The sequence below is a fragment of the Oceanobacillus sp. E9 genome (assembly GCF_001741975.1).
GTDB classification, from domain to species: Bacteria; Bacillota; Bacilli; order Bacillales; family Amphibacillaceae; genus Oceanobacillus; species Oceanobacillus kimchii.
In genome coordinates, this window is record NZ_LSNA01000009.1 from 173,014 (window position 1) to 230,684 (window position 57,671).

Consider the following 57,671-nt stretch of genomic DNA (forward strand, 5'->3'; position numbering starts at 1 on the left):
CGATTTGGAAAGAAACGTTTTTGCGTATTTTATATCATTTCCTAAAACATTAATCATAGCCGTCGGTCCGTGTAATTCCACTTCGATTAATGGAAGTCCACAAATTGCCCGTATATGCTGCTCGAATTGTGAAACATTGCATCCTTCGATTGTATAATGCCCTGAATTGTGAGGACGAGGAGCCATTTCATTGACATAGACTTCTTTTCCTTTTACAAACATTTCAATAGCAAAGGTACCGACAATATCCATATGTTCCGCAATTTTTTCAGCTATCTGACAGGCAGATTCATGGATATGTTGGTCTACATTAGCTGGAACAGTTGTTTTGTATAGAATATGGTCTCGATGCACGTTCTCTGCTAGTGGAAAGAATTGAATATTTCCATTTATAGATCTCGTAAACACTACCGATACTTCTTTATCAAACGTAATCCATTGTTCAATAATGCAATACCCATGCTGTTTAAAAAATTGGATGGCCAGTTCTTTTTCAGATTCGCTGTGAATTTTTAATTGTCCTTTTCCGTCATAACCACCTCGACACGTTTTAATCACCGCCGGGAAAGAAATTGAGTCAATTGCATGTTCACATTCTTCTGTACTTGTAACAATATAATAGTCAGGAACTGGCAATACTAAATCAGAAATTACTTTCTTTTCCTTTTCACGATTTTGAGTAACTTCTAAAGCACGTGTTCCTTGTGGTAACTTTCCGGACTTATGAATAATAGCGGCAGCTTGTAAATCCACATTTTCAAATTCATATGTAATCACGTCGCAACAATCCATTAACTCATCAATCGCCGTCAAATTATCATAAGCAGCAACGATTTGTTGATCTGCCACATGCGCAGTTGGACAATCTGGAGTTGGGTCTAAAACAACAATCTTATATCCCATATACCGTGCAGCGATTGCCATCATTCTTCCTAACTGTCCACCACCGATAATTCCAATTGTTTGTGAAGGTAAGATCGTATTAGTAGTTTGCAAGATTTTCCCTCATTTCTTTTACAGATTCTCGCATTTCTTCACGATACTTCTCTAGAGACTTCTCTGCAACTTCATCAAATGTACTGATGATTTGTGCGGCAAGAATACCAGCGTTTTTAGCTCCTGCTTTCCCAATTGCTACCGTAGCAGTTGGCACGCCACCAGGCATTTGAACAATAGATAACAGCGAATCTAAGCCTTGTAATGCTTTACTTTCAACTGGTACACCTATTACGGGTAATGTTGTTTGTGAAGCTACCATTCCTGGTAAATGAGCCGCTCCCCCTGCTCCAGCAATAATTACCTTTATCCCTCTGCTACGAGCCTGTTTCGAGTAAGCAAACATATCATCCGGAGTGCGATGTGCAGATATCACTTCTTTCTCATAAGAAATCTGTAATTCATCAAGTACATTACAAGTATACTGCATCGTTTCCCAGTCGGAAATACTCCCCATAATAACCCCTACTTGAACCATCCAATCCCTCTTTCTATGTCTTTTTACAAACGAAAAAGTCTATTATCTTCCATCTATATTATATAGAGAGAAGATGAATAGACTTATAATTTACGAACTTAATCATTCCATTAACGTTCATGTTCCATAGACCAAGGTCGACTTAACTAAGTCCTTTAAAACATAAACTTATAACAAAAATGATCCATCTTCCCTCATAGTCCAGCCATTTACGGTGCTGGGTAGAAACTTCTGAGCCATATTCTCAAATTTATATGAGGTTCATTTTCAATTGTCGGCTTAAGCATAACAAATCAAATACGAAAAATCAATATAAACTCGGATGATTTTTGTAAAGTTTTCTTTCAACGTTCGGATTTTGCTATTTTCGTTCGTTTTCAGGTCCCTCTGTGTTCATATTTTTCTTTTTCTTCGGATTCATTAACTTTCCTTTACGAACTTGTTTCACCCAGAATCCTCCATGTATTCGCTTTGGTTCATACGAAATAATAAACGCTTTCGGATCAATTTCTTGAATGGTTTCATATAAACGTAATTCGTATTTACGAGGAGTTAGAATTTGAACCGATAAGCGATCACCTTCTCTCCCATATGAAGACCAGCTCGTTACACCATAACCTTTGTCACGAAGTCGCTGTGTAAATTTTAAATCTGGATTTGCAGACACAACGTTCACGGTTATATAACCCAAAGCTAGCTTTTCTTCGATTTTAGCACCAATAACTAAACCTGTTCCAAAACCAATAGCATAAGCAATTAGATTTTGAATCTGATCAAGATTGTCTAATACAAGTCCTAATCCCACAACATAGATTACAATCTCGAACATACTTACAAATGCTGCAATATACGTTCTTCCTTTTAATGTTAGAATCATTCTAACGGTCATTAAAGACACATAAATAACATTAACCAAGAAAATAATAGCCAGCATAACTAAAGCATTCTCTAACACGGAAAATCCTCCTTTATCCTATCCATGTACGCTTTCTGATCTAGATACACAGACGAAAACATGCCATCACAATTGTACTTTCACTGCCCGTTACATACGTATAGCAGGTGACATGTATATATCGTTCTTTAACCAATGAATCCTTGTATCGCTGTAACTAGACTGTAAATCCCCAACCCAGTACAAATAATAACTACTATAATTCCAATTATATTAATGATAGTGGAATTTGCATAGTTTCCTAGCAATTTCTTATTGTTCATTATAACCATTAATAAAATCGCAATACCAGGTAGTAATATACCATTTAACGCTTGAGCAAATAATAAAACATCTAATGGCTCAAATCGGAATACAAAGGATAGGATACCAATTATAATTACAGAAGAAAATACAGCTTTAAATTTCCAATTTTTCATTCCATTATCCCATTTCAACATACTGCTTACAGTAATAGCGGCACCTAATGCCGATGCAGTAGCTGAAGAAAATCCTGCAGAAAAAATTCCTATAGCTAGAAATGATTCCGCAAATCCACCAAGTAAAGGTTCTAATTGTATTGCTAAATCTATTACACTGCTAACTTCCACTCCACGCATCAGTGTTCCTGATGTAATTACGATTGCCATCGTAATCAAACCACCAACACCGATGGAAAAATAAATGTCTCTTCGCGAATCTTTCAACTGTTCAGGACGTGACCATCTTTCTTGTACTGATGAAGAGTGGATAAATAAATTATATGGTACAACAGTAGTTCCTATTAACGCTATAATTGTAATTATTGAGCCAACTGGTATCGATGGTACAAACATTCCCGACAACACTCCACCTATATCTGGTTGAGCTATAAACATTGTTGTGATGAAGATAATGCTCATTAAAACAACAAAGATTACCATTAATTTTTCAATCAATTTATAGCTTCCACTTAACCCGAGCAAGAGTATTAAAATTCCGACAATTGGTCCAATAATATTTATAGAAACCCCTGTTAATGCCTCTAACCCTAATGAGGTACCTCTTAAGTCACCACTCATATAGGCTGCACAACCTACGTATATTGCCATAATGATAAATCCAATAATCGGATACTTTACTGCCCGGTGATTAAATTGATCTCGAGCAGCTTCAGCTAATCCTTTTTTTGAAATAATACCGAGACGGGCAGTCATTTCTTGTAAAACAATGGTTGCCAAAATGGAGAATAAGACCGCCCAAATTAAAGCATAGCCGAAACTTGCTCCAGCCTGTGTAGAAGTCGTTACCGTTCCAGGTCCGATAAAAGAAGCAGCAATAATTGCACCTGGCCCAACAGACTTTACTTTTTCAATAAAAGATTTCTTCTCCCCTGTATTTGCTCCTTCTAGATTCGGATCTTCCATAGATACACCTTCCCTCTCCTAAATACGCAATACCTTTCTTCTTCAAACGTATGAAAGATGAAATATTTCTATACCTGTTCCCCTCTCGTTATCATTCAAACATAGGCAAGATACCTTGATAATCGAATACTTTTATGAAGAATATATGTCTGTAAATTAAAGAAAAAAGCCATAGACCACCGTCTATGACTCTAGTTTTAATAATGATTCTTTCATTTCGATGCCGCCTCGATAACCGACTAACTCTCCGTTCTTTCCGATAACGCGATGACAGGGAATGGCTATTAACAGTTGATTCGCACCAATTGCTCCTGCTACTGCTCGAACCGCATCGGGTCTTCCTATTTGCTTAGCAATGTCAGTATAAGTAACCGTTTCACCAAAAGAGACTTCTTGCAAAGCACGCCAAACTTTCTGTTGAAAAGGTGTCCCATAGGAATAATCAACTTCAAATGAAAATTCTTTTACCTTTCCATCTAAATAACTCTCAATTTCTTCTACGGCGTTTTCTAATATTTGATCATCACTGATAAGTTCATAAGTAGGATATTTTTTCTTGGCCCATAATGATAAATCATTGAAACCGGAATTATGTCCTCCTATATAATAGATATCTTTATCCGTCCCTAAAACCCATATACTTCCGTTATCACGAGTAATTTTTGAATAATATAGTACGTTTTTCATTTACACGTTCCCTCCTATTCAATAACCTCTTAATCGCTTCCTCAATGCTTTTCGCCACGTAAGTCCTAAAGCTTCACACTGGAACAATTCATCTGCAGCCCATAAATCATCTCGATTGATATACATAATTTCTGAGCAAGCTGCAATGGAAAATTGTGAGTACGGACGTTCCTGTAGTATAAGATCCGATTCAGGCTGGATCGTTCCTTCATTAATTACACGAAAGTACCACCCTGTACGATACCCATTCTCTACCTCTTCTCGCGTCACGATTCCGGGTTGGGAGACTTGTATTGTAGCTTCGCCTACTTGATAGATATCACCGATAAATACAGAAAACTCGTCCATTTCTAGTATGGAGAAATTCTCCTTTTTCTCTCCAACCCTCTCGCTAAACAGAGTTTCATTGTATGGATTGGAATAGTGCTTAATAGGAAAGGCAGATATTGCTTTGTCTAAATCTGATTTTTTTAAGGGTTCACTTTTCTCGATAAATCCTTTTTTAGATAGATACATCTTACTTTCAATAATTTTACCTTGTTTAATAATCTTATGAACAAACGGTTCTTCCATACTGTCACCCAATCTTTGATTGTGTTATATTAAGTTTATTCTACTAAAATAGTAACGGTTTGAAAATCTTTTAGGAGGTATAATATGACTTTACAAAAAGCAACATTTGCAGGTGGATGCTTCTGGTGCATGGTCAAGCCTTTTGATCAATGGGATGGCGTTCATCAAGTTATTTCAGGATATACTGGCGGAAAAGTTATGAACCCTACTTATGAGCAAGTAAAAAATGGGGATACTGGACATTATGAAGCAGTAGAAATCACATACGATGATTCGATCATCGATTATAATACAATACTCGATCTATATTGGAAGCAAATTGACCCAACCGATGATGGTGGCCAATTCCAAGATCGAGGAGAACAATATAGAACTGCAATTTTTTATCATACGAAAGAACAGTGGGGATTAGCTGAAGCTTCTAAAGAAGAGCTTGCAACTAGCGGACGATTTTCGAAACCAATTGTAACAGAGATAAAACCAGCTACTCCTTTTTATCCAGCTGAAGAATATCATCAAGATTTTTATAAAAAGAATAAAGAAGAGTATGAGGAAGATCGTGCTAAATCAGGTAGGGATGAATTTATTGAAGATAACTGGGATTAATTTATAAAAGCAACTTCAATTTAATATCTAAGGAGGATATGAAATGGAGAATACGCTAGTTGTTCAAGAAAGTATACGAATAAACACAACTGCAACCAATGTGTGGGAAATATTAACAAATCCAAGATATGTAGCTATATGGGATGAATTACCAGAAGACTATCCACAAGAACATATGACTACTGGTTCCAAAGTAATATGGGATACTCCAAATGGAAACCAATCCATCACTACCATTATTAAAGCTTTAAAAGAGGAAGAATTGGTCATTGATTTATATGTAACCAGTTGGAAGAAGAAACCACAACAAGGAGAAGTTGCCTATCGTTTCTATATTGAAGAAAATAATGACCATACGTTATTATCTATAGAAATTGGTGATTTCTCGCTAATTGAAAACGGCCAAATGTATTATGATGCTTCCGTAGAGTTCGCAGAAGATGCAAAACAAACGATAAAAGATTTAGCAGAGGGTCTTTAATCGTAATTCTCTTCAAAAAAGGCTAAAGAAGAAATATGCGATATTTTGCATATTTCTTCTTTTTTTATACCATGACTTTAATTCACGAAAATTTATTCTGTTGAGACACTATAAATACTGTAATCTATCGTCAAAAATTTCTTTCCAAGAATCCACATTTCATGGTTAGCCTTCAAATAATCTTCCTCTTCCCAAACTGTTAAATGCTCACTAATTGGGAGCTTGATAGAAAACCATTTCGAGAACTTCCAAACTGTTTCCAAATCATTCCGAATGAACGTTTCCACGTAAATTGGTTTCTTTTTTTTCATATGTATGCCCCACTTACGAAAATCTCGATTATTTTAGTTCGTCTTTCTATTCTAACATTTCAACAATTAACTATGAAGAACAGCTAAGTAATAAGAGAGTGGTTCTATTCACTATAACTGTTTCTGATTCCCATAATAAATGTTAATAGAACCACACTATTAACCAAGGCTACTTCTATTTTTCATAATAGACTTGGAAAAATACTAAAACTTCACTGAAAATATCAGAACAAATTGCGCAAACACCCTTTTAGAAACGTAGCGAGGACGCCCTGTTTTTCGGTTCCACTTACCGATGATGAATTTAATTTATTTCGTGAAGTCGCCTAGTTGCTGGGAACTGAAGGTAGATGTGGCTAGTTTGATTCCTTACAAAATAAAAGAAAGGATTTCGTCTTGATAGAAATCCTTTCTTTTATTCTGAGTTATGATAAGAATTCCTGTAAGACTTCTACGTACTTTTCTAAACTAGTTTCGTGAATATGATGTCCAGCATCAATGGTTACAAACTGACAATCTACTATCTTATCATGTACCTCTTTTAATTGATCTTGTGGAATATTACTAGATTCTCCTCCTCCAATGATTAATGTTGGCACACTTATGTTATTTAAATCGCTCCACCACTTAGGATTTGGTTCGTTTAACTGTTTCATTAGCTCTTGAACTACATTCCAATCAAAAGGTACAGGAGCGTTTGGAGACTCTGGGATTGAAACGGCTTCTCTTTCAACTGGAGGAGGAGTATCTTCAATAATTAACTTTTCCAATCGTGAAGAATCATTCTCCGCGAAAATGTAGGCAACAGTTCCACCCATGGAATGTCCAACTAGAGTGAACTTATCTATCCCCAGTTTATCTACAAATAATTTTACGTCTTCATACATTAGTTCAAAAGAATATTCATTTGTATACTCACTTTTACCGTGTCCTCTCATATCTAATGTGTAGATATGATATTTTTCGCTTAATTCCTCTGCAACACTCTTCCAAGAAAGTCCATCCTTTCCTAATGCATGTAACATTACCATTGGCGGAAGATGTTTTCCACCATATTCTTGATAATGAATGGTAATTCCTTTTAACTCAACCGACTGTACATTCATTACATCACCTCTCTAACTATTCTTTTTTATATATAGTTCTCTCATAATGCAATTCTATAAACTGGTTAAATTTCTGCGTACCTATTAACGATAGGTTTATGACACTGCTCGCTTCTTTAAATAAAGGTATTCCCTCGCCAAGAATGATAGGGGCTACCGTGATAATATATTCATCAATTAAATCTTTTTCTATGAAAGAAGATAGTAACTCCCCGCCACCGACTATCCATATATCTCTTCCTTCTTTATTTTGTAACATCTGAATAAAACGCTCCACGTCATCATTTACAAAAATCACATTCTCGTTACTTCCTGATTCTTTACGTGAAAATACATAACAATCTTTGCTTTGGTAAGGGAATTCGCTTAAGTTTTGTGATTCGAGCCATTGATACGTTTTATTTCCCATAATCACCGTATCTATTTCCTCATAAAATCTTAAATAACCATTGTCCCCTTCACCTTCAATATCATCAAGCCATTGAATCGATTCATTCTTCGTTGCAATATAACCATCCAGACTAGTAGCAATAAATAGTTTTACCTTACGCTTCTCCCCCATAATTACACCCCCTTTTTGAATATTTAAGCGGACAGTTGTGAAAATAATAATTTATTTGCTATCTTACCATCTATATTAATAGGAGCATTCAACTAATCATTCATTCTAATTCTATTATTCTACTGATCAATACATGCTTTGATAAATCCTTGATAAATCGAAAGCGATGGATCCTCTTTGTAATCGATAAGCCCCTCAGGATGCCATTGTAGACCAAGCACAAAACGATGATTTGTACTCTCAAAAGCTTCTATAATTCCATCACTTGCTGTTGCACAAATTTGATAATCTTTGGGAACTCGATTGTTTGTCTGATGATGATAACTATTAACTTTGAATTTATCCATCCCAGTTAATTGAAATAATAACGAACCTTCTTTGACGTTCACAAAATGTGATCGATGACCGAATGGGGCTTTCTGTTGATGTTGTAATAAAGTAGAAGTGTCTAGTTGTGTATAAATATCTTGATACATTGAACCACCTATTGCGATATTTAATATTTGACTTCCACGGCATACTCCTAGGATTGGTTTATCTGTTTCAATCATTCTTTCTATATATGCAATTTCTGAACGATCTCGTTCAGGAATAATGGTGCCAAGCCCAGGTAAAGGTTCTTCACCAAATAAAGTGGGATCAATATCATATCCCCCAGTTAAATATAATCCATCTAGCTTGTTCATCATGTGATTTATATCTTCTTTCTCCTTCAAATATGGTAGCATGACGGGAATACCACCTGCATTCTCGATTGCCCTTATATTGCGATTATTAATGGTGTATTGGGAACAATCTGTCTCCATGGATGAAGTAATACCAATCACTGGCTTCATTAAATCTCCTCCTATTCAAAAATTAAATAATATTCTTTACTTCTCTTTTATAAAAAGTGATATAGTAATGTAAGTTGTGTTTATTCGTTTTATCCAGCATTTAACGGACAGTGATACCCTTGTGAATGAAGTTTCACTTTATAGCCTAAAAGGAGATCTGATTGTATGAGTAAAACAAAATCATTAATCCCTTTAAAAACATTATTTGTCAGTTACCATGCATCCAATACGATTCTGATTAGTTTCTTACCACTATACCTACAGTCTCGCGGATTGTCTGGAACACAAATTGGTTGGGTGCTTGCAGTAGAGTCTTTAGCTGCTATACTGGCACAACCATTTTGGGGATTTCTAAGTGATAAGTTCAAAACAATAAAACGAATACTATTCATTTGCCTCATCGGCCTATTGATTTTTGGTTTCACCTTTTTCCAAATGTCCTCCTTACATACTATTCTTATTTTCGGAGCAGTGTTTTACTTTTTTGCAGCTCCTATCGGTGGTTTAAATGATAGTTTTGCGCAAAGACGTGCCACACAATTGGGTATTTCTTTTGGCTCTATACGAATGTGGGGATCTGTTGGGTTTGCCCTATCTTCCTTACTAGTCGGAGAAGTATTGGCACGATTCGGGATTGGATATATGGTATGGGTGTATTTAGCTTTTGGAACGATTGCGTTACTTACTCTCATCCCTTTAAAAGATGTAAAAGCCGATACCAAACCAGTTAAATTTAATGACATCGGTAAAATTATAAAAAGTAAACCTTTCCTCCTCTTTCTTGGAGTTATCTTATTTATTACGATTACTCACCGAATGAATGATTACTATATGGCTCTTTATATTAGTGAACTTGGTGGAAGTGAGAATCTTGTTGGATTGGCTTGGTTTGCAGGAGTTATCTCAGAAGCAGCCGTATTTGCATTAGCAGCTTTTTGGTTTAAAAAATTCCATTCATTAATATTTATAATTATCGCTGCGATTATATATACAGTAAGATGGTTCCTATACGCCTCAGCGATGGATCCCATGATGATTATCGGATTACAATTTTTACATGGACTAACATTTGGTGTATTTTATACCGCTGCGTTTGATTATGTTACACGGTTAATTCCAAGTTTCTTACAATCCACTGGTCATCTGGTATTCTTCTCAGTGTATTTTGGACTTTCTGGTATTATTGGTTCATTAGCTGGAGGTTCTCTAGTTGATGTATTTGGAGGAAGTTCAATGTATACATTAATGGGTATTCTTTCCGCAATAGGCACAGTTTTGTTAATCACCTATCATATAGCATATTATCGTAGAGATTTAACTGCACCTGGTTCAGAATAAGCTACTGTAGAACATTTTATCATAGAGCATGCAAAAAGGGTTAACCAATTTTGGTTAACCCTTTTTATTAACTAATACTAATTTAAGAATATGAAATATAGAATAAATATGACGAATAAGCCATACATAATCGGATGAATTTCTTTTCCTCGCCCTTTAACTAACATCGTAATTGGGTAAAAGATAAATCCTATCGCAATACCCGTAGCAATACTATACGTTAATGGCATCATCAACACGGTAAAGAATGCAGGAACAGCAATTTCAAATTTATCCCAAGGAATATCTTTTAAAGCACTAACCATTAGTACACCAACAATAATTAAAGCAGGTGCAGTAACCTCACTTGTAACAACTCCCAATAAAGGAGAGAAGAATAATGCTAATAAGAAAAAGCCCGCAGTAAACACAGAAGTTAATCCAGAACGTCCTCCAACACTTACACCAGTTGTAGATTCTACATATGCAGTAGTTGTTGAAGTACCAACAACTGCTCCAACCACTGTAGCTGAAGCATCAGAGAATAATGCTTTACCAGCTCGAGGTAACTTATTATCTTTCATAATTCCTGCTTTTGACGCAACTGCTACAAGTGTGCCAGCTGTATCAAAAAAGTCTACAAATAAGAAAGTTAGAATAACAACCAACATTTCTAAAGTAAAAATCTCACCAAAATGTAGAACAGCTTGTCCAAATGTAGGAGCTAAACTGGGAACACTACTAACAACGCCGCTTAATCCACTAGGTGGTTGAATTAATCCAAAAATCATCCCTGCTACTGCAGTAATAATCATTCCATAAAATATTCCTGCCTTCACACCATAGGCTAATAGAATAACAGATACTACAAGTCCGAAAATCGCAAGCATAACAGTAGGTGAAGTAATATCACCTAATGCAAGTAGTGTAGAAGGGTCAGCCTGTACAATATTGGCATTTTGCAAACCGATAAAAGCAATAAACAACCCGATACCAGCACCAACTGCTAACTTTAAGCTTGACGGAATGGCGTTAATGACTTTTTCACGAATACCGGATAACGTTAAAATGATAAATATAAGACCTGAAGCTAACACACCTGCAAGTGCAGTCTCCCATGGTATACCAAATCCAATTACGACCGTATACGTAAAGAATGCATTTAGTCCCATACCTGGAGCTAATGCTACTGGATATTTCGCAACTAATCCCATTACCAATGTACCTATTGCTGCTGCAATTGCTGTTGCAGCAAAAACTGCATCAGCATCCATCCCAGTTTCACTGAGCATATTAGGATTTACAAATAAAATATATGCCATTGCTAAGAATGTTGTTAAGCCGGCTACAAATTCTCTACGGATATTCGTGCCTAACTCGTCTAATTGAAAATACTTTTTCATTTCTCTAATTCCCCCCAAAATAAATAAAAGCCCTTGGGAGCTCCAAGCGCTTCTACAATCACAACAGTAAATCTAGCTTCATATCTTAAATGATCGAGATACGAATATAATTACTGCGTAGTCAGACCATTTACGGCAGTCTGGTAGAAACTTTGGGCCATATCCCCTTAATTATACGCATTTCTATTCAATTACATCATTATATTACTATCATCGACGACTACTGTCAATAAAACACGAACAAAAAACTCATTATAAAAAATAATATTCGTGTTTTACTTTTAAAGTTCAAGTATCTTATTCACTACGTTAGCCTTTATTTTATCGATGATAAATTATTTTGTAAACAGAAAAGCGCTCTATCATAACATTTTTTTAACTAAGTTATGATAAAACGCTTTGGGTGACGATTACTATCTTTTTCTCACTGGAATCCATACTTCACTGTAAGCATAATCAGCTTTATGCTCATCCATCTTGGTAAAGGAAAAAGATGGAGCTTCGATTACTTCATAATTAGAAGTAGGAAACCATTCCGAATACGTTCTCGCCATTGTATCTTGTAACGTAGAAGGAAATGGCCCTTCATTGGGAAAGATTGCCCAAGTACAAGCAGCGACAGAGAGCTTTTCTAATTGATCGCTCAATTGATTTGAGGTTGTTAAGACACCTACTAAATGTGTTAAATCGCCTTCCTCTTTCAAAAAATTCGCATCTGCATCGTAAGAAACATTTACCACTTCATAAGGTTCGATATTTTGCAGGGAATGCATCTCTTCCATTTGAGCATCTGTAATACTTTCGACAAGCTTTACGATCTCATTATTCACACCTTCAAATTGCATCGGTACCCGTTTCGTTACTCCTACAAAATTAAACGCCGGCTTTTCTTCAATTCTAACATCCATAGATAACCCTCCTTTTACATTTATTACAAATGAAAGTTTGGGGAAATATTTACTTACACCAGTTTTGATCACGTCAGAAGGCAAAAACCCGCTCCATTTTTTAAACGCTTTTGTAAATCCATCTAAGGAATCATAGCCGTATTTAAATGCAACATCTGTCACTTTTTCACCATTTAATAATTCTTTATTCGCTTCAGATAATCGTCTGTTTCTAATATATTCACTAAGCTTTATCCCTGCAATATAAAAAAATATTTTTCTAAAATGATAATCTGAAACCCCTGCGTATGCAGAAATGCTTTCTAATGGTAGATCATTCGTTAAATGGTCTTCAATATAATCAATGACATGATTCAATTCGTGTAACATGGCCTCCCCACCTTTCTTTTATATCGTATCTGACCAGCGTTTATCATACTCGACATTTCTTATATAAATTATATCGGATACTATAAAAAAAGGGGGAATCAGCTTATTTATTTAGAGAGGCTACAAATGTTTAAGCTCGCCCTGTTTCATCATTATCTATTAATGAACTGATAAAATGTTTCTCATAGTCCATGGTTTATGCTCCTTCAATCATGTCTCTTCTCTTATAGCCAAAATATCCGATCACTAACATCACGATACTGATCGCAGTAATGGTAATGAAAACAAATGCATCAAAGTCCTCCATCGGCATATGCGGTATCCAGCTTTGAATAGCTGTTTTTAATAAGCCTTCAGGTAAGTTCAAGATACCGTCAAAATAGTTTAGTACAAAAGAATAGCCAAGGTAAATATAAACCAGTTTACCTAACTTTGGTGCCCAACCAAGCATTAAAGCTGCAATACTCGTAATAAATAGTACAGACGGAAGAAAATTATATCCAGATACAAGAAAATCACTTATGCCCATTGTGGTACTATTTTCCATTACAGCTACTGCTATAGCTCCAAGACTACCTGCTGCTAGTAATATCCCTACTAGACTAGCAATAATTGCCAAACCGATAGTAGTCCAGTAGATTTGACTACGTGTTACTTTTGTAGCAAATACTTGACTAAGATGTAAACGACTCTCTTCATTAAAAGTTTTATTGACAATGGCAATTGGTAAAATAGAAACTAAAACAATCATCACCATCATTATCGTGCCAGTAAATGATTCTTCGATAGAAACACCTGAATGAGAAAACATTTGCTTCATTATCTCGTTACTCTCAAGAAACGTCTGCATGTCTCCATATATTGAACCGTAAGCTCCTCCCATAATAACAAAACCAATTAACCAACTAATCATAACTCCTTTGTTAAGTTTAAAAAATATTCCTCGAACAGATAACAAGGATTTTTTTGCGTTTTTTCGTCCTTCTCTTTCAGGCAGATAGCCTGCTCCCATATCGCGACCACCTTCAAGAGCAAAAGCAATAATTATCATGATAATACTAAAGGCCAAAGCAAAAACCAGTGGCAACCAGTTGTTTTCCGTAAAAGGATACGTTAAATACGTCCATCCCATCGGATTAAACATAGATAAGTCAACATTGGAAGCATCAGTTCCTGCACGAATAATATATAACAATCCTACAATTCCAAGTGCAGAACCTGTTGCACTTGATGAAGTTGGCATAATCTGTACCATCACTAATGCTATTCCTACACCTATTATTCCGGCCATTCCAATGGAAGCTCCGAATAACAAAGATCCTTCAACAGAAATTGAATCAGCACCAAAGCTTGCAAGTACTCCACTAATAAATAATGCCAATATGATATTTATGAATACCGTTTCTGTCACTGCAGCTAGAGAATTAGCTTGACGCCCTATTTGAAAAGAACGTACTAGTTCTGTTAATCCAAGGTCTTCCTCTTTACGAGTATGACTTACCACATGCAAAACAGCCATGATCATTGCAAACAAACCACAAAATAATAACATTTCATGTGCATACATTGCTCCCAAAGTATAATCATTTGCAGATTCAACTGGGGTAGGGCCTACCATTGAAATCATCGCTGGATTTTGCATAGTTTCAAACATGCCCACTAATCCTTCACCTTTGGCAATTTCCTTAAATGCTGGAACAAACGCTGAAGAAAATAAACCAATTCCTAACACCCAAAAAAATATCTTTTTCCAATCACGCTTTAAATATTGAACAAATAATGTATCCCACCGTGCAAATTTTTCCTTCATTGTTTATCACCTCCATCTGAACTCTTAACCTTCGTAGTGACGCATAAACAGATCTTCCAGCGTTGGTGGAACAGCTTCAAACTTTTTAACTCCTAATTTTGTTGCTTGGGTTAATATATCATTTAAATATTGATGATCAGCAGAGAAAGTAGCTTGGTTGTCTTTCTGCATGAAATCATGTACACCAGTTATAGAAGCCATTACTCCAACATCCCCTTCTGTTACTAAAGTAACCGTCGATCGAGTTAAGTGACGTAATTCATCTAATGTACCTGTCTCCACAATTTCACCTTGACGAATAATAACTACCCTATCTGCTAACCGTTCTACTTCACTCAAGATATGTGATGAAAGTAAAATCGATTTACCCGCACCTTTGATTTTTTCCACTTCTTCTTGAAAAACTGCTTCCATCAATGGGTCCAAGCCTGAAGTCGGCTCATCAAATATATATAAATCTGATTCAACTGATAGTGCTGCAATCAAACCTACTTTTTGGCGGTTTCCTTTCGAATACCCTTTCGCTTTTTTCTTTGGGTCCAATTCAAAACGCTCAATTAAATTATCCCTTTTTTGTTTATCCCCTCCACCATGTAATTTAATAAATAGATCAATGATTTCTCCACCTGTCAAACTCCCCCAAAGTGCAACATCTCCAGGAACATAGGAAATACGTTTATGAATTTCTAGGCTATCTTTCCAAACATCTTTCCCAAAAATTTCTGCCTTCCCTGCATCCCGTTTGATAATACCTAATAAAGCACGTATTGTTGTTGATTTACCTGCACCATTAGGTCCAATAAAACCCACAACCTCCCCAGCATTCACTGCAAATGTTACATCCTTTAACGCTTGAAACTTACCAAATTTCTTTTGTACTCCTTGTAATTTCACAATCTCGGTCATAACACTGACACTCCTTCATAAAAATTAATATCAAGTTATAACGTGCTTTCCGGTTTAAGAAGAAGTTATAATTATAAACTATTATTAATGAAATAGTTCATTTTATTATAAATTTAAACCTCTTTTTAAACTAAAGTTCATTTATAGGTTCAATATTATTACTTTTAAGTCCTTTAGTCAATAAAATAATTACTATTATCAGTTTGATAGTTCGTATATTTTTCTATATAATATAAGGAAAAGTATAAACTGCCGGAAAAATATTAATGATACATAGAAAGTAGGCTTAGACAGTGAATGGCTTTGAAAAAAGAACCGAAGAGAAGAAAAAAAAGATATTAGAAGCTGCTTTTACATTGATGAATAGTGATACAGAAAAACCAAATGTAACGATGGAGGAAATTGCAAAATCCTCTAATGTTGGAAAAACAACTGTTTTCAAATATTTTGGCAGTAAAGAAAATCTTATCCATGAAGTTTTCAAGCACTTTTTAAAACAAATGGCGACATCCGCAAAGCAAATCATGGATCAGAATAAAACTTTTGAAGAGACACTAATTTCAATGAGCCAAAATAAAATTAATTTTTTTAATAAGATCAATCAGGGTTTTTATTTATCTATGATGGAATATCTTACAAGAAAAGATGATGATGGATTGTCAATAATGATGCAACAATATACCCAAGAAAGTTTTGGTATGTTATTAGATCTATTCCACCGTGGACGTAAGGAAGGAAAAATTGACTTAAAATATTCCGATGAATTTCTATTGATTTATTTCCAGGCACTTGTAGAAGGAATTTCCAGTCCTCAAGTATATGAAAAAATCATGCCCTATACAGAAGAATGGACAGAAATGTTGATTAAAGGGATTGCACCAAACAAGAAAGAATAGGAAAAGTAAGACAAAATTTTTAAATCAATTTCATAATTAAAATATTTGGTATAAAATCTGAATGTTTGTTTGCTATTCATTGCTGACGGGGCCTTTAGCAGGCACGGATTCAACTAACTAGGAAAACAAAACCTTTTTCCTAGTGTAACCAATTAATGAGCTTGTGATTTGATTGATAGACGTGCTCTTTTCACTATATTTTTTGTTATTTGCTTGTACTTTGGTTAATAGACAAACTTTATGCACTAATCATTCTTCGATTTTCTTCGAATTTCCATATTTTAAGCTCTGTTGAGCGGGAGTCACCGTTTTCAATTAAAATTAGGCTTACCTATTATCCAAATATAATATTTATGCCCCATAACTATTTGTAGATGTTGTATTAACTATTTGTAGTTGTGGTATTAGATAGAATGTTATATAGCATGGCTGAAGCAACTGTGAGCTCTTACAACAGCTCACAGTTGCTTCTTTAATTAATAGTAAACTATATCAAAACTCTCAGATATGGTATAATAGATAGTCTATGTATATCCTCCAAACCTGTAGCAATAAGCTATCACTTTCTACAAACTCTCTCACCAAATCCTAAAACAGTCGTTTAAAAAATAAATGAAGGAGGAATTTTATCGAAATGGAGAATTTTACAATTTGGTCGTTAATGATAGATATAAGTATTATTTCTGGATTACTATTAGTTGGAACCATTTTACGCGCAAAAGTGAGGTGGATTCAATCCTTATTCTTACCAGCTAGTATGATTGCAGGATTTCTAGGGCTTGCTTTCGGTCCTAGTGGATTAGGAATTCTACCTTTTTCCGAACAATTCAGCGTTTATCCGAGCTTGTTAATTGCTGTTATTTTTGCAGCAATACCTATCGGGGCTGCAAAGATACGTTTATCTGAAGTTTTTCATCGTGTACGCAATATGTTTTCATACTCGATGATTCTTACATTATCTATGTGGGGCATTGGTGTTTTATTTGCTATGCTTATTCTTAACCCCATCTTTAATGATTTGCCAAATGGATTTGGATTAATTTTAGGAGCAGGTTTCTTAGGTGGACATGGTACAGCCGCCGCCCTTGGAGAAGGCTTAATCCATGCTGGATGGGAAGAAGCGATGGATCTTGGAATGACATCAGCAACAGTCGGATTACTAGTTGCTGTTTTAGGTGGATTATTTCTTATTAAGCATAGTACAGAGAGTGGAAAGACACAGTTTATTACTAGCTTTAAAGACCTTCCATCTGAATTAAAATCGGGTTTAATGCCAAAATCAAAGAGATTCAATATGGGACAAGAAACGGTGTCCTCGAGTTCCATTGACCCACTGGTATTACATCTGGCTATTATTGCTTTTATCATTGGTATATCTTATTGGCTGACAAATACACTTTCTGATTTAATTCCAGCAATATCCATTCCATTATTTAGTGTTGCATTTATACTCGGTTTATTATTTCAAGCAATCAGTCGACGAATAAAATCAGATAAATATGTTGACGGTCGTGTGATGGAGCGTATAGGAGGTACTGCAACCGACTTTCTTGTTGCTTTTGGTATTGCTTCTATAAATATAACAGTGGTTATGGATTACGCTCTACCACTAATTCTCCTTTTTGCTTTTGGAACATTGTGGGCTTATCTGTTATTCCGCTTTGTCGGTCCAAACATATTCAAAGAATTCTGGTTAGAGAAATCAATTTTTGGTTGGGGTTGGAGTACAGGAACCGTCGCTATGGGACTTGCACTATTACGAATAGTTGACCCCGAACTTAAAAGTCGCACACCTGAAGACTATGCCCTTGCTTATGTAGGTGTGGCCCCGATTGATATTATTATTGTTACCTTTGCTCCAATTCTATTCGCGCTTGGATTCACATGGGCTATACCAGTAGTTCTTCTACTTGGTGCAGCAGCTATTATCGTCATCTACAAAGTCACAGGATTATGGGGACAAGGTAAACATGAGAACACATCAAACTAACGTATTCGACTTGTTTCTTAAGAGTACTATTTTATAAAAGAAAGATAAACCCGAATGAATAGGTTTTGAAACCCGCGTAAGAAATATACTCCGCTTTCCATGGGCGGCTGGTGAGCCTTCGGATGCTCCGCATTCCGGGGTCTCGCCTAGGCCCCTTCCCCATAGGAAGGAGTCTCCGTATATTTCTTACGCTTATTAAGCGTTATCATCCGACTTTTGGCAAAACTTATTGTTATGTCCCGTTAGCTTTGAGTTTGATAACTTTGGTTCGTAATTTTATGATTATCTACGATTAAATACGAATCGTTTATAGGATTATTATTCATGAAGCTGGTTAAAATTTCTTGCACCAACTTTTGGCAAATCCCATTCCCCTTCTACAGCTTGGCGATGACCTTCTTCATAGTTTCTCAAGAGTAATAACGCTTCCATTACATTTTGCTCTGCCGGTATCCCTGCAACTGGAAAAGAAGCCAGATTTTCTCTTATGATACTTTTACGTATTTCTGAAGGCAAAATTATTGAGCAAAGATCTTTTGTAGATGTTCATGACATCATTAGTCAAATAAAGGCTTAAGTTAAAAATTAATTTATTGTAAGGCAAGAGATTCTACGTGGGTCTCTTTTTTTATTCTTAATAAACTATCTTGTTGGTACACCACATAATTAGGCTATTCTTAAGTATACCTTTTCACAATCTCCATTTATTTTATCATTACTATCTCTTAAGGAAGATCTGCCACAATATGACCCTTATATGCGATATTGGCGCGATTTTTATTAGATAATCGCGCCCGATTGTGGCATATTATTAATATTCTATTACATAGTATATTTGTACTGTGCAGCAAAAGACTAGCTGCAAAGAATAGCTCTTGTTCAACTAAAGCACCCCAATAGTTTAAGTAATGTTTCACAAGCTGAGTCACCCTAATAATTTCTCATAACAATATAGTTGGCAATTTCACGTAAAAGAATTGAGTCTTAATCCAATTGAGTCAAGGCTTCTAATGCTAATTTATACTGTTCATGCAACCTATCTTTAGCAACCTCTGATGTCAATAAAGATGGGTACGTATTTTTTAAACTTACAATATCCTTACCAGCTGTTTTACCAAGTTTACTGTACTGCCTTTAATATCTAAAATATCATCTTTGATTTGAAATGCGAGTCCAATGTGTTTTGCAAAATTACGTAATAGCCTTACTTGTTGAGATGTAGCATCTGCTAAAATGGCTCCCGATTCAATACTGAAACGCAATAATTCTCCTGTTTTATTATTGTGGACTTAGCAATGAAATAATTCTAATTCTTTGTTGAGGGCTTATATGTTCTAAATTAGCTAATATACCAACAGCGCTGATCCGTGTTACAGGATAGCGCCCTTTTACAGAAGACTCAAATGCAGGATAAACTTTCTGAAAGTGCCGCAATTCTAATTCGACTTAATTCCAGCTCCACATAGAGGGATTACAATTACTTCATCTTTAAATTGCTTATATTTCAGGTAGCCTGCATAGTTAATAGCAGAGGTAACTTCTACATAGAATCCTTTAGATGCAAGTTTTTTACGACCTTCTGTTATTGCTTCTTCGCCGATTTTGATAATCGTACCTTCAGTTTCTCGAATTGCTTCTAATATTTCCTTCGATCTTGCTGGCGCAGCTATGGCAATCCCCTCTGCTAAAGTCCCTTCATTCCTAACCGGCTTTGCTATCATCTCTTGATTTTCAAATGCCTGGGCTAGAGGTGCGCACTTTTCAGCTTGAATTGCTACAATTTTTGGCATACGGTCAATTTTTTTCGCCTCTAAGAGCTCCTTGAAACCATAATATACACCTAATACTAATGTTCCGTTACCTACTGGAACCATCATTGTATCGGGTGCTTTCTTTAACTGCTCAAAAATTTCAAAAGCATATGTTTTTGTTCCTTCATAAAAATATGGATTATAGACATGACTCGCATAGAAAACTTGTTCTTCTTCAACAGCTAATTGGGCAGCGGTTGCCACATCTTCCCTTGTCCCTTTAATTGCTTTAATCCTTGCTCCATGCGCTGCAATTTGTGCTAGTTTTTTGGGTGAAGTATCTGCCCTTACATAGACATCACAGTCAATTCCAGCTCTTGCACTATAAGCAGCAATTGCCGTCCCTGCATTCCCACTACTATCAGCAATTATTTTCTTCACGCCTAGTTGTTTCGCCTGAGTTACTAATACTGCAGCGCCACGATCTTTAAATGAAAGAGTAGGCATCATAAATTCTGATTTAACAAATGTGTTTGGCTCTGTTTCATCTAATACAAGCAAAGGTGTTTGCCCTTCACCTAGGGTAACGGAAGGCCAGCCTTTTAAGTCTTCTCCAGCGTCCATTGAAGAGGCATATCGCCAAATCGATGGATGATCTGTCCATTTGTTTGCTGAGTCTGCTTTTGTTTTAACTAAATTCAGTAGCCCGCCACATTTACATTTCCAACGAGTTTCTTGAATCGGATACGTTTCATTACATATTGAACAACTATAATTGGTCATTTTCATCGTCTCCATATTCAATATAAGCAATTGCTTCCATTTCAATTTTAAAACCAAAATGTAAATCTTTCGTTGGTACAACCGTTCTTGCCGGCTTATGTGGGCCAAAGAATTGTTCATATACTTCATTTACTTGATTCCAAAGTGCAACATCTGAAATGTATAATGTCATACGAAGTATTTGTTCTTTTTTGGTTCCAGCTGCATTTAATATAGATTCGACATTTCTCAATGCTTGCAATGTTTCTTCTTCAATCGTTCCAAATTTCTTTTCACCTGTTTCGGGATCAATAGCGAACTGTCCTGAAACATACACATTTCCTTGATGAATTGTTGCTAAAGCATAATGACCATTTGATTTTAAATTGCCAACTTCAAATAAGCTTTTCATGTTAATCAATCTCCTTTTCATAACAATTAAATTTAAATTCCTTCTCACCTAAATGAATTTGTCCAACTTTCAAATACTGAAGTTTATTAAATAATCGGTTCATTCCAACATTCAATTCAGACGTATCTGATATAAGAAACTTGATTCCTCGTTCTTTTGCAACTTGTTCAGCGAAATGCATTAGCATCCTCGCAACACCTTCTTTACGATTTGCTTGATTTACAGCTAACCGATGAATAACAAGAAAGTCTTTAGATCTCCAATTCAGCTCATTATATTCTGGAGGGAAATCTTCATTGATTGAAATGAATCCTTTCAATTGGGCATTTTCCTCTAATACATATAATGATTCTGTAATTATGTCTTGAAGAAAATCATCTGGCAGAGGATACATTTCATCCCATTGACGATTATTGGATGACGACATTTCCACAACAATTTGCTTTACGATAACCATAATTTTAGGTAAATCCGATTCCGTTGCTACTCTGAACATTTTATATCCCTCCCCGATAGTTAGTTACTACTATAATAGTAACTAATGAATTGCAAAATGTAAACATATTCGTTAAGCTTAGATTAATGAATCTTTGGAGGAATTTATATGGAGTTAATTTATCAATTAAAAAAACTAGGTTTTAATGAATATGAATCAAAAAGCTATACAACGCTCGTACAAAATGGAACATCAACTGCTTATCAAGTTAGTAAAATTTCGGGTATTCCACGCGCACGTATTTATGACACATTAGAAAGTCTTGTTGAAAAGGGAATTGTATTAAAAGAGGAATTTGAAAAATCGATGGTTTATTCACCATTACCAGTTGAAATATTTCTGCAAAAAACACAAGAGGAATGGGAGGAAACTTATCGTACTATAGATATAGGACTTAGAGAGCTAGAGCTTAAACAACAAAATAGTACAGATAATAAAGTTTATACGATTAAAAGTCAATCCACAATTCTAAATTATTGCAAGGAACTTATTAATAAAGCAGAAAAAAAAATTGTCATTTCAATTTGGTCAGATGTGTACGAACTGTTAGAAAACGAGTTGAAACAAATTGATAATAATGTGAAAATACAAGGTATTACGTTCCATGTGGATTGTCCGTTATTGACTTTAGAAAAACACCGTATAACATCTTATACAGAATCAGCCGACAGTGATCATTGGTTTATACTCTCCATTGACTCAAAAGAAATGATTTATGGACCGTCCTTAAAAGACCGAGAAATTGCCTTTTATACAGATGATCCGATGCATATTCGCTTATTAGAGGATTATATTTGGCATGATGTATTGGTAAACAGACTTGTGAAGCAATCAGATGAAAATTTAGAACATTGGATTTCTTCCGGGAGGAGACAATTCTTTGTAGAAGATTGAAACTGAAAGAGCATCATCACCATTGAAATTCCTGCGTCTCCTTTTATGTATAGAAAATGTTAAAAAGATGGTATAAAAATACAATAATTTCCCACCATCTTTTTAAATAAGTTCATATTCACGACCTGCCCGATTGTTGAACACCTACAATAAATAAAACCGATTTAATAATTTTTTATTTCATAATAAATTCCTTGCTGCGCAGTATAAGTCTACTACGTAATATGGCCCGATAATCGAACATCAAAGTTAAACAATCGCGCCCGATTGCTGAATAACTTATTTCAATTAAAGAGTTCCTGTAGTTAAAGTATAAGAACGATAAGAAAATACGAGTATATACTTCGTCACAAATGAAAAGGTATAAGTTCGGCTATTGAACTTATACCTTTAATATAGGCAATCTTTTGTGTAACTTTGTAATTGATTAAATAGCTAAAAGTATTTTGAAAGTAATGCCACTACGACTTTTGTTGTAATTCTCTCAATAACTCTTCTATTAATGAATCAATAAGACTTTACCAAACACCCTGTATATCATGATAATTCAAGTAAAATGTAGAACGATGCAATTTAGCATGCTGTGTAAGCGAACTTACAGTTAATTGTTTAATTGAGCGGTCTTTCAACAAGTCTATCATCTTGTAGTATTTGTTCATAACGAGCAAAAAGTGTTTCACCAAATTTTTGTAGTTCAAACGAAATCATATTATCTACTTGTTCAGTGAAGTGCATACGACCACTGTTATCGACAACGTGAATAACATATACTTTAGCCATATTGTTTCGTTTAGAAATGGCAATGGCTTTTTTAATGCTAATTCAGCTTCTTTAGACCCATCTACTGCAATAAAAATTCAGTTATATTCCATGAATAACTCCCCCTAATTAATGATGTCCCGCTTTCCCAAGACCTTTTCTATTTTTAATAAATAGTCCAACTACTAAGCCAATAACTGCCACAAAAATTGTCACAATAAAGGCGTCATTGTTCCCTAAAATCATCGCTTCATTTGTAATCGAAGCTTTTAGCGAATCCGTTAATGTCTGTCCATTTTTTAATGCTACTGCAGCTAATTCTTCTCCGTGTGTTGAAGAACGTGTTGAAATCATAGTAATAATTAAACTTGTACTAATCGCACCTACAAGTTGTTGTAATGTATTGACCATTGCACTACCATGCGTAATTTCTTTTTCAGTTAAAGAGTTCATCGCATTTGTTTGCATTGGTACTTGTACAATACCTACACCTACTAAACGAATAATATAGGCAATGCAGACAAACGCATAGGATGTTGTGATTGTTAAGTTACTAAACATAATTGATGCAATAATCATTAGTGGTGATCCAATTAATAATAACGGTTTCACACCAAATCGGTCGTATAATTTACCGTTAATCGGCATTAAAAGACCCATTAAAATAGAACCTGGCATCATTAATAGTCCACTTGTTAAAGGAGACAAACCACGCACTGTTTGTAAATAAATTGGTACTGTAATCATGACTGAATACATGGCAAATACTACGGTACAAAATACAAAAATTGAAATAGTAAATTGTTTATTTAAAAAGATACCGAAGTTCAACATTGGATGTTCTAGTTTTGTTTGTCGAACGATGAACAAAACTAAACCAACAACACCAATTGCTAAGCATGTTAGGACAACTACATCATCCCATCCTCGGCTCCCAGCATTACTGAATCCATAAATTAATGTACCAAATCCAATTGCTGAAAGAATTACTGATAGTAAATCAAATGGTCCACCAGTTGGTTTTGGGTCTTTCTCAATTTTCATATAAGAAACGATGAGTACAATTAATGAAATTGGCCAAATGATATGGAAAATCACGTTCCACTCTGCTACTTCTAAAATTAAACCTGCGAAAGTTGGTCCAATTGCTGGTGCAAAGATTAATACTAAACCGAATAGCCCCATTGCTTTCCCACGTTTTTCTTCTGGGAATGCTTTAAATAAAATGTTCATCAGTAATGGCATGATGATTGACGCACCAATCGCTTGAATAGCACGTGCGATTAATAAAATTGAAAATGTTGGCGCAAATCCAGCAAGAATGGTACCAACAGTGAAAATAGCCATACAACTTAAATACAATGTTCGAATCGAAAACCTCGACATTAAAAAGGCTGATGTCGGAACTAAAATTGCAGCAATTAACATATACATTGTCGTTAACCATTGTGCGGCAGAAGTTGAGACATCAAATTCTTTCATAATAACAGGAATGACGTTACTCATGACGGTCGTGCTTAGTACCGTAAAAAAGGCACCGATCATTAGAATGACGATCCAGCTATTTCCTTTTTTCTGTGTTTGTGCAGTATCGCTCATAAAACCTCTCCTATACTTGTGGTTTAAAAAATATACACTAAGTATATTAACGTGTTTTTTTTATTAATGCAATAAAAAGAGACTGAAGATTTCGTTCAAAAAATCTCCAGTCTCTTTTATTTCATTTGTAAGTATTGAATATATTGTTGAATATTATGGTCGGAATGCTTGAATGCTTCTTGGAAGGCGACAATAATTTGTTTTTTTAACGCAGTAAAATGCTGTAATTGTTGATGATTCAATAAAATAAAATCTAAATAATTCACTAACAGCTCAAATTGTTCATTTTCTTTAGCATGTATATGCAGCCATTTTTTTAATTGCAATGTTTCATTCACAAATTCTTCGTCGTTTGAAATAAGTTGGTAATTAAAAATAATTTCTATTTTAAAAAGAGGTTGTTGGTTCATATGATTAATACAAAGATTTAATTGTTCAAAGCAATGATCAATAACCTTTTTAAGAGAAATTTCTTCAACACCTGTAAAACTGTATTTTGTTAAATTCGTTAGTAATGCTTGTAAGAATAATGTAGCGTCAGTAATAGCATGAGGAAATTGTTGCCCAAAAGCATGTTCCATGCATTGATATAACCAAACTAAAGACTTTTGGCGTCTTTGCTGAATAAAATCCATAAGTGCGGGATCTTTATCGATAACGGATTCGGTCATAATTCGACGCAATGCATTCTCTTTTTCAAACTTTTTTATTTGATAAATTAACTGCTTCGTATGTTCGATATCAGTTTCGCCTACTTGATTAAAAAAATCATAGCTAAATTGTGTAGAAAGCTGTACATCTAAATTTTTTAAAAGTACTAAAGTTAAATCGCTCTTTGATAAAAAGTATTTGTAAAAAGTCCCCTTTGAAACGTCAGCAGCTTCTAAAATATTTTGAATAGATGTATCAAGATACCCCTTTTCTTTAAATAATTGGTGTGCGCACTTGACAATATATTGCTTTTTATCTTCCATTTAATCAATTCCTTTGATTCATTTTCTCCATTCAAAAATAACATGGAACAATGGGGATGGAAAGAATAATGTTAAATTTAACTCCACAATATTGGCCCGATAATCGAACATCAAAGTGAAACAATCGCGCCCGTTAATTGAAAAGTTCACTGTTTATAAACAATGAACTTTTGATACTTGTTTTATTCATTGAGGTAGCTGTAAAGCTTACTAATTAAATCTTTGTCTACATCAACCATATAAAGAGAACTCAGCATTTCATTGAGTACTTCAACTATATTCAACGCATTCTTATAAGCAGTTTTCATCTCATTTTCTTTTAATTTTGAGGTTACTGATACATAGTCTTTATACGACTCTGTACTTATATCTTCTTCCAAATTTTTTGTACTGTTTAACCATCGTTCAACCGTATTTTCCTTTACCCTTATCAATTGTAATATATACTTTTGCACATGGGTTAAAGCCTCCAGAGAACGTGCTAACTCTCCTCTTCTCATCACGTTTACACCCATCATCCAAGCATTCACGAAGTTATTAAAAGCGAAGTTAACATTCTCATCAGTCATTCGATCTGGCCCAGCTCCACCTAAATCATCAAGTAAAGGCTTTAATTGCTCTGTAGAATCGTAAATATACATAGACTCAGTATCTGGAAACACTCCAGTAGGCTTAAAACTTTTTATGACTTCTATTTTTGATACAGGAAGAAAATGGAACTCTCCACGAATCATATTTGAAAAAATCACTACCTCTGTTCCATACTCATTGTAAAAGATCAAGTCAACTGGATAAACTTCAGAGAGCCAATGTCTTGAGCTAAAATTCTCTATCTCATCATCTTCAATGAATATATAAAACTCAACATCAGAATACTGATCTCCTTCACCTTTTGTGAAAGATCCATACATCATACACGCTGAAACCAATTCATCTTCAATACATTTCTCTCTAACAGTTTGAATAATTATATTTTGAATTAACATATCTCAATCTCCTTATCTAAATCTAATAATTTCCTTTTCAGATAAGGGATTTATCAACTACTTGACAGCAAGAGCAACACATGTATAATGCTCCTTCCATTTCTTAATCAGTATGAGTATAACATAATATACTATTGAGTTGTGATTTTCAATTCAACCTTTTTCCTTCCATCCAACAAAATACATACAAACCTGGTTTTATTTAATATAACCATTGATTATTTATACCATTAAATGGCCCGTTTGTTGTATTATCTCAAAATCCAGCTTGTTAATGCTATTGTACCAAACCTTATTTTAAAATCCACAATAAATACTAAAAAAATCCCCTATCAAAATTTGATACAAAACAAAAAATTCCCTGCCAAATTATTTTTTGGCAGGGATTTTGGCAGGGAACCATATCATTTTTAACTTAATTTCTCCATATTAGATTAGGACAAATGCCTTTATATAGGCATTCTCTTTTCAAATTAGGCTAGCTACTTACTCCCACTCAATCGTAGCAGGCGGCTTACTTGTAACGTCATACACAACGCGGTTTATATTATCTACATCATTCACAAGACGTGTAGAAATTCTTTCTAATACATCCCATGGAATACGTGCCCAATCGGAAGTCATTCCATCAATAGAAGTTACCGCACGGATACCGATTGTATGAGCATACGTACGTGCATCACCCATTACTCCAACACTTTTGATGTTTGGTAGGACTGTGAAGTATTGCCAAATATCACGATCTAGACCTGCTTTTGCAATTTCTTCACGTAGGATTGCATCTGATTCACGAACGATTTCTAAGTGTTCTTCGGTTACTTCACCAAGGATTCTAATAGCTAATCCAGGTCCTGGGAATGGCTGGCGCCAAACAATACGATCTGGTACACCTAATTGAGATCCTAATTCACGTACCTCATCTTTAAATAACGTATTTAAAGGCTCAATTAGCGTAAACTGCATATCTTCTGGTAATCCACCTACATTGTGGTGAGATTTAATTGTTTGTGCAGTGTCGGTACCACTTTCAATAACATCCGTATATAGTGTGCCTTGTGCTAGGAAGTCGATATCTTTAAGTTTCGACGCTTCATCATCAAATACATAAATAAATTCATTACCAATAATTTTACGTTTTAATTCTGGGTCGGATACACCCGCTAATTTAGATAGGAAACGATCTTTAGCATCGACTTTGATAATATTCATCTGAAAATCTTCTGCAAATACTTTCATGACATCATCTGCTTCATTTTTACGAAGAAGACCATGATCCACGAAAATACAAGTTAGCTGATCGCCGATCGCTTTATGAATCAAAGCGGCAACTACAGAAGAGTCTACTCCACCGCTTAGTGCGCATAGTACTTTACGATCGCCAACTGTTTCTTGGATTTTCTCTACTTCCATATCAATAAAGTTCTCAATTGACCAATCTCCAGCACATCCACATACATCGAATACAAAGCGATTTAATAAATCATTTCCATATTCAGTGTGACGAACTTCCGGATGGAATTGAACACCGTACAAGTTCTTTTCTACATTACTAATTGCTGCAATCGGTGTGGAAGGGCTTGTTGCATCAATGTTGAAAGATGGTGGTGCTGCAGTGACTTTGTCTCCATGACTCATCCAAACAGTCTGTCCTTTTGGAGTATCTTTAAATAATACAGGCTCTCCATCAAGTTCAATCAATGCTTTCCCATATTCACGGTTTTTAGAGCGCTCAACCTTACCGTCATAATGAAGTGACATTAACTGCATCCCGTAGCAAATTCCTAATACAGGAATTCCTAATTCAAAAATACGTTCGTCGCAGCGGAAACTATTTTCATCATAAACACTATGAGGACCACCAGAAAGAATAATTCCTTTTGGATTCATTTCTTTGATTTCTTCAGCGGTTAATTTATGAGAATGAAGTTCACTATAAACGCCAAATTCTCTAATTCGACGTGTGATTAATTGATTGTATTGACTTCCAAAATCAAGTACAAGTACTAACTCATTATTTTCCATAATCGCTCTCCTATCTATACTTACTATAGGCTTCTCTCTTATATTATTAGTTTGTTTTTCGTTTACATACCGTATACCTTAAGGCTATCATACGTCCATATCTATTCGAAATAAAAATATAATATAAAAAACATTCACCTATGAAAAAAACCTGGAAAACTGCCCTCCAATTAGCTACATAGACATAGCTATCTAAAAAGACAGAAATCCAGGTATCTTAACCGTACCTGCTTCTGCCTTCATAGTCAGGTCATTTACGGTGACCCGGTAGATACTTTCGAACCATATTATCGAGGATATACGAAAGGCATTGGATAAAATTCGATATAATAATATAGAAACCGACTTTTATCACTTATATTTTCACATGTCCTTATTCTACTAAGCAGGCTCGCACTGGTCAACCCATTATACGGTTAATTAAATTTTTCCATAATTGAGTTAGTTCTTGTATTCGCAACGAATTGTTGCCTCTATAGATTGTTCGTTCATAATGTCTCGTAAGTTCTCCCATATCTTGGGAAGATAAATTAAAGTCTACTTCCTTTGCAAATTCTCTGAGCGTTTGATCTGGATGTCTTTGGTACCCTTGCTTTTTGAGTAACGTAATTAAATACAAATATGCATCTTGGAAAGAAGCCGTGTCTTGTTGTTTTTCTAGTTTAGCTTGAATTATTCTCACTTTTACATGATGACGTCTTTTAAACAGAACAATAGCAATGATGAGAACGAGTACTGCTATACCAATCCAAATATACCAAGAATTAATGGTTAAACCATCATCATTTGTAGAACTACCAGTAGCTAGCGTATCCTCTTCCTCTTCAGGTTCTTCAGATTCTGACTCTGGTGGCTCCTGCGTATTATTTTCTGGAGCTTCTAAATAATCTTGTTCATTTTCATTGTTCTCTTCTAACTCTACATGAAAATCAGATAAGTTTGTAAAACCTTGTGTAGGTTCGAATGGAATCCAACCTGTTTCTGGAAAATATACTTCCACCCATGAATGGGCATTGGAATTTTTTACTTCATAGATTCTCTTATCATCATCTAACGTGTCCATAATCTCACCACTAGTGAACCCTTTTACCCATCGAGCTGGTATATCAAGTGATCGCAATAGGACTACCATAGAAGTAGAAAAATTATCACAATAGCCAACCTTCGTATCAAACAAAAATTGATCAACATAATCTTCCCCATCTCCAGGAACCGGGATATCGGTTGTTTGATATTGATAATCGTTAGAACTAAAGTATCTTTCGATTGCTTTTGCCTTATCATAACGTGTTTCTTGACTTCCCGTAATTTCTTCAGCTAATTCTCCGACTCGTTCAGGAAGTTCATCTGGAAGTTGAGTGAATCTCTCTTGAATCGCTTCACCATCATCACCGTCATCTTCTTTCAATACATCTATGTCATAAGAAGGATGATTATATTGAATTTGATATTGATCAGGTTCTATATCTTCGCCATTTTCTTTCATGAATACAGCTTCCATACTAACATCGTGAAAAATTTCATAATCATTCTCTGCAGTTACTTGATTTGCACCGTAAGGATAAACAAGTTTCGGGAGCGACTCCCCACCAACAAATTCGATTTCTGCTTCCAAATCTTCAAGTTCGACATTATTTGAAAAAGTAGCAAATGGGATCATACCATTAGGTGATTCCATCTCCGTACTATCTAGTGAAGTTTCCCAACCTTTCCCAGTATAGAGATCCTTCGTCTCTATACGCCAATAATGATCTTCTTCTGAAGTCGCTTCAAATACTGGTGTATCATCTTGAATAAAGGATCCACCTAGTTGTGAATCATTTTCCCCATAACCAACCTTTTGAACTGGACCACTACCATACCCTGCATTTTCTGCAGCACTTTGAATGAACGGTACAGGATCTGGCCATTGAGGATCTAATTTAGGTGCTGCATATCCTATCATCGAAGAAAACAAAACAAGCCCCATTAATGGCATAAGCCAATAAACTACACTATTCTTTATTGTAATTCGAACAGATCCTTTATCAATTTCCTTACCTAAATTGGCAATTCCTAAAGCAACAAAAGAAATAATAAATGTACGAACCACGGAGAATGCACCATCATAAACGGTAAATGTATCAATAATCGTTACGTAGAAAAATGTTAATAATATAAATAAGAAAATATGCTTCATTTGTACAAACCAGTAATGCAAAAGGTAACTCATTAACCATATTAAGATCAAAAATAGCAAACTACGGAACATTGGCGTCAAGAAATACCATTCCTGAGAGAAGAGAATATTTATATTATAAAATAATTCCTCTACCGCATTTGTTATCCATTGCAATTCAACCAGGCTAACGTCAAAATATAATCCATTTAAAATGAACATTAATGCGAAGCCTTTTAATAAGAGAGTTAACCACCACTTCATCTCAAACAGAGACAGGAAAAAACAATAAGTCGCAAACATTACAAACACACCAACTGTTGTATCTGTAATATCACCAAGCGGATATAGCCATTCTAAAAACAAGAAGAATCCACTGATATACAGCAATATCGTCGTTATTTGGTTGGATTTTTCTCCTTTAAGCTTCATCTAAAATTCACCTCGATAGGACTCTCAAGCAAGTGCTGGTCAGATAACATTTGTACATGAATATTCGCAAGTCTCATCTTCTGAATAATACGATGTTCTTCTTCAGTAATGAGTGATTTTGCCTGAATAAAAAATACTGCCAGGTATTTTCTCCCGACTTTAGCTTCTAGCATTATTTGCATTAAAAAATCATCTAAATGGGTAACAATTATAAAAATACTTTCCGATTTTCTATTTCTTTTTAATTCTTCACGTAGACGAACAGAAAATGGTTGTGTGCCACTAGGTTTAGCATGTATGAAATAGCGATTCATCGGAGAATGATTACTTCTTCCGTATTTGGATGAAAAAAAGTGTGACTCTTGTCCGATAGAAAGAAAATTGGCCTGATGATCCTTTTTTTGAAATTCCATTAATAATGAGGAGCTAATTTCAATAGATGCTTCATACGCTAATCGGTTCATATGATTACTATTACAACTATCAAGTACCACTAGAATTTCGGTACTTTTTTCTTGTTCAAATTCCTTTGTCATTACATCTTGTTTTCGTGCAGTTTGTTTCCAATCAATCCATGACACACGGTCGCCAGGAGCATATTCTCGAACACCAGTGGCAATATTTGTATTGGATTGATTCACTACAGTAGAAGCAACTGCTCCTTGATCATAACTCGTTATACGATCTTTTATTTTTAAATCATGAAGATACGGAAACACAACGAGCTTATTTTCCACAGGTATCATTACTTGTTTTTTTATTAAACCAAAAATATCACCTGTACGTAACGTAACTGCTCGTAACTGATGCTCGCCTCTAGGAACTTGTTGGATTGCATAGGTAAATGATATCCGTTTTCTAAATAGAGGGAATACAATTCGATTTAATGTTCGATTCCCTTTTAATACTTCTGGATTGGCAAAAGAACGATACTTTTCCTTTTTTACATCTCTTAGCATTAGTGAATCCGGCATTTGTTCTTTTATAGAACAATAGAATAAAGGAAATGATGACTTTCGTTTCATATGAATCGTTACATATATCTCATCACCAGCTTGAACCACCGATCTCGGAATTTCACGTGTTATCTCCCATTTTTTAAACGGATAAAGAGATAAAAGTACCTGGTATAGAAAAATTGGAAGAAAGCTATAAAATAAAAACCAACTTACAAATCCACCTTGAAACATCGCATAGCTAAATAATATAGCCATTAATAAAACTAGCCATATGATATTCCAAGTAGCTTTTATCTTCCCTTTCATTCTGCTGTATCCTTCCTTATTGGAACATGCGTAGATTTAATAATAGATGCAATTGCATCTTCACTAGTAATTCCCTCATATCTTGCCTCGGATGTAAGTATAATACGATGAGATAATACGAATGGAGCAAGATACTTCACATCATCAGGAATAACATAGTCACGATCGGAAATATAGGCATAAGCCATAGCAGCCTTCATCAAAGCAATGGAGCCACGCGGGCTTACTCCTAAATATATGGAACTATTTTCTCTTGTTCTTGTTACAAGATTAATAATATATTGTTTCACTGAATGATCGATGTAAACTTGTTTTACTTCTTCTTGTGCCTGCAACACTTCTGCCTGTGACATAACAGCTTCGATTGCCTCGATTGGATGTGTAGAAGAAGTACGATGCAGCATTTCTAACTCCTCCCCAAAAGTTGGATATCCCATCTTCAACTTTAATAAGAAACGGTCCAACTGTGCTTCAGGCAATGGATATGTACCTTCGTATTCAATAGGATTTTGTGTTGCCATTACAAAAAATGGTTTCTGTAACTGCTTCGTAGTCCCATCCACAGTGACACTTTTTTCTTCCATAGCTTCTAACAAAGCAGATTGTGTTTTTGGTGAAGTCCGATTAATTTCATCTGCTAAGATAATGTTTCCAAATATCGGACCACTTCTAAATTCGAATTTTAGTTCTTTTGGATTATATATCGATACTCCAGTCACGTCGGAAGGTAGTAAATCTGGAGTAAATTGGATACGTGTAAAGTCACAATTTACAGATTTCGCCAAAGTTCGTACTAGCATTGTTTTTCCAACTCCTGGAACATCTTCTAGCAATACATGGCCGTCTGTTAAAAGAGCAACTAGACTTAAACTAGCTACCTCTTCTTTACCGATGATTACTTTATTTATATTTTCGATAACACGTTCTATTTTTTCATTATAAATCTTTGTTTGTTGAATCATATTCATCCCCCTTCGCCTCTCTTACCATTATCCTACTATAACTATACTAGAAAAGTACATGAAATCAAACGCAATAGTTTGATAATTTAAAATCTAGTGTTAACATAATTCCAATTTTCTATACTAAATTAACTAGATATTTTACTAGATTGAATTCATGAGGACTTGCTTAGAAGAATAGTGATCGCGCCACCTGTTTCTTAAAGGAAAAAGTTGGAGAAAATCCAAATGAATAGGTTTTGAAAACCCGCTTCAGAAATATACTCCGCTTATCCAGAGGCAGCTGGTGAGCCTCACTCCCACAGGACAAGGAAGTCCTCGACAGCATTGCATCGCACGCAGAAAATCGATTTTTGATTTTCAAGGAGTCTCCGTATATTTCTGAAGCTTATTCTAGCTATTATCCGTCTTTTGACCAATACTTTTAGTTATTTTCCCAAACGCTTTATTTTGCTCTCTAAGATAATTGAATCACAGTGAGGTAATGAATCGATGAAGAGTTTACCCAAAGGCATAAGGGCGATAAAGTCTCCTACTTCTCGAGTAAATATACTATGTGATTTGTCTATGAACGATAACCTTCCCAATAAAAAAACGTAATGCAGAATTCTGCATTACGTTTTTACTATTTAATACGTTAATGGACCATTTGGACCTAGCGGTAATCCAAGTAGCATCCAAATTATTAACATGATTGACCAACCAACAAGGAAGAATATGGAATATGGTAACATTGTAGATATTAACGTACCAATTCCCATCTTCTTATCGTATTTTTGAGCAAATGCAATGATGATTGCAAAATAAGTCATTAACGGCGATATGATATTCGTCGATGAATCAGCAATACGATAAGCCATCTGTGTTAACTCCGGAGAATAACCTAATTGCATCATAATTGGTACAAATACCGGTGCCATCATAGCCCATTTCGCAGATGCACTTCCTACAAATAAATTGATAAATGCTGTAATCAAGACAAACATCAAGATAAGAGCGAATCCTTTTAAGTTAATACTATCTAGGAACTCAGCACCGTAAACACCTAAAATTAATCCCATATTCGATTCATTGAAATAAGCTACAAACTGACCAGCAGTAAATGCAAGTACAATAAACATCCCCATAGACGCCATTGTATCTGTCATTTGACTAGCTACATCTTTATCATTTCGAATTGACTTCGTAACAATACCATAAGTCAAACCAGGAATTAAGAATAATAATGCAATAATTGGAACTAATGAACTCATGAATGGAGATTGAATGATTGCATCCATTCCAGGTCCATCGCCACGAAGTGGAGCATTTTCTGGAAGTACTAATAATAGCGCAAGTACACCAGCAACTACAAATGAGATTCCAGACCAAATAAGTCCTTTCTTCTCTACACTAGTAATACCTTCTAAATCTTCTTTTTGATCACCTTTATATGAACCAAGGCGAGGCTCTACTATTTTTTCTGTTACCCAAGCACCTATAAATGTTAATACTATAACAGAAGCTGCAATAAACCACCAGTTCATCGCGATGTTCATTTGCTCTGCATACGCAGGGTCTATTATCGCTGCCCCAGCAATGGTTAATTCACCTAACATTGCATCGGTACCAGATAATGCAAAGTTTGCACTAAATCCACCAGATACACCTGCAAACGCTGCTGCTAAACCAGCTAATGGATGGCGACCAAGCGCAGCGAAGATCAATGCACCAAGCGGCGGTAATACAACATAACCTGCATCAGATGCTACACTAGACATAATACCTGCAAATACTAAACCTAGTGTTACAAACCGTCCTGGTATAGCTAATACAAATCCACGAAGCATTGCACTGATTAAGCCTGCTCGTTCAGCCACTCCGATACCTAGCATCGTCACAAGAACAACCCCAAGTGGAGCAAATCCAATAAAGTTATCTGTCATGCTTTCAAAAATATATTTAATTCCTTCAGCATTAAGTAAATTGTTTATCTCAACAACTTCTCCTTCTTGTCCTGGATGTTCCACACTTATATCAAGTGGCTGCAATGCAGCAGAAAGAAGAAGAACAATTAAAGCTAATATTGCAAATAATGTAACAGGGTGAGGTAATTTATTCCCTACGAACTCGATCATATCGAGAAATCGTTGAAAAAACCCTTTTCTTTCTTTTGCCATGATGTTGCCCCTTCCTTGTTAGTAAATCGATAATATTCTGACAATAAAGCCTGAGTTTAGACATGTTTTTCATTATACATTCGAACAGATAATAATGAAACCTATTATATAAAAGTAAAAATAGTAGCATTTTTCATAAGATTGTCGAAAAATGCTACTAATATAGGTTAACTTAATATATATTAAAATAAGGATTCTCATTCACATTAACCCATAAATGAGATTGTTCCAAATAACGAGCGAATCGTAATAATCGGTGTTCTTCTCCTTTATTTGCCATAACCTGAACACCTAAAGGTAGGCCTTGTTTAGTCAAATAGAGCGGTAATGACATAGCAGGCTGCCCCGTTAAATTAGCAAGTTGTGTAAATGGGGTATACGTTAAACTCGGTAAAAACATATCATAAATAATATCTTGCTTTTCTACATTAGATACCTTTTCAATATATTCTTTGTAATATTCCTTTTTCTCCTTCGTCATTGTCAATTCCCCAACTTTAGGTGCTGAATAAGCTGTTGAAGGAGTGATATAAAAATCATATGTCTGATGGAAATAAGCCATCTTCTCTGCTGCTATATCCCATGAAGACAAACTTTGTGAATAAGCTGCCGCACTCACAGATTTTCCAGCTCTATGTAACAACCAAGACTCTACTTCCATGTCATCATCTGTTAATTTTCGGTTAAGCATATTTTCTAAACTTAAGATAGTTGCATTCATCTCTCCGCTGTTCATTATATAATAATCTTTCATCAATTGTTTTCCATCTACAGGATGATTTACTTCTTCAATATCATATCCTTCGTCACGTAATAACTGAATCAAATTATTCACTGCTTTTTTTGCATCTTCAGACACTGGAGTCCCAACCGGGGATTCAGTAGAATACGCTATTTTTAATGATTTTTCTTGTGATTTTTCTATATCATTTAAATAACTACCTTCATATAAAGGGGTCTGAAATGCAGCGTGGGGTTCTATAACCTGCAATTGATCTAACATCGCTGCACTATCACGGACGGACCGACTTAATACAAAATTGATCGATGCTCCCTGCCACTGTCTACCTACACCAGGTCCAACTGGAGTTCGTCCACGAGTTGGTTTCAATCCAAACAGTCCAGTAAATGATGCAGGAATACGTATGGATCCTCCACCATCACTTGCCCCCGCTAATGGCACTACTCCGGAAGCAATCGCTGCGGCTGCTCCCCCACTAGAACCACCTGGTGAGTATAATGTATTCCATGGATTATGCGTCGCTCCGTATAACTCTGGTTCAGTTATATTTTTCAAGCCAAATTCCGGTGTATTCGTATGGCCCATAAATAAAAAACCAGCTTCTCTAAATTTCTTAACAAAATAGTTATCGTGTTTATATGTAGCATCTTTTAATAGTTTTGACCCTGATGACATTGGTTCTCCTTCAATAGTCTGTGAAATATTCTTCATCAGAATCGGAACACCTTGAAACATGCCATTAGGAATCGTTCTCTCATTTAAAGACTCTTTTTTCACTCGTTCCTCACGACTATGAGTAATAATATTTAATTCATCATTTACTTGCTTCAATCTGTGAAATGCTACATTGATTAGCTCTTTTGGATGTATTTCTTTGTTCTTGATTAAGTTGGCTAATCCTATAGCATCGTAGCTAATATACTCTTTAAAATTCATATAGCAATTCATCTCCTATAATCATAACCAAATTCTACCATTATTCAATCTATAAGTCAGCCTCTTCTATTTTAAAAAATATTATAATTTTTACAATACGTATTGAAATTGATAATCATTATCAATTATAATGTAATTAATTAACAGAAAGGGGAATACACAGTGAAAAAGATATATTCGTTATTATTACTAGCTTTGCTAATCGGAGTACTATACGGATGCGGACAAGACGAAGATGCTGATGCAACGGATAATACTTCTGATACAAATGAAGAAGAAACTTCAGAAACACAGTCTATTACATATTTAGATAAAGAGTACGAAATACCTTCGGAAGTAGATTCTATTGTAACCGCTAGCTTAGAATCTATGGAAGATGCAGCAATTCTAGGTGTCCAACCAAATGGTGTATTAGCTATAGCTAATCAAGTACCCAATTATTTAGCTGAAGATTTTGAAGATCCTACTTTAATCGGGGACAAGAGAGAACCGAATCATGAAATAATTGCTACTTTAGAACCTGATGTGATTTTAGGGTCTTCTAAATTCCAAGAGCCAGTAATTGAAAAACTAAGTAAAATTCAAACAACATTCCCTTATTCACATATCTCTTCACATTGGAAAGACAACCTACTATTATTAGGACAATTAACCAATAAAGAAGAAGAAGCACAAACAATTATTGACGATTATCAGCAAGATGCAAAAGATCTTTCTTCTCAAATATCTGGAGAAATGGCAGATCAAGATGTCCTTATTATCCGAGTAAGAAGTGGCTCTATGTTTGTTTACCCGGAAGATGTTTACTTAAATCCAGTACTTTATCAAGACTTAGGAATTGAAGCACCTGAAGTAATTAAAAGTACAGAGGCACAAGCTGAATTGTCCATGGAGACATTAGCAGAAATTAATCCAGACACAGTATTTTTGCAATTCGAAACTTCAGAAAATGCGGAATCACCTGAAGCGTTAGATGAGTTAATGGAGGATCCAATCTTCCAAAGCATTACTGCTGCAAAAAATGATAGCATTCACGTAAATGCAGTTGATCCTCTTGCTCAAGGTGGTACTGCTTGGTCAAAAGTACATTTTCTTGAAGCATTAAAAGAATTATATTCGGAGAAATGAATGATGAAGAATAAAAACACATGGATGCCGGTATTCATACTAGCATCCTCTCCTTTTTTTATCGTAATAGTTATGGTTAGTTCTGTTATCATTGGTACAAAAGATATATCAATAGAGACCATCTATCAAGCTATATTTCATTTCAACGAAAGTAATGTAGACCATCAAATAATTTGGAATTCTCGTATTCCAAGATTCGTCGCAGCATTGCTGGTTGGAGCATTTCTTGCAGTTGCTGGTGCTATTATGCAAGGTATAACTAGAAATTACTTGGCATCTCCGTCTATAATGGGTGTAAATGACGGATCGGCATTTCTAGTTACATTAGCGATTATCTTTCTACCAAATATGTCTAATGCTTCGTTAATAATTATTTCAATGATTGGTTCAGCAATTGGTGCTGGGCTTGTTTTTGGATTTGGATCCATTATCCGTGATGGGTTATCACCTGTAAGACTAGCAATTATCGGAACAATAATCGGAACATTCTTAGGAAGTGTCGCAACTTCTATCGCAATGCATTTTCAAGTATCTCAAACGATAACATTATGGTATAATTCCAAAATTCATTTAGTAGATCCGAAGTTACTTCTATTGTCTGCACCAATGGGAATTATAGGAATTATACTTGCTTATTCACTTGCTAAGGGAATTACGATCAGTTCACTAGGTGAAGAAGTTGCCATTGGTTTAGGACAGAAAACATTATGGGTTAAGATTGCTTCGATGTTTACTGTTGTCATCTTAACTGGTGTTTCTGTCGCTCTCGTAGGTAGAATTGGTTTTGTAGGATTAATTATTCCTCACATTACTCGATTTTTAGTTGGTGTTGATTATCGCTACATCATTCCGTGTGCAGCGGTTATTGGCGGATGCTTTTTAGCTTTATGCGATGTTATTAGTAGATTAATTAACTTCCCTTATGAAACTCCAATTGGGGTAGTTACAGCAATTATTGGAGTACCATTTTTCCTCTACTTAATCTGGAGTAAGGGAAGTGTCAAAAGTGCTTAAACAAACAACTAGATTTCTGATAATTCAAAGCGTATTATTACTATTAATTTTAATATCTTCTTATCTCCATTTAACAAATGGAGAATTCGACATGAAGATTATGGAAATAATCCAAGTACTCCTTGGAATAGGTAATGATGAAATGCAAGAATTAGTCATTTTTGATTTCAGAATGCCTCGTATTATACTAGCAATTATTACTGGGGCTGGCCTTGGAATTGCGGGGGTTGTTTTACAAGGAATTACCAAAAATGAATTAGCCGATCCTGGGATTCTTGGTATAAATGCAGGTGCTGGTGTAGGGATTATTTCATTTATGTATTTTTTCCAAGTCATGTTTTCCTCCTTCTCTTTAAATGGCTGGGTATCTATCATGTTGCTACCGATATTTGGATTTGTAGGAGGAATTATAACCGCAATATTTATCTTGTTCTTTGCTACTAAAAACCAGCAGATGGATATGCAACGATTAATTTTAACTGGTATTGCTTTAAATAGTGGTTTAGGAGCTCTATCGATGTATATCTCTTTAAAGCTCTCACCAGAAGACTATGAAATGGCAGCAATATGGACAACAGGTAGTATTTACAATGCAAATTGGATTTACATTTGGTCTTCCCTACCTTGGTTAATAATATTAGGCTTTTTTATTTATCGAAAAGCTCCTATTCTCGATTATTTCCAATTACAAGAAGATCAAATGATTAGTATTGGTATTCAAACGGAAAAAGAAAAAAGGCTTCTCCTGTATTCAAGTGTGGGATTAATTAGCGCTTGTGTGTCAGTATCAGGTAGTATTGGTTTCATTGGTTTGATGGCTCCACACATTGCAAGACAGCTTATTGGAATTAAACATCGCTATGTCATACCAGTGAGTGCCTTTATTGGAGCTACTTTGGTAGTGCTTTCTGATTTTATCGCGAAGACTATTTTTTCTCCATCTGAACTACCAGTTGGAATTGTTATTTCGATTATTGGGATACCTTATTTCCTTTATCTTCTCATTCGAAATAAGGAAGGATGATATGTTATGTCAAAAAACACAATTCAAATTGATCAAGTAACTACTGGGTATAGTAAGAAAACGATTATTTCTGACCTTTCACTTGAAATTGAAGAAGGCAAAATAACAACGATAATTGGTCCCAATGGTTGTGGAAAATCCACACTTTTAAAAACCGTTGGCAGAGTTTTAAAACATAAATTTGGTGACATCCTTTTATATGACCAAAATATGAAGAACCTTTCTACTAAAGAGATAGCTAAAAAGTTAGCAATACTATCTCAGTCACCTTCAGCTCCAGGAGCAATAAAAGTAGAAGAATTAATTTCATATGGTCGTTACCCGCACCGTAAAAACAAAAACACATTAACAAAACAGGATCAATTAATGATTGAATGGGCAATGGAAGTTACTAAAACAACCGAATACCGTAATGAAGAAATAGCACAATTATCCGGGGGACAGCGCCAAAGAGTATGGTTAGCAATGACCTTAGCACAGGAAACAAATATACTATTACTTGATGAACCTACTACTTATTTAGATATGGCTCACCAATTAGAAGTGCTACAAATTGTAAAACAATTAAATCAAGAAAAACAGTGCACTGTAGTTATGGTATTGCACGATATCAATCATGCAGCTAGGTTTTCTGACAACATTATTGCTATGAAGGATGGAGAAATCATTCAAATTGGTAGTCCAGATGAGATCATACATCCTTCCGTATTACAAAAAGTTTTCCAAATAGAAGCTAGAATTTTTAAAGATCCTCAAACAAATAGTCCTGTTTGCTTTGGCTATGAATGTCAGATTAAAAAGGAGATTTATAATGAGTGAAATTAACATCATTGAAAATAAAATCTCTCTTTACTCTTCATTTGCTAATGATACTTACAATTTAGAAATATATACACCAGACTGTCCTGTTCCTGAGAATGGGTTTCCAGCAATTTTCGTTTTGGATGGAAGTTCTCATTTTCAACTAGCAGCTGACGTTGTTCGATTACAACATATCCGCCATACAAAAACAGGGGTGCATCCAAGTATTGTTATTGGAATCGCTCATCAGGATGAAGATAGAAGGAATAAGCGTTTTCGAGATTTTACCGCATTATCAGATCAAGTTGTTTTTCCGGATAGAATGAAAGGAAAGATACCAGACATCTATGGAGGTGCTGAGCAATTTTTGAAATTTATCGATCACGAATTATTTCCGGAAATGAATAAACATTTCTTTATAAACCAAGAAAAACGAACACTGTTTGGCCACTCACTCGGTGGATACTTTACGCTGTATGCGAGTGTGCATTCCCCAAGCTTATTTGATACGTATTTAGCTTGTAGTCCCTCTATTTGGTGGAATGACTATGAACTGATAAGTTATATAGAAAAAACATTAGATGTACAAAATAATCGTGCGCAACGAAGACAACTATTTGTCGGCGAAAAAGAAGGATTTATGGTAGAGGATGCAAAACATCTTCAACAACTCTTTCAGCAATATAACTATGACTGTAAACTATATATCGCTCCAGATGAAAATCATGCTTCTGTTGTACCTACTATTATGAGTAGGGCAATTCGATTTGCTAGTATATAACACTCGTTAAATTCATATAGTAAAACTTTGTTCAAAGGGGATTTTCGTTTTCTCCCTCTGAATGTTAGTTGCACAGATAATTATATCCGAACTTTAGTCTCTCATTTTTCAGATTAAAGTTCGGATTTTATTTTATTCAGTGAATCTCTTGAGTGCCAGGTTTTATCTGGTAAACGAATAGTTAGTGAAATTAAATTTTTTATGTTTGAATTACAGGAAAACTTGATTTTAATTGTAATGGAAGAACGGTGCCAGCCTGATTAGAACACCAGTACTTAAAATATCATAAATACTAAAGAAATCGAAGAATTATTAGTGCGTAGTGCATTTATAAACCAGAGCACATGCAAAAAACACGAATTTTAGTGAATAGAGTGCGTCTATATACCAAACATTCCGATTATGAAAGTAGTTTTAAAATAGGCTTGATTTCATCTTTAATACCTACAAGGCCAAGAATAAGTAAGAAATTTTTTTGTACTGCTAGATAGCCATCTTTCGGATCATACCATTCTTGTAATGTATGTGCTCCTCCAGCCTGTCCGCCAGTACCAGAAGTAATTGAAGGAATCCCTATACTCATTGGATAATTAGCATCTGTACTACTTGGTCCAGATAATACAGGTGTTTTCCCGACAGCTATGATTGCTTCTTGTAATGCACAAACAATCGGAAGATCCTCACTTTGTTGAGCAGGTGGTCTATTGCCAAATCGATGTATATCTACCGTTAATGTATTGCTTTCCCAACGACGATTTTCAGCTTCACATGCTTCTTTTACAATTTCCTGGAACTTTTCGTCTAATCGATCGAGTTCTGATTTCGAATTAGATCGTAAATCAACTTGCATAGATGCGGTTTCAGATATTGCATTGACTGAAGAACCACCAGTTATCGGGCCAACAGAGAATGTTGTTTTCGGGTCGGAAGTAGTTACAATATTGGATATTTCAGCAATCGCTCTCCCTAGCGCATGCGTGGCACTTGGGGTTCCAAAATCTGCAAAACTATGGCCTCCTGAACCTGAATAGGTAATTTCATAGCGATAACTTCCTGTCCCAAGATACGTAATCGCCTCTAAGTTTGGTCCGTCGATTGAAATATATCCATCCGCTTTATTTTTATTAAAATAGGCTTTTACCCCTCTTAAATCTCCTGCCCCTTCTTCACCAACTGTGCCTCCAATGATAATATCCCCAATTGTATTTATATTACTTTGGGTTAATGCTCTAACAATTGAAAGTACTTCAGCCAATCCTCTCGTATCATCACCGATTCCCGGAGCAAAGAATTTACCCTCTTTTTCACTTACTCTCGTATCCGTGCCTTCTGGAAATACCGTATCTAGATGTGCAGAAATTACTAATCTCGGACCATTACCTGTTCCTTTTCTTATTCCAAAAACATTTCCTTCTTCATCGATATGTACATGTTCAAGCCCATGTTGAATTAGCATTTCTTGAAATTTTATAGCCCTCTTTTGTTCTTTAAAAGGCGGCGCTGGTATTTCCGTTAATTGAATTTGCTCCTTTAATGTTAGTTTTTCATCTTGATGAATGAACTCTAATGTGCGTTTTATTTCTTGCTTTTCCAGCAAACGCTCAAACACTTCTTCCATCCTGCAAGCCTCCTATTATATTTAGCATTTATTATGATATTAGCTTCTATAACTAGCATAACGGAAATTTATAGTTTATGGAACGTTTTAACATATGATAATTTTCTAATTTATCGCACGGAGTTAATTCACTGCTCATATTTTTGAAACAAAATACTACTCTGACTCATAAAAATCACAAGTTTAATCAAAACTAATCCTAACAAAACAGGATTGTCCTTAAATCATCTCATTGTTAATCTCGAAGGAATATCCAAACAATCTTTTTTTGTAAAGATTAGCAAATAAAAGCTTTTAAAAGAAATAATATGGAATAATAATATATTGTTCGTCAAATAAAGACATTTTTCTACTGAGATGTAATTATCCTTATTTTTGCTATTTGTTAAAAAATTAGCGTTTTGGTATCGTAAATAATGTTTTTTAATTAGTGAAGGACACAAGTTAGTTGCCAGTAAAAAAATAATGAAGCCATAGAAATGAGGTAAATAATGAACAAACGTTTAATAGATTGGCCAACATTTATTGGAGCATTACTTATATTACTCACCGTTGTCATTCCATTAATTCTATTTCCAGAAGCTGGATCAGAAGTAATTAATTCTGCAAATACTTTTGTAACAGGAAACTTCGGTATATTGTATCTGATTTTAGGAATGGGAGCTCTGATATTTATCTTATACGTTGCATTCAGTAAAAACGGAAGAATTAAACTGGGTGGAAGAGATGTAAAGAAAGAATTTGGTACCTTTTCTTGGGCTGCGATGCTTTTCTCTGCAGGTATAGGCTCTAGTATTTTGTACTGGGCAATGATTGAGTGGGCATTTTACTATCAAGGTCCGCCATTTAGAATTACTCCCGAATCAGAAGAAGCGATTAATTGGGCTGCATCCTATGGTATATTCCACTGGGGGCCAATAGCTTGGGCATTGTACACACTACCAGCTTTACCTATCGCATATTTCTATTATGTTCGAAAAAAACCTGTATTGAAAATCAGTGAGGCTTCAAGACCTGTAATTGGTAAATATGCGGACGGTCCCCTTGGAGTAATCATTGATATACTATTTATCTTCGGTCTTTTAGGTGGTGCAGGAACGACATTAGCCTTAGGGACACCGATGATTGCTGAAGGAATTAATCATTTAACAGGAATTCCTGTTACTTTATTTTTACAAGCAATTATCATGATTATATGTACAGCTATTTTTGCAATTAGTTCTTTCTCAGGGATTAATAAAGGGATTAAAAGGCTAAGTGATTTAAATCTTTGGCTGACCATTTTCATTCTAGCTTTTGTCTTTATATTTGGCCCAACTCTTTTTATTAGTGAAATGACATTTACAAGCCTTGGTGTAATTGTTAATAACTTCTTCTCTATGGCAACATGGCTAGAACCACAAGCTAACATTCCCGGAATTGAAGGAACAAATTTCCCTGAAAGCTGGACCGTCTTTTACTGGGCATGGTGGCTAGTTTATGCACCATTTGTCGGTTTGTTTGTAGCAAGAATATCTCGAGGTCGAACCATTAAAGAAATGATTTTAGGGACATTAATCTATGGAACGTTAGGTTGTGTACTGTTCTTTGGTGTTCTAGGTAACTATGGCTTATACCTTCAGCTTTCCGGCTCATTTGATGTTATTAGTTACATTAATGAATATAGTGCACCGGCAGCCATTATTGCTATTCTTGATCAATTACCATTAGCTTGGTTAGTGATACCAGTATTTACGGTTCTAGCCATTGTCTTCTTAGCTACGACATTTGACTCTGCATCCTACATTCTAGCTGCAGTAGCACAAAAACAAGTAACGAAAGGTGAACCTCTAAGATGGCATCGTTTATTCTGGGCATTTACATTAATGATATTACCGATGACACTTATGTTTATAGGCGGACTTGAGACACTACAAACTGCTAGTATTGTCGCTGGTTTTCCCGTCATGTTTATTATGATACTGTTAGCTTGGTCATTTATAAAAGCTTCAACATACGATTTAAATCAAACAAAACATTCAAAATCAACCTCTGCCATCATTGTTGATGTTGAAAGAAATCAAAATCGAAAAGAAAAAAATAAAGAACCCGGAGAATAGCAGCTTACTCCGGGTTCTTTATTTTTTTCAACTTCCTATATCCCTTACCATCTAGGTAAAGTATAATCGGCATTGTCATGGTTCTCTATAATTTTTATGATGAAAATTCACACTAAATTGTGCTTGATTCGATGCATTCACTCCTTATTCTTTCATACCTCCAGCATCATACCCTTCAATAATATTTCGTTTCCGGACCTTCCGAATAGCCTATCTAACATAACTGTTTGGTAAGTAGTGTCTATCCCTATATAAAACACTCTTTCTTTATTTCATATTACTCACACATCTAAATCCCATATTTCCAGTGGAACTATCTGGCGTGTTTGCTGAGCGAGCAGCAACACGATAGCGATTACAATAACCTTTATGACAGAGATATGATCCTCCACGTATGACCTTACTTGTCCCTGTATTCGGACCTACCGGATTATCTTCTCCACCGCGGTTGGAAGGAACATTGGTAAACCAATCAGAACACCACTCCCAAACATTACCCGCCATATTAAATAGTCCATATAAATTAGCTGGGAATGATTTTGCAGGTGCAGTGCCTAAATATCCATCATCCAATGTATTATGCGTTGGAAAGGTACCTTGCCAAATATTGCACATATGAACCCCATCTGGAACAAGTTCATTTCCCCATGGATATAGCTTTTGTTCTAATCCACCCCTAGCTGCCATTTCCCATTCAGCTTCTGTTGGTAATCTTTTTCCAGCCCACTTACAATACGCATTTGCATCATTCCATGACACATGGACTACTGGATGGGACATGCGATTGTCAATAGATGAATCCGGACCTTCTGGATGCGCCCAATCTGCACCTTTTACGACTATCCACCAAGGAGTTTGGGCTACTCTCTCTGTCGCAGACTCCAACACATCCTGACTTAAAAATTGAAAAAATACAAAAGACCAACCATAACGTTCTGCATCCGTAAGATATCCGGTAGCCTCAATGAAATCTTGAAATTGTCTATTCGTTACAGTGATGGAATCCATTAAAAATGAACCTATGGATACAGGTCTGACAGGGCCTTCTCCATCTTCAGGAAAACCATCACTTTCTTGAGTTCCCATCAAAAATTCCCCACCTTTAATCTCTACCATATTTTCAAGGAAAGAATGATTATCCGTTGGTTTAATCCCACTAATTTCAGTTGTTTTTTTTGGTTGCTGTGATCTATTTGGTACACAACAGCTTTTCTTTTTCATGAATATACCTCCATTATGAAAACTAGTTATGATCGTTATAATAACCTTTCAAATTCTGTAACTTATTCTTTAACTCAATTATAACGTTTTCATAATTGGGATTGTTGTATTCATTTGTTAATTCATATGAATTTCAATACATCTAACCGATACAGAAACTCAAGGACAAAATTACAAGTATTAATTGAGTCGGAGCTGGACCTGGACTTTGTCGATTCTGTCTACAAAAAATATGAAGTCCAAATTCTATACTTTCTTATCTCTCAAAATAAAAGAGGCTAGTTATATCCAGCCCCTTTCCTAATTATTATTATTATTTTTCAAGCAATTTTAGTGATTCGCGGTTGAATGCTGGTAAGTCATCCGGTGTTCTGCTTGTTACAAGATTACCATCAACGACTACTTCTTCATCTTTAACTGTCGCACCAGCGTTTTCAAGGTCTTTTCTCACGGAAACAAAGCTAGTTAATGTTTTACCTTTCAGTAAGTCCGTTTCCACTAAGAATTGAGGTCCATGACAAATCGCGAATACTGGTTTATTGTCTTTCATAAATGCTTTTGCAAATTCTCCATTTTTAGGATCAATACGAAGTAAGTCCGGAGAGAATCCACCTGGTACTAATAATGCATCATAAGAAGATGGATCTACATCGTTAATACCTTTGTCCGCTTCGATTTTATCTCCATTTTTACCATTAATCGTTTTATTTCCTTCATTACTAATAATATCTACCGTATGACCCGCTTCTTTATAAGCTTTAACTGGATCAGTTAATTCGATTTCTTCTACCATATCTGTGACTAATACTGCAATGTGTTTACTCATGTTTAACTCATCCTTTCATTATTAAGCATCTATGAGTAGTGTACCCGAATTTTTACTGTTGAAACATCTGCATCCAACCTCGCACACTATTTATAAACCAAATTTCGTCAACACTTTCTAATTCCGACTTAGATATGATTCTTTCCTTGATTTTCTTCTCATCAATTAGCTGTTGACGAAAAGTACCAGCAAGTAAACCAGACTTTATAGGAGGTGTCCAATATTCTCCTTCCACTTTTACAACGAGATTTCCCATTGTAAATTCCGTTAGCTCTTCTTTATCATTCCAAAGTAAGATATCAAACGCATTTCCTAATTCTTCTCGAAATTTTTCATACATCTTACGAAATGTTGTCTTATGGTAGTAATATGGGTTCTTCTTATTTATTGGACTTGCGGCAAGTTGAAATGAGTAATTTGTTTTTTCATTTATCACTGGAATAATTGTGGAATTAATTTTAATTTCACCGCGTTTATTGGCTAATAATCGAACTCTATACGCTTGTTTTTGATTTAAATTTTCTTCTGCATACTCATATAATTTTTGTTCAATTTCTTTTATAGAAATTGAGAAATTAAAATATTCAGCTGATTTATTTAATCGATTCAAGTGATTATTTATTAAAAAAAAGTGGCCATTTTCATATTTCATTGTCTCTAACAATTCAATATTAGTCTCGTTAAGAGATTTGAGTATTTCCGCCTTTGCCCAAGCCTCTAGATATTCAGCTTCTGGATCAGAATCCCAAGTAATTCCACCACCAACACCATAAGACATTGTGTTTTGTTCTGTATCAATTAACGCAGTACGTATAGCTACATTAAAGAGCGCCTCTTGATTCGGTGTAATATATCCAATACTTCCGCAATAAACTTCTCTCGGACTGTTTTCGAGTTCTTGAATAATCTGCATCGTACTTTGCTTCGGTGCACCTGTTATCGATCCACATGGAAATAATGCTTTAAATATATCTATAATCCCGACATTTTCTTCAATTTCTGCAGAAACCGTAGATGTCATTTGAAATACAGTAGGATAACTCTCGATATTAAATAGCTTTGGTACATTTACAGTACCTTTTTTTGCAATTTTAGAGATATCATTTCTTAATAGATCTACAATCATTAAATTTTCAGCTTGATCTTTTATCGACTCCGATAGCAATTGCTTATTCCGAATGTCCTCTTCAATGGATTTTCCACGCTTTATCGTACCTTTCATCGGTTTCGTGAGTATCTTGTCATTCTTTAATTGAAAAAATAACTCAGGAGATGCTGATACAATGTTATATCTACCCAGCTGTAAGTGGGCGCAGTAATTTGCTTTTTGAGCTTTACTTAATTTTTCATATAAATTATGATCACAAACTACATCGTTGGAATGTAAACGCACTGTATAGTTAACTTGGTATGTATCACCTTGGGCTATAGAATTTTTGATGGTTGATACATGTTTTAGATAATTTTTTTTAGAAGTAGACATCTCCCAATCAAATAGCTCGGATGTTTGTGGACACTCCTGTTCATCTATTGATTTTTCTAAAGGTTGTTTATAGATCCCCATCATAATTAAAGGAAGTTCAAAGTCGTCCGAAGTTTTTAAATTATTATCAAATCCTTCTCCTGCTTCATAAGATATATACCCACCTGCATAATAGCCTTGATTTGTATAGGTTTCAATTTTTTCCATAGCAGAAATAACTTCAGATTTCGCATTCGCGACAATCATATCAACTGGATCTAGAAAAACTAATCTTTTCTTTTTTTGTTCATCAAATGCAAAATCAAATATCAATTTTCCTGTCTGTTGCATCGTTTCTACGCTCCTTATAATTAGCATAATGAGTAATGAAATTAAGGAGTAATTTTTCACCATATTCTGTCCAAATAGACTCTGGATGGAATTGAACACCTTCTATTGGGAAAGTGGTGTGTCGAACTCCCATTATCTCCCCATCTTCTGATTCAGATGTGATTACTAATTCTTCAGGTAATGAAGCACGTTCAATTACTAATGAGTGGTACCGTGTTACTAAATAAGGATAGGGTATATCCATAAATATCGTTTTAGCATCATGAAATATAATTGAGCGTTTTCCATGCATCGGTTTAGTTTTTATAATATTCGCACCAAATGCTTGTCCAATTGCCTGATGTCCAAGACAAACTCCTAATATTGGTACTTTATCATGAAAAAACTTAATCACATCTAAGGTAATCCCTGCCTGATCTGGATTATGAGGACCCGGTGATAGCAAGATATATTCAGGATCTAATTCAATAATTTCTTTTATTGTTGTTTGGTCATTTTTTATTACCATTAACTCAATTGAAAATTTCTCCAAATAATGTACAAGATTATATGTAAAAGAATCGTAGTTATCTATAATTAATAGCATTTTTTTCTCCTATAGCTTCAATCTCAAATTTCCTCTTAACTATAGCATAGACTTCATCTTAGCAGTTATAAATAACATTGTTAAAAGACAATAAATCAACAGAATAATAACATAGAGATTGGGTTTGAAAGAGTTATTTAAAGAGACTTTTTTATAGTAGTTTTATCTATTTAATGTTAGTAAGTAATTTTGATCAGCATTATTATTCTTCTTCTTGAACTGGCTCCCACTTATCCTCAAATGATTTAATTATTTTTAATAAGTCATTTTCTCCTTTAATTGTATAGTGATTATCATGTGTATCCATATCCAAAATCCCGTCATCATTTACTGTAATAGTATATGTTTGATTTTCATCACTTAATAGAAGTAGATAACCACTATGGGCATATTCGTCTGTCTGTTTCAACTTCATATTTTTTGATACTTGGAGTAGTTTATCAATATCTTGTTTATCAGATAAAACAATTTCTCGTGGTTTTCCAGAAGGTTTAATCTCATAAATCGTAATTTCCTTTATTTCTGTTGAATCATTCATTTCTTCTGGTAATACATGTGCAAACGTTACTTCAGGACTGTTCACTTTAGCAATTACAACCCCAATTGTTAACAACATAATAATACTAATCATCCATTTTTTCATGTGCTTCTCTCCTCATGATGCAATTCATGTCGTTCTTTAAATTTTTCATAACTACTCACTAGTGGACTATGATATCAAATACCCTATACTTTTTTCTATATTAAACTTCTTTACTAATTCAACTCCATCACTAGCTTATCCAAAAGTTTCGCTTCTGCTTTAACTTTTATGTCATATACAACTCCCATTCTAATTGTTAAACGAAATTTCTAAATGGCAAAAAACTTCTTTTCAATTCATTTCCTAATTAAACAAATTCCATAGTAAAAGACAGTTTCTTTTTTAGAACTTAATAATGATATACCTATGTACAAAAAACTGCCTAATAGGCAGTTTTTTGTGAGTTACATTTAAAGTTTTCGGTTATTTGTTGCTTCTATATCTTGTTCGATTTCATGAATAATTCGTTTAATCGATTCACACTTATTTAACAATAATCGGTTGAATCCTTTCATCACATAAAGCTCTGTCTTGGTTGAAAATCTATTTTGGAATATGATTTTCATAAACTTCAACCTCTCCCAATTCTATTATACTTCATATAACTTCTTGTTATTAATAACAAATTTCTTCGTAGCAACATGATTAATAAATGTTTGATCATGCGAAACAAATACGATTGTCCCGGGGTATGAGTGGAAGAAATTCTCTAGAGCTTGGATGGTTGGTATATCTAAGAAATTCGTTGGTTCGTCTAATATTAGTACATGAAATTCTCCTAGGAACAAATAGCTTAATTGCAGTCGAATCGACTCTCCTCCACTTAATTGATTCAACTTTTTCCTTAAATCATTTCCCGAGAAATACATAGAATGAAGAATACTTCTTAAAAATCCTTCCTCATATTCTGTTCGCTTTTGCAAAAATTCAAGCACTGTCTCATTAATATTCCGCTGATAACTCAGTTGTTGAAAATAACCAAATGTTACTTTAGGTGAAATATCCAATGCGTCTCCACGTTGTACAATGTGTTGCAGTAATGAACTTTTTCCTGTTCCATTTTCTCCAGTAATTGCAATATTTTCGCCAAGCGGAAATTGAAATCTTGCTTTTTCTAATAAAACTTTATCCCCTACCTGCAAAGTTAATTGGTCACCTATAATAGGGAATTTATTGTGCAATTCAAGTGCTTTTGACTTATAGAAGTTAATTGGGCGACTTGATTCAGGGGCCGCAATTTCCTCTAATTGATCTATTCGTTTTTCAATAGCTTTTGCACTTTTTTGTATCGCTTTTTGCGTCGCATCTTTTGATTTTGTCGCGAACATCCGGTTAACTCCTTCTTTGGAGCGGGTATTTGCTTTTTCACCTTTCATCATTTTATTAGCCTTTGAACGCTTTTGATCTGCAGCTTTTTCTAGACGGGATTTTTCCTTCACAAATTGATGATGAGCTTCCTGTTTTTGCTCTAACTCAAGCTGCTTCTGTTTTTCATATTCATTATAATTGCCTGCGTAAACAAAAACACAGCCATCGCGAATTTCCCAAATCGTAGATACTAATTTATTTAATAAGGCACGATCATGGCTTACTAATACTAAAGCTCCATAATAAAATTCTAGTTCAGATTGAATAAATGCAACTCCGTCTTGATCTAAATGTGTTGTTGGCTCATCAATAAATAAAGCTTCTCGATACTCTGAGAAAAGTTGCGTTAATTTCAACCGAGTTTGTTCTCCTCCACTTATTGAATCCAATTGAGATGGAACATGTAGTTTTCCTAACAAAGCAGGATCTTCATTTCCTGTTAAAGTTTTATCTGGGGCTTCCATTTGCTCGAAATAGGCATAACTTGCGTGTTGGTGAACGATGCCTTTATTTGGATCTATTTTTCCTGCAAGTAACTTCAATAAGCTACTCTTTCCCGATCCATTTTTTCCAACAATACCAATACGATCAAATTGATGAATGGCTAGTCGGTTAATTTTTAAAATTTCTTTATCTAAATAGGTCAATTCAATATTTTCTAATTCAAAACAAATTCTTTCCATTGATAGCTACCTCCGAATAATATTACTTCGTATCGATAGCTAGCTATATCGATACGAGCTTGATTAAATGATTAATAATGACAAGCTCGTATGAATTAAAAGAACAATAGCATATACATATTTATCCTCCTATACAAAAAAACACAGGTACTCTACCTGTGTTTTCGTAAATGAGAAAAACTATAGATAAGGGGGCGTGGACATAAGTAATTACGCAAAAGATAAATAATCCCGTTTCAGAAATATACCAGCTTATCCAGCTACAGCTGGTGAGCATCCGAATGCTCCGCATTACGGGGTGGGTTTCCAACTATGATACGCCCTCTGGAGACTTCGTATATTTCTGACGCTTATTCTAGCTATCATCCGTCTTTTGACCAAACCCTTTTGTAATGTACCATCCCCTCAATCATTGAGAAACTAATTTAAGACGATTTATTCGTATAAGACAGATTACTCCCATTTACTCTCCTAAAAAACAGGTAGAGCTTGAACATATTCAGTTATTTGTTCAAAATCTTTGGGGAACGTAATCTAATTGAATTCATCTTTATTAATTCTCCTTCCGTACATCGTGATATTAAGTTAATTATAGCGATACAATTTATTATCGTCAATATCACGAATCATAAAAAACACCCATAATGAGTACATTCTATATCATTCGAAAATATTGAATTTTTTACTTCTTGATTAATAAGTGTTTCTAGTTCCTGTACCCGAAGTTGTTGATAACTAGATTGGTCCATTAGCCAATTGTCTAGAAAACCTGGATGGCACATCAATTCGGTTACTTCATCTTCTTTTATATTATTTAAAAGATTTATTAACGATGTTGCACTGACTTCTCCTTCACCGTAAAATCCTCCAATAAATTTACTTGGTGTTAAAATATCGCCAATTGTAAATCCATCTAACGTTCTTATCGGTAACCGATATTCTTTAGCTACTTCTTCTATAGCTTCTGCAACAGTGGAAATATGTGTATGAACATGATGATGACTATCTAAATGTGTGACCTTTGGATACCATGAAAGTAATCGCTCTAACTGACAAATAATCTCTTCTTTTACATCTTTCTTTTCAGCACTCTCTAACAACTCTTCCCCTTTTAAAAAGTTTCCCTTCCTATCAATTAAACTTGGTACAGTTAAAGAAATTGGCTTACCTCTATCTAACACTACATGTAAGCCAACACCTAAATCTGGAAAATTTCTAGCAAGTTGAATGCTATCTTTTGCAAACACGGTATTCACCATTGTTGTAGTACTTGATACAATCCCAAACTGATGTGCATACAAAATTCCCATCGTAACTCCTGGTGACAATCCAAAATCATCTGCATTCACAATTAACTTCTTTCTACTCATTCACTTTTTCCTTCTTCCTTTATATTATCTGTAGCATCTGCAGTTTCTTCTTTTAATAACTGTCGATCATACATCTTAAAGAAAGGATAATAAATTACCATCGCAACAATAATATTAATAATCATTAAAACAAGCCCACTGAATTCCCCTGTCGTAAGAAGCCCAGAAAACGGTGCTGGAGTTGTCCATGGTACAATTACATACGGTTTTCCAACAAGACCAATCGCCATCGAAACGTAAGTAATAATTCCAACAGTCAATGGAGCAAGTATAAAAGGAACCATTAATATCGGATTCATTACCACAGGCGCTCCAAATATTGTCGGTTCACTAATATTAAAAATGCTGGCACCAATTGATCCTCTTCCAACATTTTTTAAATGTCTTGATTTAGAGAATAACAAAAATAATAATGTAAGTGCTAAAACCATCCCCGACCCACCGACTGCCCACCAGATAGCCATAAATGGTTGGCCAATAATATGCGGCAATTCTTCACCTGCTTGATGAGCAGCTACATTTTGTTCGGTAAGACTATACCAAATTGGAGCCATCACACTTGCGACAACCGATATACCATGAATTCCAAATGCCCATAATAAATGAATTAATATTATTGCTACCATCGCGCCCCAAAAACTAGCACCAAGCATTTCTAATGGTTGTCTTAATACTGTCGCAACTATATCATGTAAAGATAAATCCCACCAATGTGTAAGTAACACATCTACTCCAAATACAATAGTAATAATAACTGCACCGGGAATTAATGCTGTAAACGCTCTCCATACAGATGGGGGAACGGTGTCAGGCATTCTTATTACTAACTTCCTTCGATTAAAAAAACGAAACACCTCTACCGTAAAAATAGCTAAAACAATCGCAATAAACAGCCCTTCACTTCCCATTAAATTCAATGGTATATTCCCATCCTCAGTTAATGGCGTAGCTACAAAAAATGCTGATAATGCAAGTACACCGGCAGATAATCCATCTATCTCATAACTCTTAGCCAAGCTATAAGCGATGGAAAATACTGCGACTAATCCTAACAAACCAAATGTTGCATTAACCGGAATACTTAATGTTGGAGCATATTGCGACATAAATTCAGCCCACGATTTAATTGGTGGAGAAGAAATAATTAAAAAAATACTTCCGATAATCAATAATGGCATAACTGCTATAATACCATCACGGATTGCCTTAAGATGCCGCTGCTCCGCAAGTTTTCCCGCCACTGGCATGAAATACTTTTCCATAAATGTTTGAAACTTGGTCACCAAAAAACCCCCTTTTTTGAAAAAGATTATCCAGTGTTTGATGGTTCTCAAAAGCTTGTATACTCTAAGCATATGAAATCACAGCTACAAGAATTCTTAAATTTCTGTTCTTATAAAAACAGTATTCTTTACAAATAGTTAGAACAACAATAAATTTTTACATTAAAAATAAATGTATATTTCTCTACTAATTACCTTTAAAACTAATATAAATCTCTTAAGAACAGTTGATCTATCTTTTAAAATTCATGATAGAAAAACATACAAAAACACCATTTAAGCGTATTCTGTAATAAATAATTTAAGTATATAAGGAAGAAGGTATTCAAAATGTATTTCTAATTTAAAGTTAGTGGATGACAATGAAATGAATGAAGGTGAAAAGATATTAAACTAGTTATTGTTACGGTTAATATACTTCTCTATGAAATATAAATTCTGAGTAAGGCAGAGCTATTTAATCCCAGAATAAATAAAATTAATTGGCATCGGGGTAGCTTTGTTTGAAATATTACTAAGGGACAATTTGACTAAACTAAAAGCTTTCTCTGCTTAATTGTAGAGAAAGCTTTAATTACAATTCTATTAGAGGATCCTTCTTCTTTTCTTTTTTGAGGGATGGGTGACTTACTTTGCCTTCTGAATAAGGATGTGTAGTAAATGGAACCCCAGCTGCTTCAGCAGTATTTTTCTCATAAGATACCAGATCTTCCTTAGTAACATCTGATAATTTTTTCTTCCCCATAGCACGAATAGCGACTTCTAATTCTTCGATAGTTGACTTAAGATAATTGGTAGCATTTTTTGCTCCTTCTTCTCGCACAAATTTATCTTTATACTTTCCATCACTCCACACCACTTGAGTAGGCGGTTCAAATGGTACTGCATCTAGAACTTGTTTATGAGCAACTGTAAATAATAATACAGAACCTAGATAAACTGCATCCGCACCCAATGCTATTGCCTTCAAGTACTCTCCAGGTGTAAACATTCCTCCAGAAATGATAAGACTGATTTCACTTTTTTTATTTAATTTTTCTAAATGGTTAACTGCTCTTATTAAAGCATGCAAAGTGGGAATACCGAAATCATCTGTTAAAATTGGAGCAGCCCCATACGTAGCTGCTTGACCACCATCTATTGCTATAAAATCAACATCGAGTTCTAATAGAGTGTCAATATCATCTTCTATCTTACCTCCTGCTCCAACTTTAGCTCCAATAGGTACCCCTCCACTAATTCGTCGAAGCTCTTGTACTAAATCTTTTAGGTCTTTCATCGTCTGATTTTCAAAGAAATTGTTATGAATCACCGCGTCTTCATCGTCTTCTAACCCCATAACTTTCCTTGCATGTCCTTGTAAATCCCTTGGAATGATTACATCTCCCATTCCAAGTAATGCTCCTTGTCCGAATTTTATTTCTATCATATCTGCCTTTTTAAGCAATTTTTCATCTTTTGACCATCTTGCCTTTCCAAACTGCAATATGTATTTATCTGCACTGTCTATCTCTTCGTCTAAAATTCCACCTTCTCCAGAATTTATTGCAATTCCTACGTTATTCGCAGCGTCCATTAAAGCAAGACGT

General features: G+C 35.0%; 52 protein-coding genes, 1 pseudogene and 3 riboswitches (2 of these 56 only partly in view). Of the genes and pseudogenes, 13 read left to right on the forward strand and 40 right to left on the reverse strand.

The genetic code is table 11. The features are described from left to right. The 6 genes from purK to AQ616_RS17070 form a co-directional block, all read right to left on the reverse strand. Positions 1–996, reverse strand: the 5' portion of a protein-coding gene (gene purK / locus AQ616_RS17045; RefSeq protein WP_069686370.1) for a 5-(carboxyamino)imidazole ribonucleotide synthase. It extends 138 nt beyond the left edge of the window; only the first 996 of its 1,134 coding nucleotides appear in the window; it begins with the start codon at positions 994–996; the stop codon falls past the left edge of the window. Beyond that, positions 983–1,474: a 5-(carboxyamino)imidazole ribonucleotide mutase gene (gene purE / locus AQ616_RS17050; RefSeq protein ID WP_017795889.1), complete on the reverse strand. Its 492-nt coding sequence runs from the start codon at positions 1,472–1,474 to the stop codon at positions 983–985. The genes purK and purE overlap by 14 nt, the downstream gene beginning before the upstream one ends. A 177-nt stretch (positions 1,475–1,651) precedes the next feature. Continuing rightward, positions 1,652–1,752: riboswitch (purine riboswitch) on the reverse strand. A gap of 83 nt (positions 1,753–1,835) precedes the next feature. Continuing rightward, positions 1,836–2,429 (reverse strand): DUF2179 domain-containing protein, encoded by a 594-nt coding sequence (locus AQ616_RS17055; RefSeq protein ID WP_069686371.1) that lies wholly within the window; start codon positions 2,427–2,429, stop codon positions 1,836–1,838. Positions 2,430–2,557: 128 nt separating this feature from the next. Next, positions 2,558–3,814: an Nramp family divalent metal transporter gene (locus tag AQ616_RS17060; RefSeq protein WP_069686372.1), complete on the reverse strand. Its 1,257-nt coding sequence runs from the start codon at positions 3,812–3,814 to the stop codon at positions 2,558–2,560. Between the two features lie 183 nt (positions 3,815–3,997). Next, complete coding sequence (locus tag AQ616_RS17065; RefSeq protein WP_017795886.1) at positions 3,998–4,501, reverse strand: methylated-DNA--[protein]-cysteine S-methyltransferase; 504 nt, start codon at positions 4,499–4,501, stop codon at positions 3,998–4,000. Between the two features lie 18 nt (positions 4,502–4,519). Next, complete coding sequence (locus AQ616_RS17070; RefSeq protein ID WP_017795885.1) at positions 4,520–5,074, reverse strand: MOSC domain-containing protein; 555 nt, start codon at positions 5,072–5,074, stop codon at positions 4,520–4,522. An 84-nt stretch (positions 5,075–5,158) separates the two neighbouring features. On the opposite strand from AQ616_RS17070, the gene msrA reads away from it, so the two are divergent. Both msrA and AQ616_RS17080 read left to right on the forward strand, forming a co-directional pair. Next, a complete protein-coding gene (gene msrA, locus AQ616_RS17075; protein ID WP_017795884.1) occupies positions 5,159–5,680 on the forward strand; it encodes a peptide-methionine (S)-S-oxide reductase MsrA in 522 nt (173 codons plus the stop codon). Positions 5,681–5,723: 43 nt separating this feature from the next. Next, a complete protein-coding gene (locus AQ616_RS17080) occupies positions 5,724–6,161 on the forward strand; it encodes an SRPBCC domain-containing protein (RefSeq protein WP_017795883.1) in 438 nt (145 codons plus the stop codon). Positions 6,162–6,253: 92 nt separating this feature from the next. On the opposite strand, the gene AQ616_RS17085 is transcribed toward AQ616_RS17080, so the two are convergent. From AQ616_RS17085 to AQ616_RS17100, 4 genes are all read right to left on the reverse strand, one after another. Then, entirely contained in the window at positions 6,254–6,472 is a 219-nt protein-coding gene (locus AQ616_RS17085) for a hypothetical protein (protein ID WP_069686373.1), read from the reverse strand. 425 nt (positions 6,473–6,897) lie between these two features. Beyond that, on the reverse strand, positions 6,898–7,578 hold the full coding sequence (locus AQ616_RS17090; protein ID WP_069686374.1) for an alpha/beta fold hydrolase: 681 nt from the start codon (positions 7,576–7,578) through the stop codon (positions 6,898–6,900). A 16-nt stretch (positions 7,579–7,594) separates the two neighbouring features. Beyond that, entirely contained in the window at positions 7,595–8,140 is a 546-nt protein-coding gene (locus tag AQ616_RS17095; protein WP_069686375.1) for a dihydrofolate reductase family protein, read from the reverse strand. Between the two features lie 119 nt (positions 8,141–8,259). Further along, the gene (locus AQ616_RS17100) at positions 8,260–8,976 is read right to left on the reverse strand and encodes a gamma-glutamyl-gamma-aminobutyrate hydrolase family protein (protein WP_069686376.1); all 717 of its coding nucleotides are present in this window, start codon (positions 8,974–8,976) and stop codon (positions 8,260–8,262) included. 165 nt (positions 8,977–9,141) lie between these two features. Between AQ616_RS17100 and AQ616_RS17105 the strand changes: the two genes are divergently transcribed. Next, a complete protein-coding gene (locus AQ616_RS17105; protein ID WP_017795878.1) occupies positions 9,142–10,314 on the forward strand; it encodes an MFS transporter in 1,173 nt (390 codons plus the stop codon). A 77-nt stretch (positions 10,315–10,391) separates the two neighbouring features. On the opposite strand, the gene AQ616_RS17110 is transcribed toward AQ616_RS17105, so the two are convergent. The 4 genes from AQ616_RS17110 to AQ616_RS17125 form a co-directional block, all read right to left on the reverse strand. Beyond that, a complete protein-coding gene (locus tag AQ616_RS17110; protein WP_017795877.1) occupies positions 10,392–11,696 on the reverse strand; it encodes an NCS2 family permease in 1,305 nt (434 codons plus the stop codon). A 98-nt stretch (positions 11,697–11,794) separates the two neighbouring features. Beyond that, a riboswitch (purine riboswitch) is annotated at positions 11,795–11,895 on the reverse strand. 214 nt (positions 11,896–12,109) lie between these two features. Continuing rightward, complete coding sequence (locus tag AQ616_RS17115; RefSeq protein ID WP_069686377.1) at positions 12,110–12,973, reverse strand: AraC family transcriptional regulator; 864 nt, start codon at positions 12,971–12,973, stop codon at positions 12,110–12,112. 196 nt (positions 12,974–13,169) lie between these two features. Further along, positions 13,170–14,783: an ABC transporter permease gene (locus tag AQ616_RS17120; protein ID WP_017795875.1), complete on the reverse strand. Its 1,614-nt coding sequence runs from the start codon at positions 14,781–14,783 to the stop codon at positions 13,170–13,172. Between the two features lie 24 nt (positions 14,784–14,807). After that, complete coding sequence (locus tag AQ616_RS17125) at positions 14,808–15,689, reverse strand: ABC transporter ATP-binding protein (protein WP_069686378.1); 882 nt, start codon at positions 15,687–15,689, stop codon at positions 14,808–14,810. A 293-nt stretch (positions 15,690–15,982) separates the two neighbouring features. On the opposite strand from AQ616_RS17125, the gene AQ616_RS17130 reads away from it, so the two are divergent. Both AQ616_RS17130 and AQ616_RS17135 read left to right on the forward strand, forming a co-directional pair. After that, entirely contained in the window at positions 15,983–16,585 is a 603-nt protein-coding gene (locus AQ616_RS17130) for a TetR/AcrR family transcriptional regulator (RefSeq protein ID WP_069686379.1), read from the forward strand. Positions 16,586–17,219: 634 nt separating this feature from the next. Further along, positions 17,220–18,575 (forward strand): sodium/glutamate symporter, encoded by a 1,356-nt coding sequence (locus AQ616_RS17135; protein ID WP_069686380.1) that lies wholly within the window; start codon positions 17,220–17,222, stop codon positions 18,573–18,575. A gap of 321 nt (positions 18,576–18,896) precedes the next feature. Here AQ616_RS17135 and AQ616_RS19975 read toward each other — a convergent pair. Beyond that, positions 18,897–19,022 (reverse strand): annotated as a pseudogene (locus tag AQ616_RS19975) (NAD-dependent formate dehydrogenase); the annotation flags it as partial. A gap of 40 nt (positions 19,023–19,062) precedes the next feature. Here AQ616_RS19975 and AQ616_RS19980 point away from each other — a divergent pair. Continuing rightward, entirely contained in the window at positions 19,063–19,152 is a 90-nt protein-coding gene (locus AQ616_RS19980; RefSeq protein ID WP_084822502.1) for a hypothetical protein, read from the forward strand. A 511-nt stretch (positions 19,153–19,663) separates the two neighbouring features. Here AQ616_RS19980 and AQ616_RS19985 read toward each other — a convergent pair. From AQ616_RS19985 to AQ616_RS17155, 4 genes are all read right to left on the reverse strand, one after another. Further along, on the reverse strand, positions 19,664–19,837 hold the full coding sequence (locus AQ616_RS19985) for a polyprenyl synthetase family protein (RefSeq protein ID WP_084822503.1): 174 nt from the start codon (positions 19,835–19,837) through the stop codon (positions 19,664–19,666). Positions 19,838–20,011: 174 nt separating this feature from the next. Next, entirely contained in the window at positions 20,012–21,109 is a 1,098-nt protein-coding gene (locus AQ616_RS17145; protein ID WP_069686382.1) for a threonine synthase, read from the reverse strand. Further along, positions 21,096–21,500, reverse strand: a complete 405-nt coding sequence (locus tag AQ616_RS17150; protein WP_069686383.1) for a RidA family protein — start codon at positions 21,498–21,500, stop codon at positions 21,096–21,098. The genes AQ616_RS17145 and AQ616_RS17150 overlap by 14 nt, the downstream gene beginning before the upstream one ends. A 1-nt stretch (position 21,501) precedes the next feature. Continuing rightward, positions 21,502–21,996, reverse strand: a complete 495-nt coding sequence (locus tag AQ616_RS17155; protein ID WP_069686384.1) for a GNAT family N-acetyltransferase — start codon at positions 21,994–21,996, stop codon at positions 21,502–21,504. A 108-nt stretch (positions 21,997–22,104) separates the two neighbouring features. Between AQ616_RS17155 and AQ616_RS17160 the strand changes: the two genes are divergently transcribed. Beyond that, a complete protein-coding gene (locus AQ616_RS17160; protein ID WP_069686385.1) occupies positions 22,105–22,890 on the forward strand; it encodes a TrmB family transcriptional regulator in 786 nt (261 codons plus the stop codon). A 609-nt stretch (positions 22,891–23,499) separates the two neighbouring features. On the opposite strand, the gene AQ616_RS19690 is transcribed toward AQ616_RS17160, so the two are convergent. The 10 genes from AQ616_RS19690 to AQ616_RS17205 form a co-directional block, all read right to left on the reverse strand. Continuing rightward, positions 23,500–23,670, reverse strand: coding sequence for a hypothetical protein (locus tag AQ616_RS19690; RefSeq protein ID WP_168156658.1), 171 nt, complete (start codon positions 23,668–23,670; stop codon positions 23,500–23,502). A 108-nt stretch (positions 23,671–23,778) separates the two neighbouring features. Next, on the reverse strand, positions 23,779–25,248 hold the full coding sequence (locus AQ616_RS17165) for a DHA2 family efflux MFS transporter permease subunit (RefSeq protein WP_069686386.1): 1,470 nt from the start codon (positions 25,246–25,248) through the stop codon (positions 23,779–23,781). Between the two features lie 116 nt (positions 25,249–25,364). Further along, positions 25,365–26,222 (reverse strand): TetR/AcrR family transcriptional regulator, encoded by an 858-nt coding sequence (locus tag AQ616_RS17170; protein ID WP_069686387.1) that lies wholly within the window; start codon positions 26,220–26,222, stop codon positions 25,365–25,367. 182 nt (positions 26,223–26,404) lie between these two features. After that, on the reverse strand, positions 26,405–27,208 hold the full coding sequence (locus AQ616_RS17175; RefSeq protein WP_069686388.1) for a nucleotidyltransferase: 804 nt from the start codon (positions 27,206–27,208) through the stop codon (positions 26,405–26,407). Between the two features lie 486 nt (positions 27,209–27,694). Further along, the gene (guaA, locus tag AQ616_RS17180) at positions 27,695–29,230 is read right to left on the reverse strand and encodes a glutamine-hydrolyzing GMP synthase (RefSeq protein ID WP_017795840.1); all 1,536 of its coding nucleotides are present in this window, start codon (positions 29,228–29,230) and stop codon (positions 27,695–27,697) included. Positions 29,231–29,452: 222 nt separating this feature from the next. Continuing rightward, positions 29,453–29,554, reverse strand: a riboswitch (purine riboswitch). Between the two features lie 76 nt (positions 29,555–29,630). Beyond that, complete coding sequence (locus tag AQ616_RS17185; protein ID WP_069686389.1) at positions 29,631–31,820, reverse strand: DUF4129 domain-containing transglutaminase family protein; 2,190 nt, start codon at positions 31,818–31,820, stop codon at positions 29,631–29,633. Further along, a complete protein-coding gene (locus tag AQ616_RS17190) occupies positions 31,817–33,085 on the reverse strand; it encodes a DUF58 domain-containing protein (RefSeq protein ID WP_069686390.1) in 1,269 nt (422 codons plus the stop codon). Before AQ616_RS17190 ends, AQ616_RS17185 begins: the two co-directional genes overlap by 4 nt. Further along, positions 33,082–34,047 carry an AAA family ATPase gene (locus AQ616_RS17195; RefSeq protein ID WP_017795837.1) on the reverse strand — a complete coding sequence of 322 codons (966 nt, stop codon included), beginning with the start codon at positions 34,045–34,047 and terminating at the stop codon, positions 33,082–33,084. Before AQ616_RS17195 ends, AQ616_RS17190 begins: the two co-directional genes overlap by 4 nt. 629 nt (positions 34,048–34,676) lie before the next feature. Continuing rightward, positions 34,677–36,206, reverse strand: coding sequence for an AbgT family transporter (locus AQ616_RS17200; protein WP_069686391.1), 1,530 nt, complete (start codon positions 36,204–36,206; stop codon positions 34,677–34,679). 172 nt (positions 36,207–36,378) lie between these two features. Next, complete coding sequence (locus tag AQ616_RS17205) at positions 36,379–37,884, reverse strand: amidase family protein (RefSeq protein ID WP_069686392.1); 1,506 nt, start codon at positions 37,882–37,884, stop codon at positions 36,379–36,381. 162 nt (positions 37,885–38,046) lie between these two features. Here AQ616_RS17205 and AQ616_RS17210 point away from each other — a divergent pair, with 162 nt between their 5' ends. From AQ616_RS17210 to AQ616_RS17230, 5 genes are read left to right on the forward strand one after another with little or no spacing between them, the layout of a single operon-like run. Then, positions 38,047–39,012, forward strand: a complete 966-nt coding sequence (locus AQ616_RS17210) for an iron-hydroxamate ABC transporter substrate-binding protein (RefSeq protein ID WP_069686393.1) — start codon at positions 38,047–38,049, stop codon at positions 39,010–39,012. A gap of 3 nt (positions 39,013–39,015) precedes the next feature. After that, positions 39,016–40,026: a FecCD family ABC transporter permease gene (locus AQ616_RS17215; RefSeq protein WP_069686457.1), complete on the forward strand. Its 1,011-nt coding sequence runs from the start codon at positions 39,016–39,018 to the stop codon at positions 40,024–40,026. After that, a complete protein-coding gene (locus AQ616_RS17220; RefSeq protein ID WP_039819746.1) occupies positions 40,019–41,050 on the forward strand; it encodes a FecCD family ABC transporter permease in 1,032 nt (343 codons plus the stop codon). The genes AQ616_RS17215 and AQ616_RS17220 overlap by 8 nt, the downstream gene beginning before the upstream one ends. A gap of 6 nt (positions 41,051–41,056) precedes the next feature. Continuing rightward, on the forward strand, positions 41,057–41,869 hold the full coding sequence (locus AQ616_RS17225) for an ABC transporter ATP-binding protein (RefSeq protein WP_069686394.1): 813 nt from the start codon (positions 41,057–41,059) through the stop codon (positions 41,867–41,869). Beyond that, complete coding sequence (locus AQ616_RS17230; RefSeq protein ID WP_017795830.1) at positions 41,862–42,632, forward strand: alpha/beta hydrolase; 771 nt, start codon at positions 41,862–41,864, stop codon at positions 42,630–42,632. Before AQ616_RS17225 ends, AQ616_RS17230 begins: the two co-directional genes overlap by 8 nt. A gap of 400 nt (positions 42,633–43,032) precedes the next feature. Here the strand turns inward: AQ616_RS17230 and AQ616_RS17235 are convergent, their stop codons facing one another. Then, positions 43,033–44,250: a M20/M25/M40 family metallo-hydrolase gene (locus AQ616_RS17235; protein ID WP_069686395.1), complete on the reverse strand. Its 1,218-nt coding sequence runs from the start codon at positions 44,248–44,250 to the stop codon at positions 43,033–43,035. Positions 44,251–44,741: 491 nt separating this feature from the next. Between AQ616_RS17235 and AQ616_RS17240 the strand changes: the two genes are divergently transcribed. After that, on the forward strand, positions 44,742–46,349 hold the full coding sequence (locus AQ616_RS17240; protein ID WP_069686396.1) for a BCCT family transporter: 1,608 nt from the start codon (positions 44,742–44,744) through the stop codon (positions 46,347–46,349). Between the two features lie 267 nt (positions 46,350–46,616). Here the strand turns inward: AQ616_RS17240 and AQ616_RS17245 are convergent, their stop codons facing one another. From AQ616_RS17245 to AQ616_RS17285, 10 genes are all read right to left on the reverse strand, one after another. Continuing rightward, a complete protein-coding gene (locus AQ616_RS17245; protein ID WP_069686397.1) occupies positions 46,617–47,570 on the reverse strand; it encodes a formylglycine-generating enzyme family protein in 954 nt (317 codons plus the stop codon). 313 nt (positions 47,571–47,883) lie between these two features. Further along, positions 47,884–48,396, reverse strand: a complete 513-nt coding sequence (locus AQ616_RS17250) for a type 1 glutamine amidotransferase domain-containing protein (RefSeq protein WP_017795826.1) — start codon at positions 48,394–48,396, stop codon at positions 47,884–47,886. Between the two features lie 52 nt (positions 48,397–48,448). After that, positions 48,449–50,209 carry an aminodeoxychorismate synthase component I gene (gene pabB / locus AQ616_RS17255; RefSeq protein ID WP_069686398.1) on the reverse strand — a complete coding sequence of 587 codons (1,761 nt, stop codon included), beginning with the start codon at positions 50,207–50,209 and terminating at the stop codon, positions 48,449–48,451. Next, entirely contained in the window at positions 50,181–50,795 is a 615-nt protein-coding gene (locus tag AQ616_RS17260) for an anthranilate synthase component II (protein ID WP_069686399.1), read from the reverse strand. The genes pabB and AQ616_RS17260 overlap by 29 nt, the downstream gene beginning before the upstream one ends. A 202-nt stretch (positions 50,796–50,997) precedes the next feature. Continuing rightward, a complete protein-coding gene (locus AQ616_RS17265; protein WP_069686400.1) occupies positions 50,998–51,438 on the reverse strand; it encodes a hypothetical protein in 441 nt (146 codons plus the stop codon). A gap of 350 nt (positions 51,439–51,788) precedes the next feature. Beyond that, entirely contained in the window at positions 51,789–51,944 is a 156-nt protein-coding gene (locus AQ616_RS19695; RefSeq protein WP_168156659.1) for a hypothetical protein, read from the reverse strand. Positions 51,945–51,968: 24 nt separating this feature from the next. Next, a complete protein-coding gene (locus AQ616_RS17270; protein WP_069686401.1) occupies positions 51,969–53,429 on the reverse strand; it encodes an Msr family ABC-F type ribosomal protection protein in 1,461 nt (486 codons plus the stop codon). A gap of 626 nt (positions 53,430–54,055) precedes the next feature. Next, entirely contained in the window at positions 54,056–54,799 is a 744-nt protein-coding gene (locus AQ616_RS17275) for a carbohydrate deacetylase (protein ID WP_017795820.1), read from the reverse strand. Beyond that, complete coding sequence (celB, locus tag AQ616_RS17280) at positions 54,796–56,082, reverse strand: PTS cellobiose transporter subunit IIC (RefSeq protein ID WP_017795819.1); 1,287 nt, start codon at positions 56,080–56,082, stop codon at positions 54,796–54,798. Before celB ends, AQ616_RS17275 begins: the two co-directional genes overlap by 4 nt. A 574-nt stretch (positions 56,083–56,656) precedes the next feature. Next, a protein-coding gene (locus tag AQ616_RS17285; RefSeq protein ID WP_069686402.1) for an FMN-binding glutamate synthase family protein crosses the window boundary here: on the reverse strand, positions 56,657–57,671 show its 3' portion. The gene runs 434 nt beyond the window's last position; 1,015 of the gene's 1,449 nt are visible here — the last part of the coding sequence; its start codon lies beyond the right edge, outside the window; the stop codon is at positions 56,657–56,659.

Excerpts from the sequence above, each read along its gene's own strand:
- AQ616_RS17200 (WP_069686391.1), bottom strand. The coding sequence starts at position 36,206 with ATGGCAAAAGAAAGAAAAGGGTTTTTTCAACGATTTCTCGATATGATC.
- AQ616_RS17240 (WP_069686396.1), top strand. The coding sequence starts at position 44,742 with ATGAACAAACGTTTAATAGATTGGCCAACATTTATTGGAGCATTACTT.
- AQ616_RS17105 (WP_017795878.1), top strand. The coding sequence starts at position 9,142 with ATGAGTAAAACAAAATCATTAATCCCTTTAAAAACATTATTTGTCAGT.
- AQ616_RS17265 (WP_069686400.1), bottom strand. The coding sequence starts at position 51,438 with ATGAAAAAATGGATGATTAGTATTATTATGTTGTTAACAATTGGGGTT.
- AQ616_RS17135 (WP_069686380.1), top strand. The coding sequence starts at position 17,220 with ATGGAGAATTTTACAATTTGGTCGTTAATGATAGATATAAGTATTATT.
- AQ616_RS17195 (WP_017795837.1), bottom strand. The coding sequence starts at position 34,047 with ATGATTCAACAAACAAAGATTTATAATGAAAAAATAGAACGTGTTATC.
- AQ616_RS17170 (WP_069686387.1), bottom strand. The coding sequence starts at position 26,222 with ATGGAAGATAAAAAGCAATATATTGTCAAGTGCGCACACCAATTATTT.
- AQ616_RS17065 (WP_017795886.1), bottom strand. The coding sequence starts at position 4,501 with ATGAAAAACGTACTATATTATTCAAAAATTACTCGTGATAACGGAAGT.
- AQ616_RS19690 (WP_168156658.1), bottom strand. The coding sequence starts at position 23,670 with ATGGCTAAAGTATATGTTATTCACGTTGTCGATAACAGTGGTCGTATG.
- AQ616_RS17110 (WP_017795877.1), bottom strand. The coding sequence starts at position 11,696 with ATGAAAAAGTATTTTCAATTAGACGAGTTAGGCACGAATATCCGTAGA.
- AQ616_RS17085 (WP_069686373.1), bottom strand. The coding sequence starts at position 6,472 with ATGAAAAAAAAGAAACCAATTTACGTGGAAACGTTCATTCGGAATGAT.
- AQ616_RS17145 (WP_069686382.1), bottom strand. The coding sequence starts at position 21,109 with ATGACCAATTATAGTTGTTCAATATGTAATGAAACGTATCCGATTCAA.
- AQ616_RS17260 (WP_069686399.1), bottom strand. The coding sequence starts at position 50,795 with ATGCTATTAATTATAGATAACTACGATTCTTTTACATATAATCTTGTA.
- AQ616_RS17150 (WP_069686383.1), bottom strand. The coding sequence starts at position 21,500 with ATGAAAAGCTTATTTGAAGTTGGCAATTTAAAATCAAATGGTCATTAT.
- AQ616_RS17250 (WP_017795826.1), bottom strand. The coding sequence starts at position 48,396 with ATGAGTAAACACATTGCAGTATTAGTCACAGATATGGTAGAAGAAATC.
- AQ616_RS17115 (WP_069686377.1), bottom strand. The coding sequence starts at position 12,973 with ATGTTACACGAATTGAATCATGTCATTGATTATATTGAAGACCATTTA.
- AQ616_RS17155 (WP_069686384.1), bottom strand. The coding sequence starts at position 21,996 with ATGTTCAGAGTAGCAACGGAATCGGATTTACCTAAAATTATGGTTATC.
- AQ616_RS17060 (WP_069686372.1), bottom strand. The coding sequence starts at position 3,814 with ATGGAAGATCCGAATCTAGAAGGAGCAAATACAGGGGAGAAGAAATCT.
- AQ616_RS17225 (WP_069686394.1), top strand. The coding sequence starts at position 41,057 with ATGTCAAAAAACACAATTCAAATTGATCAAGTAACTACTGGGTATAGT.
- AQ616_RS17275 (WP_017795820.1), bottom strand. The coding sequence starts at position 54,799 with ATGAGTAGAAAGAAGTTAATTGTGAATGCAGATGATTTTGGATTGTCA.
- AQ616_RS19695 (WP_168156659.1), bottom strand. The coding sequence starts at position 51,944 with ATGAAAATCATATTCCAAAATAGATTTTCAACCAAGACAGAGCTTTAT.
- AQ616_RS19980 (WP_084822502.1), top strand. The coding sequence starts at position 19,063 with ATGATACTTTTACGTATTTCTGAAGGCAAAATTATTGAGCAAAGATCT.
- AQ616_RS17125 (WP_069686378.1), bottom strand. The coding sequence starts at position 15,689 with ATGACCGAGATTGTGAAATTACAAGGAGTACAAAAGAAATTTGGTAAG.
- AQ616_RS17070 (WP_017795885.1), bottom strand. The coding sequence starts at position 5,074 with ATGGAAGAACCGTTTGTTCATAAGATTATTAAACAAGGTAAAATTATT.
- msrA (WP_017795884.1), top strand. The coding sequence starts at position 5,159 with ATGACTTTACAAAAAGCAACATTTGCAGGTGGATGCTTCTGGTGCATG.
- AQ616_RS17205 (WP_069686392.1), bottom strand. The coding sequence starts at position 37,884 with ATGAATTTTAAAGAGTATATTAGCTACGATGCTATAGGATTAGCCAAC.
- AQ616_RS17120 (WP_017795875.1), bottom strand. The coding sequence starts at position 14,783 with ATGAAGGAAAAATTTGCACGGTGGGATACATTATTTGTTCAATATTTA.
- AQ616_RS17215 (WP_069686457.1), top strand. The coding sequence starts at position 39,016 with ATGAAGAATAAAAACACATGGATGCCGGTATTCATACTAGCATCCTCT.
- guaA (WP_017795840.1), bottom strand. The coding sequence starts at position 29,230 with ATGGAAAATAATGAGTTAGTACTTGTACTTGATTTTGGAAGTCAATAC.
- AQ616_RS17235 (WP_069686395.1), bottom strand. The coding sequence starts at position 44,250 with ATGGAAGAAGTGTTTGAGCGTTTGCTGGAAAAGCAAGAAATAAAACGC.
- AQ616_RS17175 (WP_069686388.1), bottom strand. The coding sequence starts at position 27,208 with ATGTTAATTCAAAATATAATTATTCAAACTGTTAGAGAGAAATGTATT.
- AQ616_RS17100 (WP_069686376.1), bottom strand. The coding sequence starts at position 8,976 with ATGAAGCCAGTGATTGGTATTACTTCATCCATGGAGACAGATTGTTCC.
- AQ616_RS17080 (WP_017795883.1), top strand. The coding sequence starts at position 5,724 with ATGGAGAATACGCTAGTTGTTCAAGAAAGTATACGAATAAACACAACT.
- AQ616_RS17185 (WP_069686389.1), bottom strand. The coding sequence starts at position 31,820 with ATGAAGCTTAAAGGAGAAAAATCCAACCAAATAACGACGATATTGCTG.
- AQ616_RS17245 (WP_069686397.1), bottom strand. The coding sequence starts at position 47,570 with ATGAAAAAGAAAAGCTGTTGTGTACCAAATAGATCACAGCAACCAAAA.
- pabB (WP_069686398.1), bottom strand. The coding sequence starts at position 50,209 with ATGCAACAGACAGGAAAATTGATATTTGATTTTGCATTTGATGAACAA.
- AQ616_RS17190 (WP_069686390.1), bottom strand. The coding sequence starts at position 33,085 with ATGAAAGGGAAGATAAAAGCTACTTGGAATATCATATGGCTAGTTTTA.
- AQ616_RS17165 (WP_069686386.1), bottom strand. The coding sequence starts at position 25,248 with ATGAGCGATACTGCACAAACACAGAAAAAAGGAAATAGCTGGATCGTC.
- purE (WP_017795889.1), bottom strand. The coding sequence starts at position 1,474 with ATGGTTCAAGTAGGGGTTATTATGGGGAGTATTTCCGACTGGGAAACG.
- AQ616_RS17160 (WP_069686385.1), top strand. The coding sequence starts at position 22,105 with ATGGAGTTAATTTATCAATTAAAAAAACTAGGTTTTAATGAATATGAA.
- AQ616_RS17270 (WP_069686401.1), bottom strand. The coding sequence starts at position 53,429 with ATGGAAAGAATTTGTTTTGAATTAGAAAATATTGAATTGACCTATTTA.
- AQ616_RS17230 (WP_017795830.1), top strand. The coding sequence starts at position 41,862 with ATGAGTGAAATTAACATCATTGAAAATAAAATCTCTCTTTACTCTTCA.
- AQ616_RS17095 (WP_069686375.1), bottom strand. The coding sequence starts at position 8,140 with ATGGGGGAGAAGCGTAAGGTAAAACTATTTATTGCTACTAGTCTGGAT.
- AQ616_RS17090 (WP_069686374.1), bottom strand. The coding sequence starts at position 7,578 with ATGAATGTACAGTCGGTTGAGTTAAAAGGAATTACCATTCATTATCAA.